Consider the following 57,671-nt stretch of genomic DNA (forward strand, 5'->3'; position numbering starts at 1 on the left):
GGGAAAAGGGCCTTTTAGGGGGAAATACCGATTGATGAAGACATTTCTGACCTCTTTTACCGTTTGCTCTCGTGGACTTCACGGATAGGGCCTTGCCAATACGCAATACAGCAGACCCCTTTTCTTTATTCTTACCAAACCGTCTATTTTATTGTCTTATCACCTTGATTAAAGACACCGCTTTCTCGTCAGGGGATCTCGCTTTCCTGTGCTCTCTTCACTTTATTCATCTGATCAATTTTATTTAATGCCGATTAACGAAGACGTTTCTGACCTATTTTGTCCGTTTATGCTCGAGATCACCTGCCGAATTCACCGATAGGGTCTTGAAAAATACGCTATGTAACAGGCTGGTTGCCCTATTTTTACCTGAACCTGTTAGTCTGGTACCAATGAGGAGCGAATTTGAAGGTTATTATTAGCACGGTGAATACTTGGAAGGAGTACAAAATAATGAATAATAGCCCACTCACTTGCTTGATGAGGTATAAATTTTAGTCGAGCTTAAAAGCCAAGTTAAAACAAACTCTTGCTAGCAAAGTTGAAATATTTTGATTTATGTGTGTATTATTGAAACAATATTTATAAATGACTTTCTGGAGAATATATTGCTAACTGTCTGGGGCCGTAAAACTTCATCCAATGTGCAAGCTCTGATGTGGTGTATTGGTGAATTAGAATTACCTTATAAAAGATATGATATTGGGCATCAGTACGGTGGTACGAACACTGACGAGTTTTATAAATTAAACCCAAATCGTACTGTTCCTGTTTTACAGGATGGTTGTAATCCCCCACTATGGGAAACTGGAGCTATACTTCGATATCTTGCTAACCAATATGCGAAAGGGTATTTTTGGCCTGATGATTTATTAGCAAGAACAGAAGTTGATCGTTGGATGGAGTGGTCAAAATTAAATATTGCACTAACATTTACGGCTCCAATCTTTTGGCGAGTCGCACGTACACCGGAAGAATTACATGATGTTGAAGGAATTAAACTGGCTATTGAACAGTTTGAAAATAATTTAATGATTGCCGAAAAAGTATTGGCATCTAGGGAATATTTGGCAAGTGAACATTTTTCATTAGCCGATATTCAATTTGGACATGTTTTGTATCGCTATTATGATATTGATATCAAAAGAAGGCAATTACCATATATTGAAGCTTACTATATTCGGCTCCTTAATAGACCTGCATATTGCAAACATGTTGTTATTTCATATGAAGAGCTCCAGCCAAAGAAACTGATATAGACGGAATCTTGATGTTGTACAATACATTGATATTGAAGCATTTAATGTAATGCAGTGAATGAAAATAATGACGTTTACTTAATGATTTAATTTATTTTCGGGATATCGCATACTGAGCAGTTAGTTATTTTGTCAGATAACGAAAAATATTTCATGGTATTTATCTTAGGTCGCATTGGCTTAATTAGCTCAGTTGTTTATAAAGATAAAGACATATTTAAAGTAAGTTTATTTGAAAAATAATAGTAATGCTAAATCTACATTATGATTGCTTATTCTACGTATTGTTTGATCTGTTTTTTTGTTTTTAGTAAATATTTATTTTATTATGTGGAAAATAACGATTGAATCCCTATTCAATATTTATTATCAAATACAAAATGTTTAATTAAATTTTAATGACGGATATTTTTCCAATATTTTCCTTAACCAGGGGGTGAATTGGTTGCGGTTGAGCTCAATCTCATGAGTTAATTGCTCTATGCTGACCCAGCGTGTTGCTGCAACCTCGTCTAAATTCACTTTAAAATCTTGGTTGTAATATCCAACAAAAAGATGGTCATACTCATGTTCAATTAACCCGCCACTGACTTCTGCACGATAAATTAATGAACCAACATGCTCAAGGTCAGTAGTAAACCCTAGCTCTTCATTAAGTCGACGTTTTGCTGCTTCTTGTGTCTCTTCACCAGGCTTTGGGTGGCTGCAGCAAGAGTTGGCCCATTGCCCAGCTGAATGATATTTGTGAAAAGCCCGCTGCTGTATTAATAAATCACCATTAGGGTTAAAAATGAATACAGAAAAAGCACGGTGCAGATTTCCTAATTGGTGCGCAAGTAATTTAGACATGGTGCCAACGGGGATATCATTTTCATTAACAAGAATTAAATTATCTTCCATAGTAAATAACTTTTATCAGTAATTTTATATTTGTAGTCTATTATAACTAAAAAAAAGAAACTTGTAGATTAGAGCCATACGATAACTCTATTTTTCACACACAATGTATAATCCTATTTTAATTATTGGAATCATAGGGTTATATATATGATTCCTTCTGATTTTTAAGTGATTTTAAAATTACTTTTGTTGTAGTACCCACACAGCAGCTTCAACTCTTGATTTTAAATTTAATTTTTTCAGCAAATGTTTTACATGTACTTTTACAGTACTTTCTGCAATATCTAGTTTACGTGCAATCATCTTATTGGATAAACCTTGAGAGATAAGTTCGAGAATATCCGCTTCTCTAGGGGTTAAGGTTGCCGTGTTATGTTCATCTTGAGATTGGTTATCTCTTAATGACTCAGCTAATACAGATGTTAAGGTTGGGCTGACAACCATTTTTCCACTCGCGGCTTCTTTAAGTGCGACAATTAATTCTTCTGGCTCCATATCTTTCAATAAGTAACCATCTGCACCTCTTTTTAATGCGTTTACAAGGTCATCGCCATAGTTTGAAACAGTAAAAAGAATGATCCTGCCAGAAAGCTCTCTTTTACGAAGTTCGTCCAGTGTTTCAAAACCATTCATACCTGGCATGTTTAGATCAAGTAGGATTAGGTCAGGATCTTGTTCTTCTGCTATTTGAATACCTGTTTTTCCATCTCCAGCCTCCCCAATAACGAGTAATGAAGGTTCTAAGCTAATAAGTTGTTTTACACCGCTTCTTAGCATCGGATGATCATCAATAAGTAGAATAGTTGATTGTTCGCTCATTATATTTGTATTTTCCATAGATGATTTGCTCCGGTATTTTTTAAGCCTCAGATAAAGGGAAGGTTACTTTAACTTCAGTTCCCCCTTGAGATCTGGGCATAATATAACACTGACCATTTAGACTCAGTGCTCTTTCTCTCATAATGATTAACCCATAGTGGTTAAGTTTGTCGGGTCTAGTCTCAATCCCTTCGCCATTATCACTGATAGTGATGGTGACGATACCTGCATCTTGATTTAGGGAAACGGATGCCCAATTCGCATTTGCATGCTTTAATATATTGCTTAAGGCTTCTCGGATAATTTGTATTATATGTATAGATTGATGCGGTGAAATACATTTCGCCGGAATGTCGTAATCTAGTCTTATATTAAAGCCCATTCGCTCACTAAATTCGTTAATTGTGCTTTCAAGTGAAGGTAATAAGCCCGGTTCGGTCAGCTTTAACCTGAATGTGGTTAATAGTTCACGAAGTTGGCTGTACGCAGTGTTTATTTCTTGACGCATTTCGCCAAGTAATTGCTGCGGTTTTTCTGGCAAAGGTTCTGGCTGTAATTGTAGGTAGCTAACTTGCATTTTTAAACAAGATAGCGATTGTGCAATAGAATCATGAAGTTCCCTTGCGATAGCTGAACGTTCATCCATGATAAGTAGTTGCTGCTGTTGTTCTATTTGGTGTTCCATCGCTAGCATGCCAGAAATTTGCTTAACTAGCATGAGAACTAAATTATTTTGTTCGTCAGAGAGTGTTTGGTTATTTTCAATTTCACCGATAATAACACCATAACGATGTATATTATCCGAGAGATCCCATTGCAATATTTTAGGTTGAGCTGCCTTTTTAGACTTATAAGATAAATTATTTTTTGTATCTGCAAACTCAGAGAATTCATCATCTAATCCGGTTGAGGTACAGCATATTTCATGAAAATACTTTTCATTGCTATCTTCATATAGCCTTAAACTCAGGTTTTTTAATACGGTAATATTTTTCAGATCAATGAGAACTTTTTGTAGCCTTAGATAAAGGGGCTCAGAGGAGTGAAGCATTTGATTTGATTGGTATAAATAAGATAACACCCGATTTTTTGTGACTAAATCAGCTGTTTTTTCCGCAACTCGTGCTTCTAATTGATGATAGCTTTGAGCTAATTCATCAGACATTTGGTTGAGTGTTTCACCTAATGCATTTAGCTCATCTTGCCGGTTGTTTTTAGGGTAACGCTGGCTGAAATCTTTTCGTCCAATAGCATTTACCATTGATAACAGCTTCATCCAAGGATAATAAATTTTACGTCTTAAGTGCCATATTGTTCCCATCAAGAGTAGGAACACGAGGCTGATGAAGACCATTTGTGTCATCGCCACATAGGCTATTTTTCGCTCTGTTTTTTCATCAATATTATGGACTAACTCATCAAGCTGATTGACGAAAGAAATAACCTCATACCTCGCATCGTTTGGCTTTGATGCCTGCATTAATGCGGGACGTAATGTTTTTAGCCAAAAAGTATGTAGCTCATCAAATTGTGGTGTTAAATTTTCAATTTTTACCACTTGTGTGAGCTCTGGACTGAGTAAATCTTTCTCTAATGTATCTAAGTACTTTTGGTTATGGTCATTAAGCGGAACCAAAGAGAGTAATCGATAGCTCTGCATACGTAAGGAGCCAGATTTATTTATCGCATGAGCATTGCCTTGTACACTGATTATCATACGATTTGAAATTGTCATACCTATGATGCCGAGGATGGCAATAAGTAGCATCAACCCAATGACTTGGTTGATAATTGAAAATCGTCGATACAGTGCTGGCATTACCTCTCCTTTGAAAATAAATTATGCAGTTAATCTTATTTGCTATATTGCCTCTATTTTTAATAAAGTACGATTAATTAAATATACTACTTTGGGAGTATATTTAATTAGTGGAGTCTTATTATGGCGCTTATCTTTTAGTATGAAAGAGTGTGCTTGAAATTGCTATACATTGATAAATATATAATTATTCTTAGTTGTAAATTATACCAAATTTGAAAAAGATACGTATTTTAGCGTATGGTCAACGTGAGCATCTCTTGATTTAGATCAGTTTGGAGGGAATAAAAGTTTATCGGTGACATTTGATATCTAAAATCGCTATGTATTAATTTAATAACGAATTAATTGTTTATTTTATTTAATATATAAATCGAAATCTAATAGGGTAAAAGTTATGAAAAAATCATCATGTAAAATAATTAAAGTTTGACCTCATTAGCCTAATTAAAAGCGATTCGTTAAATTTGATTAGATTAAAGAATCTCTCACCTTGTCTGCTGTTACGTTAAAGAAAGGTCTTTAATTCGAATGAAAATTGGCCTTTAAAGGCCAATGGCTCCTAAAAGCGTTTTCATTTTTTCAATTTATTTATGAGTGTTATTAGTACAACAATGAGCATACCTACAACTAATCCAAAAAGTAAATTTAGCACAGTAGGTAAGATAAATTGCATAGTACTGCCAATAACAGGGGTGAAGGCTGCCGTGAGCGCTAACTCTTCAATCCATTCATAAATATAAGTAATCCCATGAGTAAGAATGCCGCCTCCAACCATAAACATTGCAGCTGTACCCACGACAGAGAGCGTTTTCATTAGGTAAGGGGTTGTGTAAATTAGCCCATTACCTAGTTTGGTTAATAAGGTTGATGTTTTTTTCTGTAAATAAAACCCTAAATCATCAAGTTTGACAATCCCAGCGACTAGACCATAAACACCGATTGTCATCACGATTGCAATAATCGATAAAACAGCAACCTGATTAATAAATGTTGTTGAAGAAACAATCCCCAATGTAATTGCGATGATTTCTGCTGATAAGATAAAATCAGTGCGGACGGCACCTTTAATTTTTCGATTCTCAAATTCAGTCAGTTTTTCCGGCGATAAGGTATCCCCTTGCATTATTTCAGCATGACTTTTTTCATGAGGAAAAAAATATTTATGCGCTAGCTTTTCTGCTCCTTCAAAACAGAGATACGCGCCACCCAACATGAGTAATGGCGTTACTGCCCATGGAATAAATGCACTAATTAATAATGCCAGAGGAACTAAAATAAGTTTGTTAATAAAAGAGCCTTTTGCAACTGCCCATACGACAGGAATTTCTCTATCAGCACGTACACCTGTGACTTGCTGGGCATTAAGGGCTAAATCATCACCAAGTACACCAGAAGTTTTTTTGGCTGCCATTTTGGTCATAACAGAAACGTCATCTAATACTGCTGCAATATCATCGAGTAGGGCAAGTAAGCTACTTCCAGCCACAGGTGTGTCCTCTATTGTTTTTACTCGTCATACTTCAAGCCACAGCGTTGTTGACTAGATTCATTTGTATTGGTCACTACGCCTAGCGGTATCTTGAATTATTTAGAGTGTGTTTTAAGGTGTATTTAATGTTTATTAGGTAAAATTAATGATAATTAGTTCACTACAATGTAAATAAGTTATGCAATGAATGTCGTAGATAGCATTTACTGTTTATCATAGCGGCATTTATTGGAATATGAATTTTTTATGACAACGGAACCAATGTAATTTTAAATTCTCTAACTAAATAATTTCAATCGTTTACACGAACCCGCAGGTAAGTTTTCCATAGTATTTGATACCAGCGAATATCGTATTTTAGTCACTACCGTCATTTGATGGGTTTATAGGGTTAATAAATGTCTTCTCAGCCAGTTTTGAGTATCGTTGTTGCAGTTTACAATGGTGAAAAGTTTCTCTCTCATTTTTTCGATAGCTTAATTGCTCAAAATTTAGAAAATTGGGAACTCATTGTTGTTAATGATGGTTCTAAAGATAACAGTGAAGATGTCATACGGCAGTATGAAAGTAAATTTGAAAATATAAAGGTATTATTTCAGGAAAATCAGGGCGTCTCAGTTGCCCGTAATACTGGAATGGTTGAAGCTACTGGCAAATATATTACGTTCCCTGATATTGATGATGAAATCAATCCTAAGATGTATGGTCGCCTTTTGGAAATTGCCCTTGCTGGCGATTTGGATATTGCCACCTGTAATGGAACTTATATTTATACGAATGGGGATGCGCCAAAGGCGATTTTCCCTCCAAATAAAGTGCCATCAACAGGTGTTATTAGCGGACCTGAATGGCTGGAAATTGGGTTAAGTTCCCGTAAATTTTTGCATGTTACTTGGTTAAATATTTATCGCCTTGATTTACTTAGAGAACATAAATTTTTCTTTGAACCTAAGTTGCATCATCAAGATATTCCGTGGACAACAGAATTGTTGTTAGTATCGAAACGCGTCCAATTTATTAATGAGCAATACTATCGCTATTTGATTCATAATCAGTCTGTTTCTCATTCTTTAAGTGGTGACGAAAGATCCGTTCGTAAAATAAATACCTACCTGAAAATTATCGATATGTTGATGGCAATTTATCAACGTTATCCTGAGCAAGTTAAGCAAGCGCCAGCTTGTTTATGGCAAGTGGGTAAAGAGGGTTTAGGGATCACTCAAGCTTTATTAGCCATAAAATCACCACAAACACAAAAAGAGATGGTGCAGCTTTTCTTTGATAATGGTTATTGGGATATTGTATGGAATCATGCAACGACCATTAAATTAAAATGGCGTTTAATCAGGCGTTACAGTAAGTTAAAAGCGATTCTTAAAGACTAATTTATGCTGTTTGCCCGATTTATTGAGGATCGGGCAATAAAGTATTATTTTGAAGTTTTTTCGGTATCTATTTAGCTAATTGTTTCAACGCATCAATGAACATCGTCCAAAGTTTTTCGTTATCAAGCTTTGTCGCGACTTGTGTATGGCAATCAGCCGGTGCGGTTGCACGAAAATCTGTTACTGTCATCCCAGTGGTAAGTGCACCTTGTAACTCAATATTAATTGGGGCTTTAAGTGTTTCCATTATCGACGGATCAATCACGTAAGCAACTGCGCATAGGTCATGGACAGGGGCATGGTCACTGTACCCATTGCGTCGACGGTAGCCTTCAGTATAGAAATTTAATGATTCAACGACAAATTGGCTAAGTGGCGTATTTAAAGATGCAATCTCCTCCATGATCCTGTCATTTGGCCTAGCTTGATGCGTTAGGTCCACCCCAATCATGGTAATAGGCCATACTTCATTAAAGACAATATGTGCGGCTTCAGGGTCAATGAGAATATTAAATTCAGCGACAGCAGTGCGATTACCCGTATGGTAGCCACCCCCCATCAGAGCGACATCTTTAACTAATTCAACAATTTCTGGTGCTTTTCTAACTGCTAACGCAATATTTGTCAGTCCGCCGATAGGGACGAGTGTAATGGTTTTAGGGGGATGAGATTTTAACGTATCAATAATTAAGTCTACAGCATGACGTTTATCAATAGGTTGTGTAGGCTTTGCAAGATGAGTTCCATCAAGGCCGGTAACGCCATGAACTTCTGGTGCAGTATATATTTGTCGCACTAAAGGACGATCGCAACCCGCAGCAATCGGGATGTTTTTTGCACCAACGAATTCCATAATTGCGCGTGCATTGTGAGTCACTTTGTCTAGCGTTTGATTTCCCACTACAGTGGTTACAGCAAGTAAATCGATATTGGGATTACCTAACGCTAAGAAAATAGCCATGGCATCATCATGGCCAGGATCACAATCTAGAATAATTTTATATTTAGACATTTTCTCTCCATTTATTATGTTATTTACTTTTAATTAACATAATAAATGGATTTGTTTATTTTTTATGTGACATATATTCTATTTTTATGAATGTTAATGTAACGTTACTATTTATTAGAGTTACTAATAGCGTAGTGATGTAATTAACATATTAATAACAATCATATTGAGTTTATAGAGATAATGTGCTTTTTATATTCTTTTAGTTAAAGTGATTAATAAACGGGGGCAGAATGAAAAATTATCTGGATAAACTACCTGATGTGATTGATTCTGTTGCTACTAATCAATTTTATCCTAATTTATTAGGATGGTTATCTTCTTTTATTGCATTCGATAACGCCATTGTGTACGCCTTTGAAAAAGGGACTCCGCCCCGTTTTCTGTCAAAAGTAGAAAAAAATAATAGTGATAGTGTTAATCGCCTTTATCAGCGAGGTGCTTATCTTATGGATCCCTTTTATCAAGAAATTCAAAAGGGAGGCAGCTCAAAAGTATTAACGCTCAGAGAGCTTGCGCCAAAAGGTTTTTACCATACGGATTACTATTTGAATTTTTATCGAAAAACCGGTTGGTGTGACGAGGCAGGTTTATTACTTGAAATTTCATCCGGCAAGCAGTTAGGTATTTTTTTCGGTAATGAAGATCAGCCTTTTTTATCAGATAATAGCGCTCAAGCCCCACTAAAAGAGGCATTCGATATTATTCGTAGTATGGCTAAGTTGCATAAAGAAGTTTCACCAAATTCAGTTTCAAACCATTACTTGAAAGCCGACATGCAGACTCGATTTGGCCTGACACCACGAGAATGTGAAGTTGTTGAATTAATTTTAGAAGGTAAAGGCTCGCCACAAATTGCAGAGTCACTGTTTATTAGCTTAGGGACAGTGAAAAACCATCGTAAAAATATCTATCAGAAATTGGGTATTAATTCACAAGCAGAATTATTTAATTTACTGATGAACCGAATTAGACAATAGCTAAAATACTTCCACTGTTATCGGGCTACCCTTCCTGTTCTCTCGCCTTATTTCCTTATTCATTAATATATTAATTTTCTTTAATGCATTGATTTAAATTAGATAAATAAAAAATAATTATATTTTATTTATAATGAAATACCGTGCCTGCATCACAAATGTTAACTTTATGTTTCGAATGTCCCTAAAGGGCTATGTAATTGTTAATGTAAGGTTAAGATAATCGAGGCTAAGGCAAGATATTAAATAGGCTATCCATTATGAATAACCAAGTAGAATCATTAACTTATTACGCAGCCACTAAAAAATATGATCTACGATTTCCTACGTTAAAAGATGATCTTGATGTCGATGTTGTGATCATCGGTGGGGGATTTTCAGGGATCAATACGGCGCTTGAATTATGTGAGAAAGGCATAACCAATATCGCCATTCTAGAGGGGCGTCACCTTGGTTATGGCGGTACGGGACGTAATGGTGGACAAGTGATGGCAGGGATTGGTCATGACTTGGATGCGATAAAGAAACATGTTGGCGCAGAAGGTTTAGAAACGATTTTTAAACTCAGCAATATGGGGGCAGGGATCATGCGTGAACGTATTGCAAAGTACAACATTGATGCAGACTTTTGTCACGGCTATGCCTATTTAGGCAGTAATAAGCGCCAAGAAAAAACATTGCGTAGCTGGCTTACTGATTTTAAATCCGTCGCTCCTGAAGAAGAAATTGAATTTTATACGGGGTCTGATCTCAAGCAAATTATTGGATCCGATGCTTATACCTGCGGGATCAAGCATATGGGCGGTGGGCATGTTCACTCCTTAAACCTTTTATTAGGTGAAGCGAAGGCTGTTAGTGAGTACGGTGCGAAGATTTTTGAGAACAGCCAAGTGCTTAATGTGGAGTACGGCGATAGGGTGACGGTACGCACTGCGATGGGATCTGTTCGTGCCAAAAAAATGCTTTGGGCATGCGATTCTTTTCTTAATGGTCTTGAGCCAACTTTGTACCCAAAAACAATTAACACCTATGCTTATCAGTTGATGACGGAAGAGTTGTCCGACGAATTGATTGAGCGTATTAGTCCCATTCGTGGCGCATACAGTGATATTCGTCCGGTAATTGATTATTACCGTGTGACCAAAGAAAATCGGTTGCTATTCGGTAGTTCGACCCATTTTCTTGAGTACATTCCATCCGATCTTAAAGCATGGAATCGTCATTTGATGCTGAAAATTTTTCCATACTTAAAAGAGGTGAAAATTGAGCTCGCTTGGGGAGGACCGATGGCCTGTAGTGCGAATTTATTCCCTCAAATTGGTTCGTTACCGGGGCATAAAAATGTTTTCTATGTACAAGGCTATTCAGGATTCGGTGTGACACCAAGCCAGATTGTTTGCAAGGTGCTGGCAGAAGGTATGGTGGAAGGTTCACACCGTTATGACTTAATGAGCGCTATCCCTCATGCCAACATTATGGGCAAAGACAGCTTGCGTAATGTGATTGTCTCAATGGCCAAAATAATGCATCAAACATCAGGTTACTGGCAAGGTCGCCGCTAAGTTAACACTATTTTAAGTCCGTTTTTTAATCGATTAAAAGGTAAAAATCATGATCAATCCATTATTGTTAAATAAACCACTTCCAGAATTATTGAATATTGGCAGCGTGACAAATTTAGGTTCTGTTGTTGTTGAAGGGGATCCGCAAGCCAGTGTTGCGATGATCCATGGTGAGCCAACAGATAATCTGACTTGTGGTATTTTTGCCTGTACTAAAGGTAAATTTAAAATGGTTTATCCGTTTGACGAAATGTCGACGGTCCATGAAGGGTCAGTGAAATTAACAGATGTTAAAACGGGCATCACTGTTGAGTACCATAAAGGTGATTCATGGTTTGCGGCTAAAGGCACCGAAGTATTATGGGAAATTAGTGTAGAACGTTTTGTTAAGCACTATCTAGCCTGTGTAAATGCCTAATTAATCCCTATTAAGTGGAGTGAAAACGATGAGTGAGTTAACCCTATTGCCCGAAGTCAGCGAATTTTTAAAGCGCCAACATGGACATTTTATCGACGGTTTGCCTATCTCTGGCAAGGGAGAGACTTTTTTTAACGTCGTTAATCCAGCCACTGAACAGGTTATAGCGAAAGTCAAAGAAGGCACATTCGATGAGGTTGATGCAGCAATGCAAGCTGCACACACCGCATTTAAAGGCGTTTGGGCAAATACCACACCGATGGAAAGAGGTAATTGCTTAAATCGCCTTGCCGATTTATTGGAAAAAAATTTAGAAGAGCTGGCTCAACTGGAAAGCTTATGTTCAGGGAAAACCATCCAGCTTTCTCGTTTCTTAGAGGTTGGATCGGCGGCTCAATTTTTACGTTATTTTGCCGGTTGGTCGACCAAAATTAGCGGTGAAACGCTTAATGTTTCATTGCCATCGTTCAATGGTGAAAAATATTCAGCATTTACACAGCGAGAGCCTGTCGGTGTTGTTACCGGGATCATCCCTTGGAATTTTTCCATTATGATCTCTATTTGGAAGTTGGCAGCTGCTTTAACTTGCGGTTGTACTATTGTTCTCAAACCGAGTGAGTTCACGCCACTGACGATGCTGCGAGTGGTTGAATTGGCTAAAGAAGCTGGCATTCCTGATGGTGTGATTAATATCATCAATGGGGGTGGACGTGAAGTAGGACCAGCGCTGATCCACCATCCGCTATGTTCTAAAGTGACATTTACAGGTTCGGTACCAACAGGGCTGGCAGTCGGGCGCTCGGCAATGGAAGGTAAGTTAACCCGTGTAACCTTAGAATTAGGTGGGAAAAATGGTGCGGCATTCTTAGCGGATCTTCCGGTTGAAAAAATTGTGAATGGCATTATTGAAGCGGGATATTTGAACCAAGGGCAAATTTGTGCCGCCGCTGAGCGTTTTTACATTCCATCGAAATTAATGGATGAGGTACTAGAGCAATTAAAAGCTCGTTTATCCGCTATCAAAATTGGCTCTCCCCTTGATGAAACAACGGAGATGGGGCCGTTAGCAAATAAAGCGCACTATGAGAAAATTTTGGCTCTATTTGATAAAGCACGCGAAGATGGAAGCGAAATTATTTATGGTGGCACACCGATTGCAGGTGCGGGCTATTTTGTTCCACCGACTATCATTCGTGCCAATAGTCCCGACGATATATTGATGAAAGAAGAGACCTTTGGTCCTGTAGGCACCTTCTTAGGTTACGATGACGAAGAAGAGTTGATTGCGCTAATGAATAGTACACCATTTGGTTTAGCGGCAAGTGTTTGGACCAATGATTTAAGTAAAGCCATGCGGATGATTTCGCGTATTGAAGCGGGAACCGTCTGGGTGAATATGCACACATTCCTCGACCCAGCAGTGCCATTTGGTGGTACTAAATCTTCAGGAATTGGGCGTGAATTTGGTAGTGCTTTTATCGAGTATTACACCGAACTAAAATCTGTCATGGTGCGTTATTAGTGGTTTAATTTCACTCTGTTCAATAATTATTTTCCCGGCCATCGAGCCGGTTTTTTTTATATTTTTTTTGAGGATAGGTGTTTGAATATCAATATACTGCTGTTGCTTATCAGCTTATCAAAACTCAAGCTATACAATGTTCAAATCACTCAACTTGATACAGTTTCAAAAATTACAGGTATAATCTCACAAATTATTCAACTGGCTGAGAAACAACGATGACAAAACTCACCTTACAAGAACAGATGCTAAAAGCAGGGCTTGTGACCAGCAAAAAAATGGCTAAAGTCCAAAGAACAACTAAAAAATCCCGCGTTCAAGCTCGTGAGGCAAGAGAGGCGGTGGAAGAAAATAAAAAAACACAGCTTGAACGTGATAAACAGTTAAATGAACAGCAAAAACAAACGGCCTTAACTAAAGAGCACAAAGCTCAAGTAAAGCAGCTGATTGAAATGAATAGGATTGACCCTTCAAAAGGGGATATTGGTTTTAATTTCACAGATAATAATTTAATTAAAAAAGTTATTGTGGATAAGGTAACCCAAGCTCAGCTGATTAGTGGCCGCTTAGCCATCGCTCGTTTGGTTATTGATAACAGTGATATGAGTGAATATGCGATTATTCCTTCAAGTGTCGCAGATAAAATTATGCAGCGGGATGCAAGCAGCATTGTATTAAATAATGCACTTAGTCAGGAAGAGCAAGACGAAGAAGATCCGTACGCTGACTTTAAAGTTCCTGATGATTTGATGTGGTAATTCATTAGTATGTGACTCGAGTAGCGAAGTGCTAGCCAACAATCCTGCGACTTGAAGTATGACAGTTATTATATATACCCAAAATAATACATGATGCAGGTAGGCGGCAAGGGACGATAGCTCGAGGAGCATACATTAGTATGTGACTCGAATAGCGAAGTGCTAGCCAACAACCCTGCAACTTGAAGTATGAAGGGTATACTCAGAATGGGCTGGCATTAAGGATACCCATTTCCTCCCCGCTAATAGGGTGGACAAAACGCAATTCACTGGCGTGTAGCATCAGCCGTGGCGTTTGTTCAGTACCTTGTTGCTGGCGGCCACCATATAGGTCACAGCCTAAAATAGGATGGCCTAATTGCTGACAGTGTATGCGAAGTTGATGAGTACGCCCAGTTTCTGGCGTTAGCTGTACCCGCGTCAATGGCAGCAATACCCCATCTTCCAATGTACGATAAAAGCGTTCTACGACTTGATAGCGGGATCGAGCCGGTTTACCGTGGATTGCACAAATCGACATCAGTGGGAATAATGCAGGGTCTTTGGCAATAGCGGCATCAATCACACCTTCATTTTCGTCTAGATGCCCACACAGCAGTGCACTGTATACTTTAGTGACGGTACGTTGGCTGAACTGTTGGCAGAGCGCAGCATTTATTGCCTTATTACGCGCAATGACCATTAACCCTGAAGTCCCGAAATCTAAGCGGTGGACGAGAGTACATCCGGGAAATACTTGTACTAGCCGGTGATGTACTGAATCCAGATTTTGCGGGTTTTTTCCTGATAGACTGAGTAGCCCTGAGGGTTTATTGATAAGGACCAAATGATTGTCTTGATAGAGGATCTCTATTTTGTCATGACAGGGTGGGGCGATAAAATTATCAATAATCTGCGACATCAGGCTATCCGGGTGAAAAGTGGCAGTGAATGATAACGAATTTTAAGTTGCCTGGCGAGTTAGGCTACCCGAATTGAACATCTGAGCTTAAACTAAAGACATAGTCTATGCAGGCATTGTGCTTTATACTGCGCGCTGCGAAAATACAGTAGATAAATAATTAAGTAGGCGATAATGGCGATGAATGGAACGATCACAACATGGTTTGACGATAAAGGTTTTGGATTTATCAAAGATGAAAACGGTGATAACCGTTATTTTCATGTGATTAAGGTTGCCAACCCTGAGCTGATTAAAAAAGATGCGACAGTGACTTTCGAACCCACGACAAATAACAAAGGGTTGTCAGCATTTGCGGTAAAAGTGGTGCCAGAAAGTAAATATATCTATATTGCAGGCGAACGCCTTAAACTTACATCGATCAAGTCTTATCTGGTTTATAGTGAAGAAGTCCCTGCGGATACCCGTATTGATAAAGAAAATACGATACTCTCTGTGGGGACATTGATGAGCAGCATTAGGCCGAAATCAGCCACAGAACTGGGTGAAATGCGCTCGCTAAAAAAGCTGGCGGTGAATACGCTTCATGGAACAACATTAACCTTCACGGAAGATGAAATAGACATAGAAGCCGCAGTGAAACAGCTCAAAGGATTGAAATAATTCAGGCTTACTTTACTTTGAGCATAAGCAGCTACAATAAATTATCTTGATGAATAATAAAGCCCGATGAAACCAGCTCTGTGCGATTAGCGACATTCGCCTTAGTGAAGATATTCCGTAGGTGCGTTTTCACCGTAGAAAGCGATACGCCGAGTAATAGCGCAATTCTTTTATTACTCGCCCCTTCCCGAACCAAATGAATGATTTGTTGTTCTTTTGGCGTATAAGAAACTAATGAATCCGGTAGCACATCAAAGGTCATAAGCTCTGCGACGGGAAGAATTGCGTTTAAGCGCATGACTTCCTGTTGTGTGAAAGGGCTATCCCGTAAAACCGAAATCCCTGCAATAATCTTATTCTTTCGACGAATAAAAATTTCTGCCATATCCGTCATATTATTTGGCTGCATAAAATCATAAAAAAATGCCTGATTATGCTGCTTCATTTCTGTTGCCATTCTCACTAACCGTAAATCCTCCCCTCGAAAATTATCAGGATGTAGGGGATCGAGCTGATAAAAGTACTTCATATAGTCTTGATGCATTCGAGAAGGTACGCCATAAAGGACATGGTTATCCGGCTGCCAATGATCATTAACAAGATAATAAACTGAAGCCGAAATAGGAATAATGTGAGAGATAGTTTTCAGACAACAGTCAATCAGCGTTTTTTGATGATGGTTAAATGGAGGAGTATTCATCATGTTACCTTTGTTGTCAGTTATATGATTATCATCCTACTTATTCATCGCAACATAAAATAAACATATTGATAACGTGAGCTCGATAACAGTATTTGAAACTCATAATTTTAACGCTGGGATGGTTTATTTAGCTTTGGGTATATTTTGCTGTTTAATTATTAATATATTAATAAAGTATTTTTTTGTTATTTGTTGATATTTAATCAGTTATTTTTATTTTCATCTGTTGGATGAGTACTTTTAGCTTTTATTTCGTCACTCTCCCCTCTCTCTGGGTATCGTCCTTTAGAACGATAGCGACATGTTTATGCTTATTTCTATAGTGAGAAAACAGCTTCTGTATTTTTACAAAAAATTCACAATCAAGGCTGTGCTCTGAGAATATAGAGGGAAGCAAAATGAACATGTCATCCAGATTATCGTCACATATTGAACAAGGTAAGGTTGGCTTTCCAACCACATTGGCAAGTTCTGTCGGTGTGATTATGGCGAGCCCAGTTATTTTAACGGTTACTAGCGGTTTTGGTATTGGCGGTGACACTTTTGCTTTGGCCGTGTTACTGAGTTTTATCATGATGCAGGCTCAGCTAACGACATTCTCAGAGGCTGCGGCAATATTGCCAACATCAGGCTCTGTATATGATTATATTTCCTGTGGAATGGGGCGATTCTGGGCGATCACCGGCGCTCTTTCTGCTTATCTTATTGTGCATGTTTTTGCCGGAACGGCAGAAACAATTTTATCGGGCATTATGGCATTAGTGAATTTTGAAAGCCTGAACACAGTACTGGAAACCAATAATTCCTCTTGGATGGTCGGTGTTGGGTTGGTTATTGCATTTGGTTTACTGAATGCTTTTGGTATTGAAGCTTTCGGTAAAGTTGAAGTTGTGTTGACCTTCGCAATGTGGAGCACTTTGGTGATTTTTAGCTTATGCGGACTATTAATGCCATTCCATGTTTCTGTTGATGGCTGGTTTGGTGAAGCATTGAATCTTTCAGACCCCACGCTTGTACTCAGTTTTATTGGTATGGCGATGTTTATGTTTGTGGGCTGTGAATTAGTTACACCAATGGCGCCTGAAATTAAAAATTCAGCCAAGGTGATCCCTCGAGCGATGATGGTAGGGTTATTTGGTGTGGCAACCTGTATGTTTTTATTTGGCGCGGCACTTACCAACCAAGTCGAAAATGTCATTGTGGATCCACAGAGCCAAACCAGCTTACTTGAAACACCAATGGCAATACCTGCCTTTGCTGGGCAAGTTATGGGCGATTTTGGTAAATATTGGATTGGTGTTGCATTGTTATTAGCGGGAGGCGCGACAATTAATACTTTGATGGCGGCAGTTCCGCGTATTTTATACGGTATGGCACTTGATGGAGCATTACCGCGTGTATTTGCTTACCTACACCCCCGTTTTAAAACACCTGTATTTGGTATTTTAGTGGCCGTGATGATCCCTTGTTTACATGCATTTGCTATCCAAGGTGACCTTGAACGTATCATCCCATTAGTATTAGCTGCAGTTTGTTCATGGGGAACCGCATATCTTTTAGTCACCATTTCAGTGGTTTTATTGCGCATTCGTCGCCCTGATTTACATCGCGCATACCGCTCTCCTTTCTTCCCTATACCGCAAATTATTTCGAGTGTTGGTATTATTGTCGCCATTGTTTATATCACGCCGCCGGGGATGGATAAGTCCGAGGTTTATGTGCCTTTCGCCATTATGTTAGGTTTGACGGCGAGCTATGCGCTCGTGTGGACGGTGTTTGTACAGAAAGTAAATCCATTTAAACCTGTTGATGTTGAACTAGTTTTATCTAATACCTTTTCGAAAGAAGCGTTAGAGGAGGTACAACTTGAACCATTACGCAACCTCGCCTAAATGGGCATTTTGGAAAAAATTAGCCCAAAAGCGTATGCCAATCGGATATCAAGCGGGCTTAACTTTAAATAAAATAGAACGAGATATGGTTCCCTATCAATGTGATTGGAGTACGGCAGGCGTACTCCATATTAAGCCTAAAGAGGGATTTACCATTGAGGTAACTGAACGTGTTAAAACGCTGTTTATGGCCTTTATTGTCTATAGTCGTTTTGCGGTATCAGGACACTGTGATAATAGTTTAGACTTGCATATTGAGGTTAAAACTACGGGTAGTTTGCGTAAGAAGTCGGTATGTTTTATTTCTAAACAGCCTGAAGGTCAGCTATTTATTGATTTAATCAATCAATATCCCGTTATTCGCCAGACGCTTGAAGAGCTTGATTTTAACCGTTGTACTATCTCGATTAAAAACGGTATTTGGCAATGTGAGATAGAGCCTTTCACGGCTTCTGAGATGATAAGCCGAATTCCAGCGACTCGCCGATATTTACGATTAACTCAGCAGCAGCGCCATCGTTTATTGAGCGCACTAAAGTTGGTCAATCAATTGATGGAAATACATTTTGCCACTGATTAAATTAACTTATTTTGCTAATGGTAATCACTTTATTTTAAAGTAGTTTACCTCATCACCGCTTTTTTCATTTTTATGACAACCATCTTTAATTCGACATAAAAGCGTCATTCAACTGTCATGTGGCTCAACTAACATGCCTGTCATTATTTGAAGTAAAACTTATTTATTTTCTTTTATTGGCAAGGAAACAGTTATGACAGGTAATTTCATCAAATCTATTTTGGCCGTTACGGTAAGTACGTTGATTTTAGGTAGTGCGATTCCTGCATTCGCAGCTGAAAAAAATGATGCCGTTTCTGAAAATCGTGCAGCTCAAGGTGATATCACTAAGTTTGGTGGGGCTCGTCGTTTAGCAACTGAGCAAACCGAGATTATGAAAGCGGCGCTTCACAACGGTCAGGCCAAGAATGTTATTTTGTTTATTGGTGATGGTATGGGTGATTCAGAAATCACCGTTGCGCGTAATTACGCAGAAGGTGCATCTGGCTTCTTTAAAGGTATTGATGCGCTACCTATCACCGGCCAATATACCCATTATGCATTAGACAAAAAGACACAAAAACCTGATTACGTCACAGATTCTGCCGCATCAGCCACATCATGGTCTTCGGGTGTGAAAACCTATAATGGTGCGTTAGGAATCGATGTATTCGGTAATGATCATGAAACGTTAATCGAAATCGCAAAGCGCAGTGGCAAAGCAACGGGTAACGTCACAACCTCTGAAATTCAAGATGCGACACCAGCAGCGCAGTTCGCGCATGTCTCGGCACGTAAGTGTTACGGCCCTGAAGAAACCACTGAAAAATGTGCAACGAATGCATTAGAAAATGGCGGTCGTGGGTCTATCTCTGAACAGCTTTTGGTGACTCGTGCTGATGTTACCCTTGGTGGTGGCGCGAAGAGCTTCCAACAAGAAGCTAAAGCGGGTGATTACAAAGGTAAAACCTTAGAACAGCAAGCGATTGACCGTGGCTATATGATCGTTCGTGACGCAAAATCATTAGATGCAATCAAAGAAGCGAACCAAAACAAACCGGTGTTAGGTTTATTCCACGATGGCAATATGACGGTGGCTTGGGAAGGGCCGAAAGCGACTTATCAGGGTAATTTAAAGAATGAGCCCCTTGAATGTAAGCCGAATCCAAAATTAAGTCCAGATGCCCCAACGTTGGCTCAAATGACACAAAAAGCCATCGATTTATTGGAAGTAAATCCAAATGGTTTCTTCCTACAAGTTGAAAGTGCATCTATCGATAAACAAGATCATAAAGCAAATCCATGTGGCCAAATTGGTGAAACAGTTGCATTGGATCAAGCGGTACAAGTTGGCTTAGATTTCGCTAAAAAGCATGGTGATACGCTAGTTATCGTCACGGCAGACCATTCACATTCAAGCCAAATCATCCCTGAAGGGACTAAATCAACAGGTCTAACTCAAGCGTTGATCACCAAAGATGGCTCGGTGATGGTTGTGAATTACGGTAACTCGGAAGAAGAAGATTCACAGGAGCATACGGGGGCTCAGTTACGTGTGGCTGCATACGGTCCTCATGCTGCGAACGTGATGGGGCTAACCGACCAAACAGATTTGTTCTTTACCATGCGCGATGCAATGGGACTGAAGCAATAAACCAACCCTGTAGTACAAATTCTCTGTGACAGGATGTCGCGGAGAATTTTTTATCTCACAGAAACTAATTTAGTCAATCAAGTGTATTAACCTCTCCCTAGTTATTATTCACATCATCCTACCTATGGCTGCTAATAATATTGGAACTTACCTATTTGAGACAAAATGCGATAGCATTAACCCAAGGTGGATTTCGTATAAAATAAGATTGAAATTCATCAAAAACAAGATATGATTGATAATCATTATCATTTAATCTTGCTGAGGTGGTTATGCCAATTAGCGTATCAAAAGCAGCCGGTTTACGGCGTATAGGCGCCGGGTTGTGGGGCGTTTTTGCAGTGATATTGCTGAGCATTACTTATTTACTCAACAATATGGGCTTAGATAATCTCAGAATCACGATGATAATTTTGATGATAGCGACCGCTGGAATGCTATTTAATCGGGGTTCTCGACGCTTGCTAATTATTCCTGCTGGCCTGTCACTATTGTGCTTTTTAATTGCATTTTTTTTACAGCATTCTGCAGCTTAATTTATTGCGTTAAAAAAAGGCGAGTGATATCACACTGGCCTTTTTTACGCTTAAATTAATGGCGAAATTAGCGTTTGGTTGCTTGGTAAACTTTAAATTTACCTGTTTTAGCCAGCAGTTCATGGCCACCGAAAGCTTTGTCTAGCATATCAGGGTAAGGTAAGAAAGCATTTGCGACGATACGGATAGACCCGCCTTTCTTTAAGTGTTTAGGCGCTTGGAGGATCATGTTTTCCACTGCACTATAACTGGTATTTAACCCATCATGGAACGGTGGGTTAGACACAATCCAGTCAAACTTCTCATCAATATCGGAATAAACATCGCTAGCAATCACTTTGCCTGTGAGTTTATTCGCTGCCAAAGTAGCAATGGATGAATCAATCGCTGAAGCGCTAACATCACTTAATGTTAGGGTTATCTCTGGGTTTTGTGTCCCAATAACGGCCGCTAGTACCCCATTGCCGCAAGCGAGATCAAGAAGATCGCCGCTCATTGGTTTTGTGAGGGTTGAGAGCAGTAAATCACTTCCGATATCCAGTTCAGTATGGCTAAATACACCCGGTAATGCGTGAACCTTAACATTATCAACCTGATATCCACGCCACCAACGATTAATATCGAAAGAGGTTGGGTTTTCTAATTCACCATGGTACAAGCCACAACGACGTGCCGAGTCAATTTTTTGCAGTGTCGCGATACCTTCCATGATTGATTCTGCACTTTTTACGCCGCTACGGTTTTCACCGACGACGAAAATTTGGCTGCCTGCCGTCAGGTGCGTACAAAGATCATCTAACTGAAAGCAGGCTTCTTGTTTATTTTTCGGCCAAAAATAGATTAAAGTGTCACAGGGTTTGATAAATTCTGCCGGTGTTGTTGTGGCAAACAAGGCGTTATCACCCATTAAAGGCTGTAAGCTTTTCCAGCGATGGTACTGATTAGTCAGAACACGAACACTTGCCGCTTCTAGCGTCGCCGCAAGTTCATCCTGAATGTCACCAGCAAAAATGACATGACGGTCGGTAAAATATTCGAGATGGCGTTGGATAACTTCGCTGGCGGGTGTCAGTAATGACATATTTTGTCTATCTCCTAAAATGAACCATCATACCCGTTATGCTTCAAGTTGCAGTGTTGTTGACTACACTCAGCTACCCGACTATTTGTCGCTTAGCTGTACCTCGAATTATTTTGGGTATATACAGAATAACTTGCGCTACTTTACCAGAAAATGGAGAAATAGCATTGCTCTGTTGGCGCGATTAATCCCCTTTGATAAGATGTGGTTGTAAAATGGCGATGGGAAAAACAAATGACACGACGTGACAGGCTTTTAGAACAAATGGGGATCACTCAATGGACGGTGAGAAATCCTACTGTGTTGCGTGGTGAACGAGGCGTCAGGATCCCTGAGTCAACTAAACTTATTATAATTACGGATGAGAACCTTGATTTAAACAGCCGCTTACTGAGCGATATTTTTCTTACAATGAAAGTGTATCAAACCGATGTGGTTTGTATTAACTCAGAGCAGTTAAATTTAATCCCAACACCAATAACAATACCTTGTTGGGTATTAGGTGGCGAAGTTCGCCCCGAAGGTTCAAAAATGACTTTTATTTCACCTGTTTTGTCTGAGCTGATGGCAAGTAATGGCGCTAAACAGGCACTATGGAAACAAATTTATCAATATGATGAAAATTTCAACACTAAAGCAATCTGATCTCGCTACTGCCTTCTTAATAGAGAAGCTAAGCCATGATTTTCCATGGACTGAGCGTGTTTTTTATGGAAATCAAGGGGAAAAGTATCACAATCTAAAAATTTCCTTTAATAATCAAATTGTTGGTTATGCTATAACTCAGTATGTTCTTGATGAGGCAACGTTATTTAATATTGCGATTCACCCTGACTTTCAAGGTAGAGGGTATGGTCGTATGCTATTAGAACAACTTATTGATGATCTGATTAAAAAAGGCATTCTCACATTGTGGTTGGAAGTCCGAGAGTCTAATGCTTCTGCCTTACATCTATATGATAAGCTAGGTTTTCATCAAGCCACAGTACGTAAAGATTACTATCCAGCTAAGAAAGGGCGTGAAGATGCGCTGGTTTTAGCATTAACACTTTTTAGTGATGAATAGCCAATAAAGAGTGTGAGTTTGTTCCGTTTTAAGACAAAAAACCACGATATATGTAAGCAGTGTACTGGGTAAAAATATCGCTGCGTATTGACATAGTCTCGTGGTTTTTATCGATGATTCCGTTTTATTATGGCTTCTCTATTTCTGGAATAATTGATTTATTCACTAATCCTACGTTTTCACTTTGTTTTTTCACTGCTGCCTGTGCATTGATTTCGTCATTGAGCCCTTTATATGTGGAGTAGCACATTATTAACATCATCATGGATAATGGAACAGCCATCGCAACAAGTGCCGACTGTAAACCAGATAACCCACCGGTCATGATAAGTACAATAGCGATCGCAGCAATAATGACACCCCAGATCGTTTTGGTTACGTGAGAGGGATTCGGATTACCATTTTCACTGACCATGCCTAATACGAAAACTGCTGAGTTAGCGGATGTGATAAAGAAAATCAAAACTAACACGATAGCTAACACACTAATAAAAGTGGATGCAGGGAAATAGTCTAAAAACTTAAACAGTGCGGAAGTGACATCTGTTTTTACTGCATCGGCAAGTGCTGTTTGGCCTAAATTTTGAATCAAGTGAATGGCAGAGCCTCCCATGACGGCAAACCAAGCAAATGCACTTAATACAGGGATAAATATTGCACCAATCATAAACTCTTTAATCGTTCTTCCTTTAGAGATCCTCGCGACAAAGCTTCCCACTAATGGTGCCCAAGCAATCCACCAGCCAAAATAAAATAGTGTCCAATTTGCAATCCAAGTACCGTCGTTATAAGGCTCGGTACGAAATGACATACTGACGAAATTTTGCACATAATCGCCAACGCCTTGAAACAATACTTTCAGAATGGTTTGTGTTGGACCCGATATAAAGATAAATGCCATCAATGCTAGCGCGAGAATGATATTTAAATTTGATAAGTGCTTAATAGCACCTTGCAAGCCTGAAATCGTAGACATGATATACACAACTGTAACTATGGCGATGATCCCTATTTGCACATAGATGCTAATGGGTAATCCCCACAGATAATTCATCCCACTGTTAACTTGTAGTGTTCCAAACCCGAGAGAGGTAGCGATCCCGATCACCACGGATAAGATCACTAATACATTGATCCATTTGCCAATTGGCCCATAGATGCGATCGCCAATTAGGGGATAAAAAACTGAGCTGAGTGAGGATGGTAATTTCTTTCTAAATTGAAAATAACCAAGAGAGACTCCTACTAAGGCGTAACATGCCCAAGCGGATACACCCCAGTGCAGATAAACATATTGCATTGCGGTTTTAGCCGATTGTTCGGTTAAACCTGTACCTACGGGTGGGCTAATATAGTAAGAAACCGGTTCAGCGACACCCCAAAACATCAAACTTATGCCTATTGATGCGCTAAACAACATACCGACCCAAGTGACAGTGCTGTACTCCGGCTTATCGTCATCATCACCAAGGCGAATATGCCCAAATTTTGAAAAGCCAAGATACATGCAAAAGCTAAAGAAAATAAAAACGGCACCAAGTATAAACCAGCCTAAGTTGTTATAGATAAAACTGAGGGATGAGTGGGAAAAAGCCTCAAGTTTGTCTGGTATAAATGCACCAACACTGATTAGCGCTAAGCTAAAGGCTAGCGACACGTAAAAAACAAATTTTTTATTATTCATCATACCTCTTCTCCAGTTGCTCACTTATTTATTATGTCTTTTGATGAGAGTTGGCTTGCAGGGAATGCTACTTTCAGTTTACAAAGAATAGCCATGCAAAGATTAGGTGGTCAACAAATAATTAACCATTAATTAACAGTATCCTTTTTGTTTTTCATATTATCATATTGATTTTTTTGATTAATTTAATTAAGTGAAAATAATTTTTCATATTTAGTTTGATCATTAATGCGATCTCCGTTAACATTCGAATAAATCATGTTAACTATAAGTTTACAAAAAGAGAGGGCAATTATGAGCAATGCAGCTAAAGTCATTTCGATTAATGATCACCTTGATATTGATAATGCCTGGACAATCCCTGCACGTTATTACACTTCCGATGATGTTTTCGAATTTGAAAAAGAAAATATATTTGCTAATTCATGGGTATGTGTTGCGCATATCAGTGAAGTTAAAGAAAAAAATGCGTATATCACTCGTGAATTGATTGGTGAAAGCCTAGTTATTGTTAGGGGGCGTGATGATGTACTGCGTGGTTTTTATAACGTTTGTCCTCATCGAGGTCATCAACTGATTAGTGGTGATAGCGGGAAAGTGAAAAATGTGATCACTTGCCCTTATCACGCTTGGGCTTTCAAGTTAGATGGTCAGTTGGCTCATGCAACTAACTGTGAAAATGTTGATAATTTTGAATCTGATGCGATGTCATTGAGTCAATTTCATGTCATTGAACATGCGGGTTTTATTTATGTAAACATGACTGTGGGTGAACCTAAACCGATAGAAGAGCAACTGCCTGGATTAGCGCAAAAAATGGAAGAGGCTTGTGCTGTTATCAGTGATTTAAAGCTTGCTGCGCGTTTTGTAAGCCACACTCCAGCAAATTGGAAAACTATCGTTGATAACTATATCGAATGTTATCACTGTCCAACTAACCACGTTAGTTTCGCAAGCTCTGTTGATGTGAATGTTTATGAACATCAACTGCGAGATAATTGGACGGTTCAAATAGGGAAAGCTAAGCCTTCTGAGTCATCTTATCAATTTGATGAGTCTGTTCTCGACCCGCGATTTTTTGGATTTTGGATTTGGCCAAGCACCATGTTTAACATGCCGCCAGGGGGGGACTTTATGACGGTTATTTATGAGTTCCCAGTCAATGCAGGGGAGACTTTGCAGCATTACGACATCTATTTTTTAAACGAAGAGTTGACGGAATATCAAAAGGAGCTTGTTGAATGGTATCGAACCGTCTTCCGCCCAGAGGATTTACGCTTAGTTGAAAGCGTACAAAAAGGGTTGAAGTCCCGTGGCTACCGTGGACAAGGGCGGATTATGGCAGATAGACAACGAAGTGGGATCAGTGAACATGGGGTTGCACATTTTCATCAATTATTGGCAGGAGCACACACGAAATAGTGGTGCTAATGAACAGTAGGAGGCATCACCCAATGAAATTGCTAACAAATTCCGCATTATTTCGTCAGTCATGTTATATCAATGGGTTATGGGTTGATTCAGCTAAAAAAATAGCAGTGACCAACCCTGTGGATCAAACTGTGCTGGGTAATATTCCCAGCCTGAATATCACCCAAGTGGATGAAGCGATTGAACAAGCGCACCTCGCAATGGCGGGTTGGCAGCAACAGACAGCTAAATCTCGCGCAATTATTTTACGCCGCTGGTTTGAATTGATTGAAGCTAATGTGGATGATTTAGGTCGCTTGATGACCCTTGAACAGGGCAAACCATTACATGAAGCCAAAGGTGAAATTCGCTATGCAGCTTCCTTTATTGAATGGTTTGCAGAAGAAGGTAAGCGGGTATATGGCGAAACGATCCCACAAACAGTGGGGAGTAATCGGCTTTCAACAATCAAACAGCCGATCGGGGTATGTAGCGCGATTACCCCTTGGAATTTTCCGGCAGCGATGATCACTCGCAAAGCGGCTCCTGCGCTGGCTGCAGGTTGTAGCATTATCATAAAGCCTGCAACGGAAACACCTTTTACTGCACTTGCTTTGGCGCAGTTAGCAGATGAAGCCGGTATTCCAGCCGGTATATTTAACGTCATCACCGGGGATTCAACGCTATTAGGGGAAAGGCTGACAAAACATGCGCTGATCAGTAAGTTTTCATTTACAGGGTCAACGCAAGTCGGGCGAATACTTTCTGAGCAATGCGCATCGACAATCAAGAAAACATCCTTAGAGCTTGGCGGTAATGCGCCTTTTATTGTATTTGCTGATGCGGATATGGATAAAGCGGTCAACAGTGCGGTACAAGCCAAGTTTCGCAATGGTGGGCAAACCTGTGTATGCGTGAATCGCTTCTATATACATGATGCTATTTTTGATGAATTTCAGACTAAGTTCACTGCGGAAGTCGCAAAGCTCAAAGTCGGTAATGGCCTCGATGTTGAAACGGATATTGGCCCAATGATTACTTCAAAAGCAATTGATTCTATGAACAAATTGCTGGTGGATGCATTAAGCAAAGGCGCAAGAAGGATCATGCTTGGTAATGAAATCGAAGAGCACGATCACTTTATCAACCCCAAAGTTTTGGTCGATGTTGATGATTCGATGGATATTGTTCATGAAGAGATTTTTGGCCCAATTGCTACGCTGATCCGTTTTAAAGATGAGAACGAGGTTATTCAACGTGCAAATAATACTATTTATGGCCTAGCGGCTTACTTTTTCACTCAAGATGTTAACCGTGTTTATCGGGTAGCGGAAAAATTACAAAGCGGTATGGTCGGCATCAATACCGGAATGATCTCAAATGAAGTTGCCCCATTTGGTGGTGTAAAGCAGTCGGGTTTAGGGAAAGAAGGGTCGCATTATGGAATTGATGATTATTTGAGTGTTAAGTATCTGTGCCTTGACCTTGGATAAAATGAGGAGCCGCGATGAGCCAAGCAAAAATTGCAGTAAGTGTTAGCCGAATCGAACAAGTTAGCCCAACAGTTAAGATGTTTGAATTTGTGGCACAAGATGGCACTTTTACGCCTTTTAGTGCTGGAAGTCATGTTACGGTTCATATGGATGGGCTGCAACGTGCTTATTCATTGATGAGCGATCCGCAGCAATGTGGTAGTTATTGTATCTCTGTTTTGCATGATGAAAATTCGAAAGGTGGATCTTCTTTTATGCATCAACAGATTGCGCAGGGGGATCGCCTTTATTTATCACCGGCCCAAAACTTTTTTTCATTAGAAAAAGAGACTCAGGGTAGGCAGATTTTGATTGCAGGAGGGATAGGGATCACTCCATTCTTGTCTTATCTCTACGAATTAGAAAATGCTGAAATGGATTTTGAATTGCATTATTGTTTTCGCGACCAAGCAACGGCGGCATTTGTGGAGCAATTACAAGCGCGAGTTGGCTCACGTTTACATTTATATGATAGAGCCAAAGGCCAACGAATGGCGGTTGAGCAACTGATTAAATCGCAGCCTACTGATAGCCATGTGTATGTTTGTGGTCCGCAAAGCTTAATCAATGATGTGATAGAACATGGAAGCCAACACCTTGGTGAGTTACACGTTCATTTTGAAAACTTTGGGGAAATTGCCAGTGAAGGTGATTCATTTGAAGTTTATTTTCAACGTTCAGGGTTTAGTTTGGAAGTCGGTGAAGATATCTCTATTTTGCAGGCAATCGAAGCAGATAAGCGGATAAATGTTGAATGTTTATGCCGTAATGGTGTTTGCGGAACCTGTGAAACTGCGATATTGGAAGGGGAAGCAGAGCATCGGGATCATTACCTTGATGACGATGAAAAAGCACAGCAAAAAACCATGATGCTGTGTGTTTCTCGGGCGAAAAGTAAGCGTTTAGTTTTGGATCTCTAATTCGTTTCCCCATCAAGAGCCATGATGGGGGAATAGGTTAATTTTTGAGCTCAAACATTAAGAATGGCTGCTTTTCATCATTGAAATAATGATAAGCAGTAATTTGTCTTCCTTGGAACAAAATTTGTCCTCGTCCTGTTTGCGCCACTTCTTCCAGCCAAGGTTTGTGGTTAATGGCAAGCTGGTAAAGGAGGCGTTGTAATTCAAGGTAGTCAATGTCAGATGATTGATTTTTTAAGTTACTCGCTAGAATTTCACCGGCTTTATCGGTAAAAGCGACCAGATGGTTAAAATGGGCAAGCAGTACATCAAAATAACATTTTATCTTGCGTAAATTAAGCTCGTTATTTTTACGCTCGGTATTATCTAAGCTGATCCCAACCAGTTTTGTTACCTTACCATTAGGGCCTTTTACTCCCGTCGCTCTTGAGGTTATCCAGCGGTATTCACCTTCCCAGTTAATCTTAAAATCCATTTCATGGGCACCACCTTCACGAATGATCTTAGAGTAACCATTAACTAATTTTTCTTTTGATTCTTGGTTCATTAACGCCCAAAAATCTTCGTTAGTGGTGATTTTAATACCATAAACAGCTTCAACGTTATCGGAATAATTTAGAGAGCCGGTGAGTAAATCCCACTCCCAAGTGACAATTTCAGCGGATTCTTGCAGGTGAACTTCATTAATATTGCGCATGATGCCTGAATGAGAAACAGTGACTTGGTTATTGGTGTATTCGCCATATTTTAACCAAATTTTGTCAACATCCAACAAGGTGGCTAGCTTGTCGAGATTATCTTCATCAATCATACCGCCCTTGGTCCATTTGTTGACCGCCGTTCGCGATACACCAAGGATTTCGGCGGCTTTTAATTGACTCAATTTTTTCTGCTTTAATAGCTTAAGCAAGCGTTCTTTGAAGGTTTCAGCTTCTGTTTCCGTCATCAATGCATATCCACCTTTTACTTATTGACCCAAAGATTTATCCAAAAAATCATGCTGTAAATGTTTCGCGAGGTATTTCTCAAGGTTTTCAATGAAAACTCTAAGATTAGCACGACTTCGGATACTTCTCGAATAAACTGCATACACATCAGCAGCCTGCTGCCATTGGGGTAAAACACGAACGAGTTGACCGGATTTTAGTTCTGGCAGTACGCTCCACACTGAGCGCAATAAAATACCTTCCCCACTGACACACCATTGCTTTGCCACTTCACCGTTATTCACCATTAATTTGCTGTTTGGCGAAACACTTATGGATTCTTGCTGATGCTGAAGTTTCCAAATTGCGGGGGCTTGGTTGCGCTCTTTGATGGCAATGCAGAAATGTTTATTTTCAAGTTCGAGTGGGTGTTTTGGGTAACCCTGTTGTGCTAAATAAGCCGGTGATGCACAAAGGATTCGAATATTTTGACCAATTCGCCTTGCAATAAATTGGTCTGAAATAGTCCCGCCAATACAAATATCGACATCAATATCTTCATTAATGATATCGACAGATTTGTCTGTTAGCGTTAGGTCGATGCCAAGTAATGGGTAATCGCTGTGTAAAGCGAGAATAAAAGGGTTGATATAAGCGCTACCAAATCCTGTACTACAGCTAATTCTTAGGTCACCACGGATCTCTTCTCGGCAGGCTTTGAGTTCCCCCTGCATGTGTTCAATTTCACCCAATAACACTTCGCTACTGCGTAGGACAATTTGCCCTTCATGGGTAAGTTTAATTGACCTTGCGGTACGAAAAAAAAGGGGTTGTCCTAAGTTTTCTTCAAGTAATTTAATCCGTTTGGATACATAAGCAGGCGAGACCCGTAATTGCTCAGCCGCCTGCGAAAAACTCATCAGGCGGGCAACGGTGACGAATACACGGATATCCTCTAGGGCGGGTAGCTTGTTCATAGTTTGTAAACCTAAGGATTACAGTTCATGCCTATACTTTATCACAGCAAGCCATAAACTGGAGAACATACATGATTAATTTATCCCACTGTTGTAAGAGGCTTTTATTATGTCACAGTTCAATATAGCGGTTATTCCTGGCGATGGTATTGGTACAGAAGTTATTCCTGAAGGGCTCAAAGTTTTAGAGGCCGCAGCGAGCAAACATAATGTAAAGCTTAACTTTACGCATTTTGATTGGTCTTGTGAGACTTATCATCGTACTGGGCGAATGATGCCTGAAGATGGTTTAGAACAACTCAAAAAATTTGATGCCATTTTTCTTGGTGCTGTAGGCTTTCCGGGGGTACCTGACCACATTTCATTATGGGGACTCTTACTGCCAATTCGCCGTGCATTTAACCAATATGTGAATCTACGTCCTGTACGCTTATTTGACGGAATCAAATCCCCACTTGCGGATAAAAAACCGGGCGATATCGATTTTTACGTGGTACGTGAAAACGTGGAAGGGGAATATTCCGCTATTGGTGGCATTCAGTATGAAGGCACTGAAGATGAAATGGTTTGCCAGCAAAGTATTTTTACCCGTAAAGGAACTGACCGTATTTTAAAATATGCCTTTGAACTCGCGCAAACGAGAGAGAAAAAACACCTTAGCTCTGCAACAAAATCAAATGGCTTATTTCATTCGATGCCTTATTGGGATAGTCGTGTGGCTGAAATGGCCAAGCAATATCCTGAGATTAAAGTTGATCAATTCCATATTGATATCTTTGCGGCAAACTTGGTCAGAATGCCAGAATTTTATGATGTGATTGTCGGTTCTAATTTATTTGGTGATATTTTGTCTGATTTAGGTCCTGCTTGTACGGGGACTATCGCCATTGCGCCATCAGCAAATATCAATCCCGAAAAACAATTTCCATCGATGTTTGAACCTGTTCATGGTTCAGCACCTGATATTGCAGGACAGAATATTGCCAACCCAATCGGAACAATATGGGCAGCCGCAATGATGATGCAGCACTTAGGCTGCCAACAAATACACGACACCATTATGGTTGCGGTTGAAACGGCGATTAAACAGCGCCGTCATTTAACCCGTGATATGGGGGGGAATGCAAGTACTCAAGCACTTGGTGAAGAGATTTGCCAATTGATTTTATCTTAAGTATTAGCGTCATGAATTAAAAACCAAACTAACTTGAAGTAAAGGGAGTATGTGGCTGTTTTTCGCCGCACTCTCTATGCTTTGATTGTGTATAACCCCAAGATCTGCGAAAATATCCGCCAATTACGATTAACAAGACGGATTTGCTGAGCTAAGAGCCAAGTTGTATCTCTCCCAATGCATGTACAAATCTGTATGACGAAAAGAAAAGTTAAATGACAGATCAGAATTTTCTACATGAAGTTAGCACGCGTAGAACGTTTGCTATCATATCTCACCCCGATGCCGGTAAAACAACTATCACTGAAAAAGTGTTACTGTTCGGGCATGCGATTCAACGCGCGGGAACAGTAAAAGGGCGTGGTTCTAATCAGCATGCTAAATCCGACTGGATGGAAATGGAAAAGCAACGTGGTATCTCAATTACCACATCCGTGATGCAGTTTCCTTATAATGAGTGTCTGATTAACTTACTTGATACCCCCGGACATGAAGACTTCTCCGAGGATACCTACCGTACATTAACGGCGGTTGACTGTTGCTTGATGGTGATTGACTCCGGTAAAGGGGTCGAGGATCGGACTCGCAAATTAATGGAAGTTACCCGTTTACGTGATACACCGATTCTAACTTTCATGAACAAATTGGACCGAGATATTCGTGATCCAATGGAACTGTTAGATGAAGTGGAGAATGAGCTAAAAATTGCGTGTTGCCCAATTACTTGGCCTATCGGTTGCGGTAAGTTATTCAAAGGTGTTTATCATCTTTTACGTGATGAAACCATTTTATACCAAACAGGTCAGGGCCATACTATTCAAGAAGTTCGCATCATTAAAGGGCTGAATAATCCAGATCTTGATGTTGCTATCGGCGATGAGCTCGCAAAACAGCTTCGTGATGAACTAGAACTGGTTCAAGGGGCTTCCCATGAATTCGACCATGAAGCTTTCTTAGAAGGTGAATTGACTCCGGTATTCTTTGGTACGGCATTAGGTAACTTCGGTGTTGACCATATGCTTGATGGCTTAGTCGAATGGGCGCCTGCACCACAGACACGTAAAACAGATGTGCGAGAAGTTAGCGCAACAGAAGAAAAATTTACAGGTTTTGTATTCAAAATTCAGGCGAATATGGATCCTAAACACCGTGACCGCGTGGCTTTTATGCGTATCGTGTCAGGCACCTTTGAAAAAGGGATGAAACTACGTCAAGTCCGCATCAAAAAAGATGTAGTGATTTCAGATGCTTTGACCTTTATGGCGGGTGACCGTTCTCATGTAGAACATGCTTATGCTGGTGATATTATTGGTTTACATAACCACGGTACCATTCAAATAGGTGACACCTTTACCCAAGGTGAAGATCTTAAGTTTACCGGTATCCCTAACTTTGCCCCTGAATTGTTCCGCCGCATTCGCTTGCGTGACCCGCTGAAACAGAAGCAGCTGCTTAAAGGTTTGGTACAATTATCGGAAGAAGGCGCGGTACAAGTTTTCCGCCCTCTCACCAATAATGACTTGATCGTCGGTGCGGTAGGGGTACTTCAGTTCGACGTGGTGGTTGCTCGGTTGAAGAGTGAATATAACGTTGAAGCAATTTATGAAACAGTAAACGTATCAACCGCACGTTGGGTTGAGTGTGATGACGTGAAAAAATTCGAAGAATTTAAGCGAAAAAATGAGCAAAACCTCGCTTTAGATGGTGGCGATAACCTCTCTTATATCGCACCTACCATGGTTAACCTTAATTTGACTAGCGAACGTTATCCTGACGTTAGATTCCGTAAAACCCGCGAACACTAATTGTTCCTTGCCTCAACTTACCCACGACAAAACCTTTGTTTTATCGTGGGTAATCCCATCTTAATCGTCATTATAAGAGCTTATTCCTACTAATAATCGAAATTTATAGGGAATATTCTGGCTTTCATGTTGTTTGTCTTTATTTTTCACGCTTTTTTACTTAGGCTATATTATTGGTTAATTAATAACAGCGAAAGGAAGGTTCCTATGAAAAAAACAACACTATTACGTTCAATCGGAGTAATTGGGTTGAGCTGGGCATTATTCGCTTGTAACTCACCGTCAGATAAAGCGTTAAAAACCCAAGCTTCAGAAACATGGGATAGCGCTTCGAAAACCGTCAGTATTGCAGGTGAAAATACGGGTGATGCTATCTCTAGTGGCGCAAAAAGTACGGACAGATATATCGATGATTCAGCCATTACTGCGGATGTTAAAAGCAAACTGTTATCTACCAGTGGCGTTCCGAGCAACAGTATCTCAGTGAAAACCGTCGATGGTGTTGTATATCTTTCTGGCTTTGTTAAATCGCAAGAGCAAATTAATAAAGCGGTACAAGCAGTCTCTACCATTGAAGGTGTGAAAACAGTTCAAAATGGATTAGGTGTTGCCAATTAACCGCGTATTGCAAATTAATCGCTAAATCATGCCATAATGACTCAAATTGTTGCGTATTTATTGTGCGGTTTCGTTAAAATGGGCTTTCAGTGAAAGCTCATTTTTTATATGGGTTTTAGCTTTCACCGTCAATTTCATTATCATCAGAAAATTAAAGAACCTATTACCAAAGGGTATATATGGGAAAGCACGTATCAGTGACACTGGGCACTATTGAGCCCCTCGCTTTTTTTGATAAAATCAATCCAGGAAAAACAGCGCTTATCTGTGAAGGTGGTGGTCAGCGCGGTATTTTTACAGCGGGTGTGCTGGACGAGTTTCTTATTGCCGGTTTTAATCCTTTTGATTTAATGATTGGCACGTCAGCAGGGGCGCAAAATCTTTCTGCTTATGTCTGTGGCCAAGTGGGCTATGCGCGTCGGGTGATCACGCGTTATACAACTAACCCTTTGTTTTTTAATCCACTGAGATTTATTCGCGGCGGTCATCTTATTGACCTTGATTGGCTCGTCGATTCGATAGCAACAGAATTCCCATTACAAATGGATGTCGGGCTTGAATTGCTCAAATCAGGGCGTGAATTTTATATGGGAGCGAGCCGTAGCGACGATTTTTCTGCTGAATTTTTACAACCCACTGCAGACTCTTGGCTTGATATTATTCGTGCATCCAGTGCGATACCGGGTTTCTACCGTACCGGTGTCGAATTTGAAGGGACCTTGTATCACGATGGTGGCATCAGTGCGGCTATCCCTGTGGAAGAAGCTTATCGTCGTGGGGCTGATACGATTGTGGTTGTCCGTACCGTTCCTTCGCAAATGTATTTTACGCCTGAGTGGGTAAAACGAATGACGCGCTGGTTGGAAGGGGATAATAGTAACTTGCAGCGCATGGCCGCAATGTTAAAAGTTCATCTGAAAAGCTATCGTAAAACACAAGAATTTATTGAAAACCCACCGAAAAACGTGCAGGTATTTGAAATTTACCCGCCGACACCGCTAAGAAGTAGCGCATTGGGAAGCCGTGTATCTTCATTGAATCAGGATTACCATACTGGAAGACGTTGTGGTCGCTACTTTATTGCTGCACTTGGCCACAGCTTTACTCATGATGAAAGCTTCAGTCGTATCATCCAAAAAAATATTGAATTTAATCCGATCGATACGCAAGAGGATATACCGCAACAGGGGGATTTAATTCCTGCCTTGGTGAGAAATACAGTCGACTCAATTGAATCACAAGTAATGCAAGCCAGTGAGCATCATGATGGCTAAGCACTTGTTTATCGATACCCATTGTCACTTTGATTTTCCACCGTTCAGTGACACACTCGATAATAGCTTATATTTAGCCAAGCAAGCTGGCGTGAGGGATATCATCATTCCGGCAGTTAGCGTCGATAATTTTGAACGTATTTGGCAGCTAGCGCATCAAGTTCCGCAATTGTACGCCGCGCTCGGTTTTCACCCATTATATTTGCATGCTTTTGAATATCCACATATTGAAATATTGATAGATTACCTCAAGAAAAAAAGTCATAAATGTGTTGCGATAGGTGAGATTGGCCTTGATCTTTATATGCAAGATCCGCTATTTGAAAGGCAACAAATGGTACTGTCGACACAATTAAAGCTCGCTAAACAATTTGATTTACCGGTGATCTTACATTCACGTAAAAGTCATGATCAACTCGCCGCTATGCTTCGACGTTTTGATGTACCAGCACGAGGTGTTGTTCATGGATTTGCGGGAAGCCTTTCCCAAGCACAGGCATTTATTAAGCTAGGATATTATATTGGCGTAGGAGGTACGATTACGTATGAGCGCGCCAATAAGACGCGTCAAGTCATGGCTGAATTACCCTTAAGCACGCTTTTATTTGAAACAGATGCCCCTGATATGCCGGTATCTGGTTTCCAAGGAGAAGCCAATCGCCCTGAGCGCATCGTATCTATTTTTCGTACATTATGTGAACTACGCCACGAATCACCTGATGAAATAGCCCAGCAGCTTTACAATAATAGCTTGGCGTTATTTAATCTTACCCAGCCAAAAACAATTAATATATAAATAAAATTTATATAACTTCATTTTTTTTTCCAATTTAACCCTTCCTGCTTTTATTGCTTATTTTTATTACTTTAATCGCTTTCCAGATTAAACCGAATGATTATTGTGATATCGATCACAAGGTTTGAATTTTTGTTGTCGATTGCACTTTGTATTTGTGATGAACATTACGAGTTATTGGCAGTGACTAGGTATAATCATCGACCTAAGCGTCAAGGAAACAGATCAGTTTCCTTATACATCAATCTAGAATTAAGTGAACAGGGATACTTCCATGCAACTCATTATGAGTATTGTTGGGATGGCGGTGCTTATTGCAATAGCCGTTTTATTTTCCAGCAATCGTCGAGCAATTAGGCTTCGTACCGTCGGCGGTGCTTTTCTAATACAGCTAATTATTGGCGCATTTGTTCTTTATGTACCTGCTGGGCGCAGCGTGCTGGAAGGGATGTCAAATGGCGTTTCTAAAGTCATTGGCTATGGCCAAGACGGAATGAGTTTCATCTTCGGTGGGCTAGTTTCCGATAAAATGTTCGAACTCTTTGGCAGTGGTGGCTTTGTTTTCGCCCTGCGTGTTTTGCCTATTATCGTCTTTTTCTCTTCATTGATCGCGGTACTTTACTATTTAGGCGTTATGCAATTAGTCATCAAAGTACTTGGTGGCGGTTTGCAAAAATTACTCGGTACATCAAGAACAGAATCCCTGTCAGCGACCGCGAATATTTTCGTTGGACAAACTGAGGCGCCACTTGTTGTACGTCCATACATTGCCACAATGACAACCTCTGAGCTATTTGCCATTATGTGTGGTGGCTTGGCATCGGTTGCTGGCTCTGTATTGGCGGGTTATGCGCAAATGGGTGTGCCAATGGAATACCTTATTGCGGCATCCTTTATGGCAGCACCGGGTGGTCTTCTATTTGCTAAGCTGATGGTTCCAGAAACTGAAGATGCGCAAGATAGAGTCAATGCGATGGATTTAGTGGCTGAAGATGAACGCCCTGCCAATATTATTGATGCTGCGGCATCCGGTGCGGCATCAGGCATGCAACTTGCTTTGAATGTGGGGGCAATGCTATTAGCCTTTATCGCATTGATTGCGTTGGTCAACGGTATTTTAGGGGGGATTGGCGGCTGGTTTGATTATCCGCAACTGTCTCTTGAATTAATCCTCGGGTGGGTATTTGCACCCATTGCTTATTTAATTGGTGTGCCATGGAGCGAAGCGACAATCGCAGGCTCATTTATTGGCCAAAAAGTGGTTGTGAATGAATTCGTTGCTTTCATGAACTTCGGTGAATACATGAAAGCAGATGCAGAAGTCTTGGCTGCGGGTAAACAAGTGTTATCGGATCATACTAAAGCGATTATTTCATTTGCGTTGTGTGGTTTTGCCAACTTATCCTCTGTGGCTATTTTACTTGGTGGTTTAGGCGGAATGGCACCTAATCGCCGTGGTGATGTTGCTCGCCTCGGTATGAAAGCGGTTATGGCAGGCACTCTCTCTAACTTAATGAGTGCAACAATTGCAGGTTTCTTCTTAACGCTCACCGCCATGGCAGTATTTTAATTTTCTATTTTTGCGAAAGGCGGATTGCGCCTTTCGCTTTCATATTTTTAGTAATACCTGTCATACTTCAAGGCGCCTGATTACTGAGTCATATCAATAATCAGGCACCTCAATTTATTTAGGATAAATATTCTTTTTTCTCTCTTATAGGCAATTTCAATTTTTCGACTACGCTTAACGTAGTCAATTAATGATGACGCAGGTAATTAAAAAGCCATTTGAGCGAATAAAACTGAAGATAGATCGGGTATAATTGATAGTTGAATCACACTTTTGATTTTAATAATGTAACGTTCAGTCGATTAATGTGATTTGTAGCACATAAAAAAGCCCTATTCCATGGTCAAATGGATACAAGTAAGTTGCCATGGAACTGCTAGTTCTCAGAGTATCGTACTCTAGGGCATCGTGCGGTGAGAAGGATCTCAGCTGCTGAGTTCGGAATGCGTCCGACAGGCATCTTTAAGGAACAAGCCCGCTCGCCAACAAAGAACATGTCGTTCTGAAAGAATTAACAACGTTGGAGAGTTATATGACTGATTTAAAAGCAGCTGCGCAACGCGCACTGAACTTGATGGATTTAACCACATTAAATGATGATGATACTGATGAAAAAGTTATCGCATTATGCCATCAAGCGAAAAGCCCAGCAGGTAACACTGCGGCTATCTGTATTTACCCTCGTTTTATTCCTATTGCGCGCAAAACTTTGCGTGAACAAGGCACCCCTGACATTCGCATCGCAACAGTGACAAACTTCCCGCACGGAAATGATGATATTGAAATTGCATTAGCGGAAACTAAAGCGGCGATTGCTTATGGTGCGGATGATGTTGACGTCGTATTCCCATACCGAGCACTCATCGCAGGTAATGAAAAAATCGGCTTTGATTTAGTGAAAGCCTGTAAAGAAGCTTGCGCGGCTGAAAATGTATTATTAAAAGTTATTATCGAAACAGGTGAACTAAAAGACCCTGAATTGATCCGCAAAGCGTCAGAAATTTCAATTAAAGCGGGCGCAGATTTTATTAAAACGTCTACAGGTAAAGTGCCTGTAAACGCAACGCTCGAAAGCGCAGAAATCATGATGCAGGTTATTCATGATATGGGCGTAGCGAAAAGTGTTGGTTTCAAACCCGCTGGTGGTGTTCGCACGGCGGAAGAAGCTGCGGAATACTTAGCATTAGCAGGTAGAATTTTAGGTGATAACTGGGCAGATTCTCGCCATTTCCGTTTTGGCGCATCAAGTTTATTAGCGAGCTTATTAAATACGCTCGGCTTTGATGTTAAAAAATCAAGTAGCAGTTATTAGTTAGAACCGTTAATTATAATGGCTAATTACCACAATCGTTGATCGCGAGTTAGCGTCTATACCCAAAATAATTCGAGTTGTAGGTAAGCAATAACCCTGCAACTTGGAATATAACGGGTAGATCCTTTTATTTAGGCTTTGCCTATCTATGATGATGGCCGCGGTATTATTAGCCAATAAATTCTATCTGAATTAAGGAGTATACCGTGTTTTTGGCACAAGAAATTATCCGTAAAAAGCGTGATGGTAAACCGTTAAGTGAAGAAGAAATTCGCTTCTTTATTAATGGCGTGCGTGACAATTCGGTTTCTGAAGGTCAAATCGCTGCATTGGCGATGACTATTTACTTTAATGATATGACAATGCCTGAACGTGTGGCGCTAACACTGGCGATGCGTGATTCTGGAACGGTTCTGAACTGGAAATCATTAAACCTCAATGGCCCGCTAGTTGATAAACACTCAACAGGGGGGGTCGGTGATGTTACCTCATTAATGTTAGGCCCAATGGTGGCGGCATGTGGTGGTTATGTTCCGATGATTTCGGGGCGTGGGCTGGGTCATACTGGCGGTACCTTAGATAAACTCGAAGCGATCCCGGGTTTTGATATTTTCCCTGATGATACCCGTTTTCGCGATATTATCAGCACTGTCGGTGTTGCCATTATTGGTCAGACAAATTCATTAGCACCTGCTGACAAACGTTTTTATGCAACACGCGATATTACAGCAACGGTTGATTCTATCCCTCTTATTACCGCATCAATCTTAGGTAAAAAACTTGCCGAAGGTCTGGATGCATTAGTGATGGACGTAAAAGTGGGTTCCGGTGCATTTATGCCAACCTATGAAAAATCAGAGCAACTTGCAGAGTCTATCGTCCAAGTCGCCAATGGCGCAGGTTGCAAAACCACCGCATTGCTCACTGATATGAATGAAGTCCTTGCATCAAGCGCAGGTAATGCGGTTGAAGTGCGTGAAGCCGTACAATTCCTAACCGGTGAATACCGTAATCCACGTTTGTACGAAGTCACGATGGCGCTGTGCGTTGAGATGTTAGTTTCAGGCACGCTGGCAACTGACAGAGCAGATGCGCGTAAAAAATTACAAGCGGTATTGGATAACGGTAAAGCTGCGGAAGTCTTTGGTCGTATGGTTGCGGCACAAAAAGGTCCAGCAGACTTCGTTGAAAATTATGATAAGTACCTGCCAACAGCAGTATTAAGTAAAGCAGTTTACGCACCGAAAGACGGTATTATTACGCAAATGGATACTCGCGCACTGGGTATGTCCGTAGTGACATTAGGTGGCGGTCGTCGTAAAGCCACTGATCCTATCGATTATAGCGTTGGTTTGAGTGACATTGCGGCATTAGGCAGCAAAGTTGATACTAAAACCCCATTGGCGATGATCCATGCAAATAGTGAAAAAGCCTGGGAAGAAGCGGCGAAAGAAGTTCGCGATGCTATGATTATTGGTGATAAGGCTGTTGAGAGTACACCGATGGTGTATCGTCAAATTAGTGAATAAATAAGATAGATTTTAGCCGTGTGTTAATTTAAACATACCGCAGGAGAATAAATATGAAACGCACATTTATTATGGTTTTAGATTCCTTTGGGATCGGTGCTGCACATGATGCACACAAATTCGGCGATGAAGGTTCAAATACACTCGGTCACATTGCCGATGCATGTGCTCGCGGTGAAGCCGATATTGGTCGTAAAGGTCCACTGAATCTGCCGAATCTAACAAAATTAGGTTTAGGTAAAGCAGGGGAAGAATCAAGCGGTTCATTCCCTGCGGGTCTTGATCCAAATGCAGAAATTATTGGCGCGTACGGTTATGCGAGTGAAATTTCTTCGGGTAAAGATACGCCATCAGGTCACTGGGAAATCGCAGGTGTTCCGGTGCTTTTTGATTGGGGTTATTTTTCTGATGAGGAAAATAGTTTCCCACAAGCATTACTCGATACACTCGTAGAGAAAGCTAATTTGCCTGGTTATCTGGGGAACTGCCACTCATCGGGTACGGTGATCTTGGATCAATTGGGTGAAGAGCACATGAAAACGGGCAAACCGATTTTCTATACTTCTGCTGACTCCGTATTCCAGATTGCGTGTCATGAAGAGACTTATGGCTTAGATAAACTGTATGAGCTGTGTGAAATTGCTCGTGAAGAATTAACCAAAGGTGGCTATAACATTGGTCGTGTTATTGCACGTCCATTTGTGGGTGACAAAGCGGGTAATTTTGAGCGTACGGGTAACCGCCATGACTTAGCGGTTGAGCCACCAGCACCAACAGTATTAAAAAAATTAGTGGAAGAAAAACAAGGTGAGGTTGTTTCTATCGGTAAAATTGCTGATATTTATGCCCACGTTGGTATCACTAAAAAAATCAAAGCAACCGGTATTGATGCACTGTTCGATGCAACCGTTGAAGAAATGAAACTGGCGGGTGATAACACTATTGTGTTCACCAACTTTGTTGATTTCGATTCATCTTACGGCCACCGTCGTGATGTTGCAGGTTATGCTGCCGCATTAGAACTATTTGACCGTCGCTTACCTGAACTGATGAAACTGGTAAAAGAAGACGATATCTTAATTCTGACCGCCGACCACGGTTGTGACCCAACTTGGCCGGGTACAGACCATACTCGTGAGCATATCCCTGTTCTGGTTTATGGACCAAAAGTTAAACCGGGTTCTTTAGGACATCGTGAAACATTTGCGGATATCGGCCAGACAGTCGCGAAATACTTTGATTTGTCGCCAATGGATTACGGTAAGCCGATGCTCTAAGCGGTACCGCGTTAATTATTTAAAATAAGGTGGAGATCCCACCTTATTTATTTTCATTAATTTTATTATTTGAAGGGAATAACAATGGCAACTCCACATATTAATGCAGAAATGGGTGATTTCGCGGATGTCGTCTTGATGCCAGGTGACCCACTGCGTGCTAAATACATCGCAGAAACTTTCCTGCAAGATGTTCGTCAAGTGAATAACGTTCGTGGCATGCTAGGTTTTACCGGAACTTATAAAGGCCGTAAGATCTCAGTGATGGGTCACGGTATGGGTATTCCTTCTTGCTCTATCTATGCCAAAGAACTGATCACTGATTTCGGTGTAAAAGTGATTATCCGTGTAGGTTCATGCGGCGCAGTGATGGATGATGTTAAACTGCGTGATGTTGTTATTGGTATGGGTGCATGTACTGATTCCCGTGTTAACCGCCAACGTTTTAAAGAAAATGATTTCGCTGCAATTGCCGATTATGAGTTAGTGCATAATGCCGTTGAAGCTGCAAAAGCAAAAAATGTAAATGTTCGTGTGGGTAACCTATTCTCAGCAGACCTATTCTATTCGCCAGATCCAGACATGTTCAAAGTGATGGAGAAATACGGCATTCTTGGTGTTGAAATGGAAGCCGCAGGTATCTATGGTGTTGCCGCAGAGTTTGGTGCACGTGCACTGACCATCTGTACTGTTTCTGATCATATCAAAACAGGCGAGCAAACTACCGCAGATGAGCGCCAAACGACCTTTAACGAAATGATTGAAATCGCACTGGATTCTGTTCTGTTAGGCGATAAATAATCTTTTTGCTATATACCAAAATAATTTGAGTTGTAGGTCATCAGTAACACAGCAATTTAAAGTATTACCGGTATAGTGATTTATTGATGCCACGTCGATGATGTGGCATTTTTTATGGTTAAAAAATGTTGATTGTACTAAGTCCCAAAATGGGATCGATTTCTTGACGCAGTCCCAAAGTGGGACTATTCTGTCCAAATGAAAATTATATCCATAAAGACGCTGAAAGATTTTTGGGGACGATACCCAGAGTCAGAACAACCGTTGAAGGCTTGGTTAGATGAAACCATTAAGGCAACATGGAAAACACCTTCAGAGATAAAAGGAATGTACCGAAGCACGAGCATATTGAAAAATAAGCGCGTGGTATTCAATATAAAAGGAAATAATTACCGGTTAATTGTCGCTATTGCATATCAGCGTGGATGGATATTTGTTAAGTTCATTGGTACTCATGAACAATATGATAAAATTGACGCAGAAACGGTGGAGTTAGAGTCATGATTATGAAAATTAAACCCATCAGAACAGAGCAAGACTATAAAGCTGCCTTACGAGCAGTTTCTCCAATGTTTGATAATGAGCCCGCGATGAATAGCCCTGAAGGGGACTACTTTGAAGTCATGTGTTTATTAATAGAAGAATATGAGAAAAGGCACTACCCTATCGAAGCACCTGATCCAATTGAAGCGATTAAATTTCGCATGGAACAACAAGGCTTAACCGTCAAGGACCTAGAGAGTGCAATTGGTAAAGCTAATCGAGTATATGAAGTATTGAATGGAAAGCGTAATTTAACACTGCCTATGATCCGTCGTTTACATGGGCAATTTGGCATTCCATTACGTAGTTTAGTGGGTGTCTCGCGTTAATAAATAATAAAAGTGGATCAAGTACCACATAATGAATGTGGTACTGCTATTCATTTTTTATTAATTCGGCTCATCATAACGGCATCAACATATTTCCCGTCACGAAAAGCGTAATCACGCATTCTTCCTTCAAGTTCAAAGCCAAACTTTTCATATAGTCCAACACCACTGCCATTATCGGCAAAAACTTCCAATTCAATACGATGGATATTGAGCCAATTATCGCAATAATCCACCATTACTTGCATTAGCTTCGTGCCAATTCCTTTACCTTGATGAGATTCGCTTACGGTGATACCAAACGTCGCGACATGTTTGCGCCTCACTTGCTCTGCTTGGCTAATCACTAAAAGCCCAACCACGACATTATCAATAGTCGCAACAAATTGGGTGACGAGTGGATTGTCTGTGCTGAGCCTTGCTTCCCATGTTTTTGTGGTTGGGTAGGGCAGTTGGAGTGTATTCGCATAGGTTGAATAATCTGCATGCATCTTAGTGATAGTGGGGATATCTTCTATTGTTGCTCTACGTATCGTCAGGTTACTCATAATATATATCTTCATGATTAGATTAAAAATATATTGTTCACATTAAATTCACTCTGTGTCAATGAAATCAATTAACTCATTATGTGGTTAAATGTGAGTGTGATGTTGATTTAGATAAGCAAGCCAGTATCGATATATAATATCGATACTGGCTTTTCCGATATATTATCCTAAGGTGTTTTTTATTTTAAATAAAGGAAGTATATTATGCCTAGTTCAATTAGTTATAAAGTCTATACAGATATTCCTAGTACGATTAAAAATAAGAGTAAAGTTTTTTTTAATAAATCTGCTAATAAATTTAGGAAAGGAATAACAAAAATAAAGCAATTTGATGCGCTAAAAAAATCTGAGCTTTCTAACATTAGTGGGAGTAAGCCGAAAATAAAGGGAGATACCCTCGCTGCCAGTGAAAAGTTAAGTTCTAGTTTGTCTGATTCCATTACAAAAGTAAATGTAGAAAATATAATATCAAATAAGATAGCTGATGTGAAATTATCAACCTTCAATAAGATAAGCTCTGAACATACAATAAGAGATATTATTGAATTAAAAAAAGGAAATTTTGATGTTTCGGTAAAAACATTAAATAAAATCAGTGATAAACTACAAGGTATGAAACAACACCTTTCTTTAGATGATTTTGAATTGGAATTAAAATCTTTAATAGAAATTTTAGCAAAGCGTAAGTTAGCGGATAAAGTTCATCAAAAAATAGAGGCGGTTTGTTCTCAGTATTTAACGAAATTAGACAAACCAATAGAAAATAAAGTAAAAGAAGAAAAATCAGAGGGTATTTCAAAAGAATTGAGTTTACTTGTTAAAATAGCGGTCAAGCCGAATCCACAAACGATCCCTTCAATGATGGAGAGTATCAATTTCCCGGAACGTGTGGAAAGCTATTTTTATAATATATTGAAAATTAATCATATTAAAAAAGAATCGTTGAATAGCCTTTCAAAAGAGATTGATAATATTAAAAATGAGCTTACATCGGATGATTTTGGTCTAAAGCTTTATGATTTATGCCATGTTATTTCTGATCTTAAATATAAATCAGTGACGAATGAATTTATTGTTAACTATTTGAATGGAATGGGTGATTCACAACAATTGAATCAAAATGACATGATTGATGTTATTGAAAATAATTTATCTGCGATTAAGCAGCCTCCCGTTAAGCTGATGGGAAATGTTAATATATTTGAAGATGTCAATGAGTTAATAAATGAAATTAATAATAAAAAGGAGATGTCAGATACTCAGTTATATCAACTTGATGCAAAAATTAATACGTTGAAAGAGAAGGAAATAGCTGAAAGTTTCATCCTTAAGATGCAAGCATTATGGGGAAGGATAGTAGACACTGCACCCAATGATATAATTGAAAAGATGAGCCTTATATTCGCTAAATATATAAATGTAAATGTAAAAGTAGAAGATTTTTCTAATATTGAATATAAAAATAAAAAACCAGAAAAGCTAAGTAAGCGTATATTGAAAGGAATCGAGTGGGCAGTATTTGTTTTAGCGAAAAAGGTGAAAAATATGCGTTCTAATATTTCTCACTTTTTTCAGCGCTAAAGTATGAGGTTTATTAAATAAGTCATAAGCCAACAGACTGAAAAATATCAGTCTATTGGCTGTTTAACTTAATGTTTCTAGCACTATGGCGTCATCATAAACACTTTTGAATTTTGCCCTAAATATTGAAGGGCCAGACGGTTTACATCATTAACTGTGAGCTGGCGAATAATGCCTTGTTCTTGGTTTAAACGCTGATATTGGCCATCATCCGCCGCAATTTGAGCCAGCGCTTCAGTCCAATAACCTGAACTATCCGTGACTTGCGAATTCTCGGTTAGCCAAATATTTTTCGCCTCATTGAGCTCTTTTTCATTGATACCGGATTGGCGAATTTTCTCAATCGTGGCTTGTGCAATTTTGATCATCTCTTCAGCACGCTCTGGTGAGGTGGTGAAATTAAGACGAGCAAAATAGTAAGGTTGTGGCTTTTTCGCTAACATTTGTGAAAAACCGAGTGCATAAATACCACTGGCTTTTTCACGTAGTTCACTTCGCAAGCGTTGACTGACAATGGTATCGATAAGCTGCATAGTGAGCTGATCTTGCTGAGACCATTGTGCTGGCGTGGCAAATTGCATGCTTACCATACTTTTATCACTGCTACTGATCGGGTAGCGTTTATTGAAGCTTGCCATTTTTGGCATGATCCCTTGGTCGCGCCAAGTGAGTTTTTGGTTACTTGCTGGAATGGATGCAACCCACTGCTCTAATAAGGGTTTCAATTCACGGCTATTCATTGCACCACTAATCACCAGCGTCATATCAGCGGTAGAGCTTAACAATTGGCGATTAGCTTGCTGTAATTGCTGGGCAGTAAATTGGTTCCAACCCCCTTGCGGGTTAATAACCAGCATTTCACCGTGGGTGTAACTTTCCTGATTAATATTATCAAGAAAGGTACGCTCAACGGGTACTTTGGCTAAATTCAGCGCAAAAGATTGTTTTTGTTGCTCAAGTTTTTCACCGCTAAATTGTGGTGCTGTTAGTTTTAAGTTCAGCAGTTGCAATGCGGTTTCTAGGTTATCAATCGGTGTTTTTCCGCGATAACCATGGGTCAGCAGCTCGCTATAAGGACGCAGTGAGATTTGATTTTGTTTAGCGAGCAACGCTAAATCCCGTGCACTGTATTGCCCGTAACCACTACTTTCAGGCAGCTTTAGCGCCCAATCCGTCAGCCCGGAAGTTTGCGCAGTTTCTAAAGAGCGCCCACCCGGTAGTTGTAAGTTAAATTGGATATCTTCTTTTAGGTTTTTATCCGCTTTAACAATCACTTGAATGCCATTACTTAATGTCCAGCGTTCAGTTTTTTCAACGGGCAGTGCTGCTTGATCGGTAATCGACCCTTTTGCTGTTTGCGGTAATTGCAATTGGATAGCTTGAGAACGCAGGGTAAAAGATCCTGGTGAACTTTGGCGAATACGTTGCCATTGCGCATTGAATGTTTTGCTGTCTATTGCCGCTGCATCAGTATCGGGACCGATTAATGCCAAACGAGGTGATGCAGTTTGTAGGAAAGCCGCCACATGCTGTTGTAAATTCTGTGGTTTTACATCTTTAATCAACTGATAGCTATTATCAAGCTGTTGGCGTTTATTCCACATTGGCATCTCATATTCCAATGCCGTGGTGAGTTGCCCCGCAAGGTATTCATTACTATAGCGTTGTTCTGATGCCGCTTGTTGGCTGAGTTTTTTCAGCATGGCCTGTTTGGCGCTATCGAGTTCTTCTTGCGTCACAGGCTCGGTGGCAAGTCTTTGTAATTCGGTAAACAGGATCTGAGTTGCCCCAGCATAATCATTCCCTTTAGGGTGAATTATCATCAACTGCTGCAAGCGTTGGTTATCTAACATCGCTCCTTGTTCGTTGATACTGATTGATGGGATCAAACCATTATCAACCATCACAGAAAAACGCTGATTTAAAATGGCTAACCACAGACTATCCATCAAGTCATCTGATTGGCCAAGGCGAGTATTCAGTGGAGCACGCACGTCTTTTTGCAGTGAAAATTGCACGTAGCGAGCCCCTTGCTCTTTATCAAACACGGGTTGAACTAACATATTGGTCGAACCCGCAAAGGATTTCCATTGTGGGTCGTCTTGGGCCATTTTTTCAGGTTTCGGTAAGGCAAATAAGGTATCCACCTGATTGCGTACTGATGAAGTATTAAAATCACCAATAATAATCAGGCTCATACGTTGGGGTTGATACCAAGTTTGATAATAATCTTTGGCTTGTTCGATAGGAGCTTGACGCACAATATCGAGTGAACCAATCGGGTTGCGATTAACGTAGCGGCTGCCGTGGTAACGTAATTTTTCTAGACTATCATTGATGCGATAACCCATCCCTTGGCGTAAGCGCCACTCTTCAACAATCACTGGGCGCTCTTTTTCAAAAGCATCTTGGTCGAAAGTCATGTTTGATGCCCAATCTGCCATCACTTGTAGGCTCGTGGTGACTTGTGCGGTGGTTGCATCGGGTAATGAAAGCTTATACAGAGTGGAGTTTAAACTGGTGATCGCATTAACGTGGCTACCCAGTTTCAACCCTTGCTGTTCTAATTGTTTAAAGCCAGTGGTTCCCGGAAAATGTTTAGTTCCTTTAAACGCCATGTGCTCAGTAAAATGGGCTAAACCCAGTTGCTGCTCATTTTCTTGTAGCGAACCGCTGTTGACCAGTAAACGCAGTTCAACGCCGGGTTGATTGCGTTGCAGCAAGTAAACCTGTAATCCATTATCTAACTGATAATGTTGGATATCACTACGAACAGGTAATAGTGCCGGTGTATTGTTATTCTGAGAGACACTACCTGCACAGCCGACTAGCAGCAAACCAATAAAGGTTGCTAACGTGATTTTACGATGCATATTCAGGAGTTCCTGTTGGTAAATGGGCATCATCTTGTGACGCAGATAAAGATGATTCAGATAAATGAATGTTTTGTTCCGCCAATGAGGCAATAAAGCGTTGATGGCTCACTAATACAATGGCGCTGTCGTGAAGTTCCGCTTTCAGTAGCGCCAGTAATTCTAAGGCGCTATTTTCATCAAGGGCGGAGGTGGTTTCATCCAATAGCAATAACTTAGGGCGATTAAGTAACAGGCGTGCAAACATAATGCGCTGCTGTTCTCCGCCAGATAAGCGGTTGTTCCAATCGGTTTCTAATGCTAATTGATGATGGAGTTTTTTTAATCCCACTAAAGTTAATGCATATTGGAAATCCGCTTGGCTAAACCGTGATGCGTTTTGGGGGTAAGCGAGTAAACTGTCTAAGCGACTCATTGGTAGATATAAGCGTTGAGGGATCCACATCAGATTACGGGTGCGGGAAATATTCCCTGAAAAGAAAGGCCAATGCCCACTTAATGCACGTAGTAAGGTGGATTTACCAATTCCCGAACGACCTGAAATTAAGATTAATTCCCCTTGTTGGGCGACTAAATTAACGGTTTTGATCAGCTGGCGGTTATCGGCAGTTGAAACCGTTAAATTTGCCACAAGAGGTGTTTTGCTTTCTTCGACAGTGACGTCTGCGGCTTTATCCTTTTCCAGTAAAATCACAAAATTATACAGACGAGAAACCGTGGCTTGCCACGCCGCTATCTCTTTATAGGCAAAAATAAACCAGCCTAATGAGGTGGCAACACTGCTAAAGGCTTGGCGTAATTGCATTAATCCGCCTAGCATTATTTCGCCTGCAAGAAATTTTGGGAGCGCGAGTAAGACGGGAGCAAGGGCGGTGACTTGTTGATAACCAACGGTATAAAAAGCTAAGTTCCGTTCACAACGGATCAAGCGATTCCAGTTGCTAATGATTTCACTAAAGCGCCCCATTAATTCCGTTCTATCTTGCTGTTCACCCCGTTGACCGGCGATGGCATCCCCATGCTGGCGGCAGTTAATTAATGTGCTACGATAATCGGCTTCACGACGCTGTTTATCCATATGCAAACGACGTAACGGAAAACCAATCCATTGCGTTAGGGCAATACCGATGAGGGTATAGATAATACAAGCCCAAAACATGTAACCCGGGATCGTCCAATCACTGCCTGAAAAATTAAATGTCAGGCTACCGGATAACGTCCAAAGAATGGCGGCAAAAGAGACCAGCGTTAGCATTGAATGCAAAAAGGTCACGAGCAGGTTTAAGGTTGATTCCACTAACAGACGGATATCTTCAGCAATACGTTGGTCTGGGTTATCGGGTTCTTGCGAAGTCAGCCTCAGCATGTAGTGTTTGCTGTTGGGTGATAACCAACGACCGAGGATCAATTCGGTCATCCCTTTACGCCAACGAATAATTAGCATTTGCTTCAGGTAGTTACCCATCACCACAACAAATATTAGTCCGCTGACTAATATAACAAAGTACTGTAATAACCCATATAAAGCCTGTCCATCCAGCTTTTGCAGTGAGTTATAAAAATCCCCATTCCATGCATTCATTTTGACGTTGAACCAAACTGATGTCAGCGTCAGTCCTAATGAAGAAAATAGCAGTATCCAGCACAGCAGGGCAGCACGCTGCCCCCAAAAAGGTTTAACTAAATAGAAAAATTGTTTGAGTGTCTTCATGACGTTATTTCTTTTTTATCGTGGCTCACATTGCAAATTTGCACTGAATTAAAGATCGTAATTAACCTGTAACCAGAACTGACGACCCGGATCGTAAGATTTTAAAACGCGATCATCGAACATAAATCGGTCAGCAATATTTTTATTATTCAACACATTATTCACTTCAACGGAGAAGCCGAAGCCATAGGTGAAATCAGGTTTCCAGCCGAGGCGAGTGTCCCATGTATATTTGCTAGCAAACTTCTGTTTGGTGTATTTACGCAGTTGCCCAACTTCAGGATCCGAGTAATAAGAATTGTCATAACGAACCGCTTGGTTACGAGAACCCCACCATTGCAGGCGGTTATACAAAGTTAGGTCATATTCATCCCACACACTGGTTAGCTCGAGGTTAAGCTTGATAGGTGAGTTAAAACTGGTTGAGGGTAATTTTGATGCGTCGATGACTTTGCCGTCATACCACACTTTATTGAGGTTCACTTTATTGGCCGGGTCGAAAGAGTTGTAGCCCGCATCTTTTGGTGTATTACTTTCGCTTTGCTGCCAGGTAAATGAGGCATTCATAACGTGGGATGCATCCGCCCATTCCCAAGGTTGGCTGTTATTAACGGATAAGGTCACTGTATCGTGAGAACTTCGCCCACCGTTATCAAAGCTACGGATACTCCGTGTATTTGGGTCTCGTGGGTTATCGTATTTAGTACGGGTTCTAACTTCGTCATAACCTTCGCGATGCACATATTGTAGGCGCCATGTGGTGGACATAATTTCTTGTTGCAGCGCAAGGGTGAGCTCATCGTTATAAGGGGTTTTGAGTGAATCAATGCCCTCATAATCTTTTTGGTTATCCCAGTTATTATTGTCTGGGATCAGGGAGCAAGGTTCTTTAGGGTCATAACCAAGACAATTTTGCATACCATCATTTTGTGCGCCATACAGCGCATAGGTGAGCATTGAACGGCCGTAGTAACGGTTAGCACCGGCAATGATTTGTGTTTTGCTATCACCAAAGACATCGTAAGTTCCACTTAAACGTGGCGCGATATTGGTTCGATTAACAAAGTCATCACGGTCTAAGCGAACCCCAGGGCGTAGGATCAATTTGCCATATTGAATACTGTCATCAAGGAATAACGCGTAGTTGGTGTAATCGGCGGAATAAGACCCTTTTTGGAAGCGGGTAATATTACTCAGATGGCCGGTATAGATCTCATTTTCATCAATGTCGCCACTGTAGGTATAACGGAAATAATCGTTGTCTCGAACGTAAGTGCCTTTGGTGTAGTTAACTTCAGCTCCCATAGTTGGTGTATGTGTTAAACCAAGGCCATCTTCTTGTGCGTTAAAACGCATCACTGTTTTAAGTCCGTGGTTTTTTTGTTTTGATTCTAAATCACCAAGACCGCCACTATTTCGTTCTGTTGTTTGCCAGTTTTCATCCGTAGCCCGAACGGTCAATGAATATTTTTGGTCATTTTGACGGTCATCTTTCAAATCTTGCGTATTCGCCGTCACTTCTAATTGACCCAGCTCTAATTGGTGCTTGAAAACAGCGGTAAAACCTAAGCCATCATGAGTTGAGTCATAGCCTGAATTACTGACTGAAGAAGAAAACAGTCGGCTATCATAAGAGGCATAGTTGGCAGATAAATCGAGTGAGCTCTTCTCAGATAAATCGACAGAATATTTTAAGAAATAGTTATCTGAAGTACGGCGTTGATTTTTCTTTCCGGAATCGGAGAAAATTGGCTCAATCGTATTATTTTCAAGTACAAAAGCTTCCCCTCCCGTTACCGTCATTGGAATAGTCGAACTACGACGGGAGGCCGAAAACACGATCCCTGAGTTTTCACTGACACCTAATTCAAACCATCCACCGAAATCATCTTTATCATAACGGTTCTGGAAACGAGCAGGGTTTGCGGTATCGTTTTTGGTTGTATCAATACCTTGTGTTGAGTCATGGTATAGGTGGTTCCAGCTAGAACGGGTTAGACGATAATAAGCATGAGCACTATTTTCGCCTTGCCAGCGGCGACTGTTCACTTCAACCGTACCGCCGGTAAATCCACCAAATTCAACCGGAATATTATTGTCATATACCGCCATACTATCGATAAGGCGGCTATCGATATAAATTCCCTGATCGCCACTGCTTAAGCGGGTCGACGTTTCACCTAAGCCGCTATCGGCAGGGTCAAAGTCATTATTAAAGCTGACACCATCAAGACGATAGGCATTTTGATAGCTGCTTGAACCGTGAATAGAGATACGGGAAGGTTTGATTTCCCCTTGGTTCATCGAGTTGCTGTCGTTATTGGCAAACTGTACCGCAGGGTTGGTTTTCATCAAATCGGTGATATTACCGTCACCGGTATTCTTTTGGCTGATTTCTTCGGAGGTGACATATTGCGGCGCTGACATCACATCAGTGGAAGGGTGATTCTGAACCACACCAGAGACTTGAGTTTCTGGCAGTACCAATGTGCCTTGGTTTAAATTTTGCGTACGAATAACCAATACGCCATTTTCATTGATCAGTTCTAATCCGCTACCGATGAGTATTTTTTGTAATGCGGTTTGCGCGGTAAAATTTCCTGACAATGCGGGGGCACGTAATCCGTTGAGCTGCCCTTTATCATAGAGCAACTGAATTTGTCCCTGAGTACTGATTTGTGCAACAGAGGTTGCGAGGGGCTGCTCAGGAAGTGAAAAAGATTGCTCTTGCGCAACCGCCGATTGACAAATTATTGCGCTACTAACAGCCACCGACAGCGCGAGCGGTTTTAACCGACCGAGCGTAAACTGAATAGACATGGATATCCCTTATTCTTAAGCTGCACAAAAACGTGCTGAAAAATGACCAATAAAATGACTTCTGCTTAAGAAGAGGGTGAAATGAGAATTATCCTCACCTGCAAATGAAAATATTTTTCATTTATTTTTTTTGTTCTGAATAATCAATATATTATTGTTATCTCGATAAACGACTTGGACAGGTAAGAGGGAGGGAAGGGCTTGAAAAAACTTTTCTGACTGACGTAAATTGATACGACCTGAAATTTTGCTGGTCGCTAGCGTACTCGGAGATAATTCAATATTTATCGATGAATAAGCTTTAAGTTCAGCCAGTACATCTGCGAGGGGTTTATCAACAAAAATCAGTTCGCCAAAACGCCATCTTGCCACATTTAATGGGTCGATTTTACTGCGTGCAATCGTACTGTTAATGCCCGCACTCGTTGCGCTATCGCCGGCTAATAACAAAACCGCTTTTTTGTCAGGCGCGCTTTGAAAACTGACAATGCCTTGGCTGACATTCACCAAAACTTGTTGTGCCTTCTTACTGACCTCAAACTCCGTTCCAATCACTTGAATTCGCCTTTCATCGGCGAGAATAACAAAGGGGCGATAAGGGTTAGATTTTACTTTAAAGTAAGCACTGCCTTGATCCAAATAGAGATGACGTATTTGTGTTTCATAGGCCACACGAATGCGGGTATGTTGATTAAGATAAAGTTGTGAGCCATCGGGCAGAGTAACTTCTTTTGGGCTATCGGTCGCCGCAAGGGTCATATTGTTAAGCAGCATGGATGGCAAATGGCTATAGGGTAGAAATAGAATTGCAGCGATAAAAAAGGCGGCGAGGGTATTGCCAAGAGGACGCCATAGGCGAAAAAAATACTGTTTTTTCGGCGTTAATGCCACAGAGGCCGGACGAGGCATAGCATCAAAATCACGCCAAATACCTGCGATTTCATCGTAGGCTTTGGCATGTTTCGGTGACGCTTGTTGCCATTGTTTGAACTGTTCTGATTCTAAGGCAGTGATACGCTGGCTGTGCATACGCGTAAACCAGCGTGCAGCCTCTTCATCAATACGTTCTACGTCATCTGGCTTCTGCGAAGGTGTCATTAACTATTATCGCCCTGATTATCAAGGTGTTTTTTACAATGTACTAATGCTGCTGCAATATGTTTCTCAACCATACTGATCGAAATTTCCATGCGTTCAGCAATTTCACTTTGGGATAATCCATCAAAACGATACAGTAAAAATGCTTCTCGGCGGCGAGGGGGTAATAAATCAATTGCGTCGCTAAGTCGTTGTATACGCTGTTGATGCTCCAGTATTTCACTCGGATCTTCGTTAGTTTGCTCAAAGTTAAGCTCATGGGTGACTTCATCAAGTGAAGTCTCTGATTTAGCTTGGCGTTGATTACGTCGCCAATGATCAATCAGTACATGGTTAGCAATTTTAAACAAATAGGCACGACTCTCTTTGACTGGAGACTGTTCTTTGCGATTAAGCCATAGTGTAAACACATCCTGCGATAAATCATCTGCATCATTACTGTTATCGAGCCGACTGCGGAAAAAGCGGACAAGTTGGCCATATGTTGACTGATATGCACCGCTAATTTTACGTGCAAGGGATTTATCCATAGTCATTTTACTGGTGTCAAAAAAAAGGTAACAAGCATAAAGGTATGCTCAAAATGGATCGCTCACTTAATTTCAATGTATACCCGTCATACTTCAAGTTGCAGGATTGTTGGCTGCACTCAGCTACTCAGGCCACATACTTGAGTATGCTCCCTGCGCTATCTTTGTTTACCGCCTACATGCACCTTGAATTATTTTGGGTATATACCTTATAAATAATAGGTGTTTTAGTTTTATATCTAATTGATATAATTTAATTTTATCTTCTTTAGATTTAATTTATGTTGAGTAATATATTCTTGTAATTATCGATATACTAATAATAATGAATATCATTTTTGTTTGTATTATGCCTATAATCTACAAAAAATAAAGTCGTGAGGCAAAAATATGAGCAGTATAGCGGGCAAGCTAGAGCGCCCGGTTTTCCGCCCTCTAGGCGGTTTGTTTTTAAGCATTCTTTTTCACGGAACACTGGCGGTGATTTTCATTGGATGGTTCACGTCGACAATACCCAAAACTGGGGTATTGCCACCCGCTATTTCGTTGCAATTAGGCGTTTATCAACTGGAGCAGCATGCTGAGCCTGAGGTAAATCATGCCCCTAAGCAACAAAGAGTGACACGGGAAGAGTCATTGCCTGAAGTTGTTGAAAAGATAGATAAATTGCCACAAACTGCGATTGTGGATAATGGAACGCTGACTAAGGTTAGTGAGAAAAAACAGCCACTGAAAAAGAAACTTCCACAAGAAAAAAAGATCATTGAAGATGCGGTTGTTGCAACGCAAGAATCGGCTGTCACATCGGTTCCTGCTTCAGGTAGCGCATCCAATAATAGTGCCAATTTTTCGAGTAATGCTTCGGCGGCAGTAAGTGGTCAACAAGGTTGGCACAGCGAAGTTCATCAGCGATTATCTAAAGCGAAACGCTATCCAAGAGCGGCTTTGCGTTTTCGGTCTACTGGGGTTTCGCAAGTTAAAGTGGTTGTCGATAACAAAGGCGTTGTCGTTAATGCCAGTTTAGTTACCTCATCAGGTACTAAAATTTTGGATAAAGAAGCACTGGCGACGATTGCACGAGCAGCCCCATTCCCTGTTCCACCAGAAACACTACTGATTGACGGAAAAGTGGAATTTGTTGCCCCTATTACTTTTGATACCACGGCAATTTAATTAACAACTAGCTCTAATTAATCATCACGTGAAGGTGGCTTAGTCGGTTTAGGTTTCTGACTTGGCCTCTTCGGCCGATAAGGTTTTGGATCCTTCTTACGTCGTAAATGTGGCGTTCTTTTTGGTGCCTCTTTTTTATCGCCAGTCTTGAGTGTTTCAGTCTCTTCTACTTCCTCTTCGTTATCGTCATTATTGACAACTAAAGGTAATGGAATATTTTTGCCTTTCTTTTTCTTTAGGCGGAACAAGGTATTGGCTAAGACAAACCCGATACATAAAGCCAATAAAATAAAAATACGTAATACGTTAGTATTATTATCTGCTTGCTGAATTTCGCTTGTCAGTAATTCAGTGTCGATGGTTAGGCGTAAGTAGCCTTTTGGCTCTTTATCCCCTTGAATCGGCACAACAAGCTGATATTGGAAGTTTTGTAGGGCGGAATCCCCTTCAATGGCTAACCTTTCTTTGACGGATGTTGGTTCGCCAACTTGAGAAATAAGTGTGCCGCTCGCAGTGTAAATGCTGGCATCAAGAATATATTTATCTTTCGCCACGTTATTTAAATTGGCATTAATTCGCTCTAAATTAAAATCTTTGCTGCCGGGAACAATATAATCGGATAAGCTGAAAGCAACCTGCTCAGCTAAAACATGGGTTAATTGTTTGAATTGATCGACTCGGCTTTGGTTTTGGCTGTAACCCAAGTATGAAACACCATGCATAAGTAAGGTTACCAATGCAACGCAGATAACAATAATGACTGTTTTGTGTAGCTTGAATGTGTGTTTCATTGGGTTTTCGAGCTCTTAATATGTTTATGGCGTTATGCGGGCGGTTCATTGTAAGTGTAGTAGGCTTATTCAGCTACTCACAACTCGAATTATTTAATGTAAAGATTATAAGAAAAATTTGTCGATTACAGGAGCTAATTTTCATGTCAACGAGTTTGACCTATTGTTATTTACCCGATGAAATTCAGAAATGGCCGGGTTTGCCGTTATCACTGAGTGGGGAAGAAGTGATGCCTTTGGATTATCGTGCAGGTGACAGTGGATGGTTACTGTATGGTCGCGGTTTAGATAAGGCACGTATCAGTGATTTTCAGCAGCGACTAGGAATTGCCATTGTTATTGTCTCTTCTTGGCGCATAGATGATTACCAAGTTGTGAGAATTGCGGGCAGCATTACGCCAAGAATTAAAAAACTCGCCGATGAATGCCTATTGGACGTGGTGCCGTTAGGTAAAATACCTCGTTTACGTTCTCCCGGTATTTTACTGATGGATATGGACTCCACTGCGATTCAAATTGAGTGTATTGATGAAATTGCTCGTCTTGCTGGTGTCGGCGAACAAGTGGCTGAAGTCACCGAGCGTGCGATGCTCGGTGAGCTTGATTTTGCTGAAAGCTTAAAAGCGCGCGTGGGTTTATTACAAGGCGCTGATGCGTCAATTCTCGACCAAGTGATGGAAACATTGCCGCTTATGCCGGGGCTCACCAGCCTAGTCCGTAAATTACAGGCGATGGATTGGCATATCGCTATCGCATCGGGTGGCTTTACCTTTTTTGCTGATAATCTGCGTCAACGACTTAAACTGGTTGATGCCGTTGCTAACCAACTCGAAATTAAAAATGGCAAGCTGACAGGCAAGGTAAAAGGCCCTATCGTTGATGCAAAATATAAAGCCCAAGTATTAGTTAAATTAGCCGAACGTTTGGAAATTCCGATGGAGCAAACAGTCGCGATTGGCGATGGTGCTAATGACCTGAAAATGCTACGTAAGGCAGGGCTCGGGATTGCCTATCATGCGAAGCCGAAGGTGTATGCAAGGGCGAAGGTGGCAATCCGGCATGCAGACCTTATGGGGGTGTTGTGT

General features: G+C 40.6%; 50 protein-coding genes (1 of these 50 running past the window's edge). 32 read left to right on the top strand and 18 right to left on the bottom strand.

Features of this window, described 5'->3' with window-relative positions; all coding sequences use genetic code 11:
* Window positions 1-608: 608 nt before the first annotated feature.
* A complete protein-coding gene (locus M998_RS13415) occupies window positions 609-1,259 on the top strand; it encodes a glutathione S-transferase family protein (RefSeq protein ID WP_068439053.1) in 651 nt (216 codons plus the stop codon).
* Window positions 1,260-1,643: 384 nt separating this feature from the next.
* Here the strand turns inward: M998_RS13415 and idi are convergent, their stop codons facing one another.
* The 4 genes from idi to M998_RS13435 form a co-directional block, all read right to left on the bottom strand.
* Window positions 1,644-2,159 (bottom strand): isopentenyl-diphosphate Delta-isomerase, encoded by a 516-nt coding sequence (idi, locus tag M998_RS13420; protein WP_068909319.1) that lies wholly within the window; start codon window positions 2,157-2,159, stop codon window positions 1,644-1,646.
* Between the two features lie 180 nt (window positions 2,160-2,339).
* Complete coding sequence (narL, locus tag M998_RS13425) at window positions 2,340-2,978, bottom strand: two-component system response regulator NarL (RefSeq protein WP_068439646.1); 639 nt, start codon at window positions 2,976-2,978, stop codon at window positions 2,340-2,342.
* A gap of 40 nt (window positions 2,979-3,018) precedes the next feature.
* The gene (gene narX / locus M998_RS13430) at window positions 3,019-4,797 is read right to left on the bottom strand and encodes a nitrate/nitrite two-component system sensor histidine kinase NarX (protein WP_068439058.1); all 1,779 of its coding nucleotides are present in this window, start codon (window positions 4,795-4,797) and stop codon (window positions 3,019-3,021) included.
* Between the two features lie 574 nt (window positions 4,798-5,371).
* A complete protein-coding gene (locus M998_RS13435; RefSeq protein ID WP_068909322.1) occupies window positions 5,372-6,286 on the bottom strand; it encodes a DUF808 domain-containing protein in 915 nt (304 codons plus the stop codon).
* 401 nt (window positions 6,287-6,687) lie between these two features.
* Here M998_RS13435 and M998_RS13440 point away from each other — a divergent pair, with 401 nt between their 5' ends.
* Window positions 6,688-7,674 (top strand): glycosyltransferase, encoded by a 987-nt coding sequence (locus tag M998_RS13440; RefSeq protein ID WP_068439061.1) that lies wholly within the window; start codon window positions 6,688-6,690, stop codon window positions 7,672-7,674.
* A gap of 67 nt (window positions 7,675-7,741) precedes the next feature.
* Here M998_RS13440 and uriH read toward each other — a convergent pair whose 3' ends face one another.
* Window positions 7,742-8,686 carry a uridine-preferring nucleoside hydrolase UriH gene (gene uriH / locus M998_RS13445; protein ID WP_068909324.1) on the bottom strand — a complete coding sequence of 315 codons (945 nt, stop codon included), beginning with the start codon at window positions 8,684-8,686 and terminating at the stop codon, window positions 7,742-7,744.
* Between the two features lie 233 nt (window positions 8,687-8,919).
* On the opposite strand from uriH, the gene M998_RS13450 reads away from it, so the two are divergent.
* The 5 genes from M998_RS13450 (at window position 8,920) to M998_RS13470 (ending at window position 13,926) form a co-directional block, all read left to right on the top strand.
* Window positions 8,920-9,666 carry a helix-turn-helix transcriptional regulator gene (locus tag M998_RS13450; protein ID WP_068909326.1) on the top strand — a complete coding sequence of 249 codons (747 nt, stop codon included), beginning with the start codon at window positions 8,920-8,922 and terminating at the stop codon, window positions 9,664-9,666.
* A gap of 260 nt (window positions 9,667-9,926) precedes the next feature.
* Window positions 9,927-11,228, top strand: a complete 1,302-nt coding sequence (locus M998_RS13455; protein ID WP_068909328.1) for an NAD(P)/FAD-dependent oxidoreductase — start codon at window positions 9,927-9,929, stop codon at window positions 11,226-11,228.
* Window positions 11,229-11,277: 49 nt separating this feature from the next.
* Entirely contained in the window at window positions 11,278-11,646 is a 369-nt protein-coding gene (locus tag M998_RS13460; RefSeq protein WP_068439069.1) for a cupin domain-containing protein, read from the top strand.
* 28 nt (window positions 11,647-11,674) lie between these two features.
* Window positions 11,675-13,168, top strand: coding sequence for an aldehyde dehydrogenase family protein (locus M998_RS13465; protein ID WP_068909330.1), 1,494 nt, complete (start codon window positions 11,675-11,677; stop codon window positions 13,166-13,168).
* A 218-nt stretch (window positions 13,169-13,386) separates the two neighbouring features.
* Window positions 13,387-13,926, top strand: a complete 540-nt coding sequence (locus tag M998_RS13470) for a DUF2058 domain-containing protein (protein ID WP_068909331.1) — start codon at window positions 13,387-13,389, stop codon at window positions 13,924-13,926.
* Window positions 13,927-14,128: 202 nt separating this feature from the next.
* Here M998_RS13470 and M998_RS13475 read toward each other — a convergent pair whose 3' ends face one another.
* A complete protein-coding gene (locus M998_RS13475; RefSeq protein WP_068909333.1) occupies window positions 14,129-14,827 on the bottom strand; it encodes an RluA family pseudouridine synthase in 699 nt (232 codons plus the stop codon).
* A 174-nt stretch (window positions 14,828-15,001) separates the two neighbouring features.
* Between M998_RS13475 and M998_RS13480 the strand changes: the two genes are divergently transcribed.
* Window positions 15,002-15,490: a cold-shock protein gene (locus M998_RS13480; RefSeq protein WP_068439077.1), complete on the top strand. Its 489-nt coding sequence runs from the start codon at window positions 15,002-15,004 to the stop codon at window positions 15,488-15,490.
* 31 nt (window positions 15,491-15,521) lie between these two features.
* On the opposite strand, the gene M998_RS13485 is transcribed toward M998_RS13480, so the two are convergent.
* A complete protein-coding gene (locus tag M998_RS13485) occupies window positions 15,522-16,193 on the bottom strand; it encodes a LuxR family transcriptional regulator (protein WP_068909334.1) in 672 nt (223 codons plus the stop codon).
* Between the two features lie 398 nt (window positions 16,194-16,591).
* On the opposite strand from M998_RS13485, the gene M998_RS13490 reads away from it, so the two are divergent.
* From M998_RS13490 to M998_RS13505, 4 genes are all read left to right on the top strand, one after another.
* Complete coding sequence (locus tag M998_RS13490; RefSeq protein WP_068909336.1) at window positions 16,592-18,085, top strand: APC family permease; 1,494 nt, start codon at window positions 16,592-16,594, stop codon at window positions 18,083-18,085.
* Window positions 18,060-18,665, top strand: coding sequence for a DUF3156 family protein (locus M998_RS13495; protein WP_232007536.1), 606 nt, complete (start codon window positions 18,060-18,062; stop codon window positions 18,663-18,665). The genes M998_RS13490 and M998_RS13495 overlap by 26 nt, the downstream gene beginning before the upstream one ends.
* 193 nt (window positions 18,666-18,858) lie before the next feature.
* Window positions 18,859-20,298 (top strand): alkaline phosphatase, encoded by a 1,440-nt coding sequence (gene phoA / locus M998_RS13500; protein ID WP_068439082.1) that lies wholly within the window; start codon window positions 18,859-18,861, stop codon window positions 20,296-20,298.
* 272 nt (window positions 20,299-20,570) lie between these two features.
* Window positions 20,571-20,834, top strand: a complete 264-nt coding sequence (locus M998_RS13505; RefSeq protein ID WP_068439084.1) for a DUF1435 family protein — start codon at window positions 20,571-20,573, stop codon at window positions 20,832-20,834.
* A 67-nt stretch (window positions 20,835-20,901) separates the two neighbouring features.
* On the opposite strand, the gene rsmC is transcribed toward M998_RS13505, so the two are convergent.
* On the bottom strand, window positions 20,902-21,915 hold the full coding sequence (gene rsmC, locus M998_RS13510; protein WP_068439086.1) for a 16S rRNA (guanine(1207)-N(2))-methyltransferase RsmC: 1,014 nt from the start codon (window positions 21,913-21,915) through the stop codon (window positions 20,902-20,904).
* A 234-nt stretch (window positions 21,916-22,149) separates the two neighbouring features.
* Here rsmC and M998_RS13515 point away from each other — a divergent pair, with 234 nt between their 5' ends.
* Both M998_RS13515 and rimI read left to right on the top strand, forming a co-directional pair.
* Window positions 22,150-22,560, top strand: coding sequence for a DNA polymerase III subunit psi (locus tag M998_RS13515; RefSeq protein ID WP_068439088.1), 411 nt, complete (start codon window positions 22,150-22,152; stop codon window positions 22,558-22,560).
* On the top strand, window positions 22,529-22,981 hold the full coding sequence (gene rimI / locus M998_RS13520; RefSeq protein ID WP_068439090.1) for a ribosomal protein S18-alanine N-acetyltransferase: 453 nt from the start codon (window positions 22,529-22,531) through the stop codon (window positions 22,979-22,981). Before M998_RS13515 ends, rimI begins: the two co-directional genes overlap by 32 nt.
* A 127-nt stretch (window positions 22,982-23,108) precedes the next feature.
* Here the strand turns inward: rimI and M998_RS13525 are convergent, their stop codons facing one another.
* Window positions 23,109-24,668, bottom strand: coding sequence for a BCCT family transporter (locus tag M998_RS13525; protein WP_197467539.1), 1,560 nt, complete (start codon window positions 24,666-24,668; stop codon window positions 23,109-23,111).
* Window positions 24,669-24,959: 291 nt separating this feature from the next.
* Here M998_RS13525 and M998_RS13530 point away from each other — a divergent pair, with 291 nt between their 5' ends.
* The 3 genes from M998_RS13530 to M998_RS13540 are packed head-to-tail and all read left to right on the top strand — an operon-like array spanning window position 24,960 to window position 28,527.
* A complete protein-coding gene (locus M998_RS13530; protein WP_068439093.1) occupies window positions 24,960-26,087 on the top strand; it encodes an aromatic ring-hydroxylating oxygenase subunit alpha in 1,128 nt (375 codons plus the stop codon).
* A gap of 32 nt (window positions 26,088-26,119) precedes the next feature.
* Window positions 26,120-27,568 (top strand): NAD-dependent succinate-semialdehyde dehydrogenase, encoded by a 1,449-nt coding sequence (locus M998_RS13535; protein WP_068909338.1) that lies wholly within the window; start codon window positions 26,120-26,122, stop codon window positions 27,566-27,568.
* A 14-nt stretch (window positions 27,569-27,582) separates the two neighbouring features.
* A complete protein-coding gene (locus M998_RS13540; protein WP_068909340.1) occupies window positions 27,583-28,527 on the top strand; it encodes a PDR/VanB family oxidoreductase in 945 nt (314 codons plus the stop codon).
* A gap of 37 nt (window positions 28,528-28,564) precedes the next feature.
* On the opposite strand, the gene M998_RS13545 is transcribed toward M998_RS13540, so the two are convergent.
* Both M998_RS13545 and M998_RS13550 read right to left on the bottom strand, forming a co-directional pair.
* A complete protein-coding gene (locus M998_RS13545) occupies window positions 28,565-29,473 on the bottom strand; it encodes a helix-turn-helix domain-containing protein (protein WP_068909342.1) in 909 nt (302 codons plus the stop codon).
* 21 nt (window positions 29,474-29,494) lie between these two features.
* Window positions 29,495-30,430, bottom strand: coding sequence for a LysR substrate-binding domain-containing protein (locus M998_RS13550; RefSeq protein WP_068909344.1), 936 nt, complete (start codon window positions 30,428-30,430; stop codon window positions 29,495-29,497).
* A 109-nt stretch (window positions 30,431-30,539) separates the two neighbouring features.
* Between M998_RS13550 and M998_RS13555 the strand changes: the two genes are divergently transcribed.
* From M998_RS13555 to M998_RS13610, 12 genes are all read left to right on the top strand, one after another.
* A complete protein-coding gene (locus tag M998_RS13555) occupies window positions 30,540-31,604 on the top strand; it encodes a tartrate dehydrogenase (RefSeq protein ID WP_068909346.1) in 1,065 nt (354 codons plus the stop codon).
* Between the two features lie 215 nt (window positions 31,605-31,819).
* Window positions 31,820-33,409, top strand: coding sequence for a peptide chain release factor 3 (prfC, locus tag M998_RS13560; protein WP_068439103.1), 1,590 nt, complete (start codon window positions 31,820-31,822; stop codon window positions 33,407-33,409).
* Window positions 33,410-33,616: 207 nt separating this feature from the next.
* Window positions 33,617-34,027, top strand: a complete 411-nt coding sequence (locus M998_RS13565) for a BON domain-containing protein (RefSeq protein ID WP_068439106.1) — start codon at window positions 33,617-33,619, stop codon at window positions 34,025-34,027.
* Window positions 34,028-34,206: 179 nt separating this feature from the next.
* Window positions 34,207-35,301 carry a patatin-like phospholipase family protein gene (locus tag M998_RS13570; protein ID WP_068439108.1) on the top strand — a complete coding sequence of 365 codons (1,095 nt, stop codon included), beginning with the start codon at window positions 34,207-34,209 and terminating at the stop codon, window positions 35,299-35,301.
* On the top strand, window positions 35,291-36,097 hold the full coding sequence (locus tag M998_RS13575; RefSeq protein WP_068909348.1) for a TatD family hydrolase: 807 nt from the start codon (window positions 35,291-35,293) through the stop codon (window positions 36,095-36,097). The genes M998_RS13570 and M998_RS13575 overlap by 11 nt, the downstream gene beginning before the upstream one ends.
* A 286-nt stretch (window positions 36,098-36,383) precedes the next feature.
* Entirely contained in the window at window positions 36,384-37,667 is a 1,284-nt protein-coding gene (locus tag M998_RS13580) for a NupC/NupG family nucleoside CNT transporter (protein WP_175403169.1), read from the top strand.
* Window positions 37,668-38,199: 532 nt separating this feature from the next.
* Entirely contained in the window at window positions 38,200-38,979 is a 780-nt protein-coding gene (gene deoC / locus M998_RS13585) for a deoxyribose-phosphate aldolase (protein ID WP_068439113.1), read from the top strand.
* 206 nt (window positions 38,980-39,185) lie between these two features.
* Window positions 39,186-40,508, top strand: a complete 1,323-nt coding sequence (gene deoA, locus M998_RS13590) for a thymidine phosphorylase (RefSeq protein WP_068909349.1) — start codon at window positions 39,186-39,188, stop codon at window positions 40,506-40,508.
* Window positions 40,509-40,561: 53 nt separating this feature from the next.
* Window positions 40,562-41,785 (top strand): phosphopentomutase, encoded by a 1,224-nt coding sequence (deoB, locus tag M998_RS13595; RefSeq protein WP_068439117.1) that lies wholly within the window; start codon window positions 40,562-40,564, stop codon window positions 41,783-41,785.
* Window positions 41,786-41,869: 84 nt separating this feature from the next.
* Window positions 41,870-42,586: a purine-nucleoside phosphorylase gene (deoD, locus tag M998_RS13600; protein WP_068439119.1), complete on the top strand. Its 717-nt coding sequence runs from the start codon at window positions 41,870-41,872 to the stop codon at window positions 42,584-42,586.
* Between the two features lie 198 nt (window positions 42,587-42,784).
* Window positions 42,785-43,090, top strand: coding sequence for a type II toxin-antitoxin system HigB family toxin (locus M998_RS13605; protein ID WP_068909352.1), 306 nt, complete (start codon window positions 42,785-42,787; stop codon window positions 43,088-43,090).
* A gap of 2 nt (window positions 43,091-43,092) precedes the next feature.
* Window positions 43,093-43,458: a helix-turn-helix domain-containing protein gene (locus M998_RS13610; protein ID WP_068439656.1), complete on the top strand. Its 366-nt coding sequence runs from the start codon at window positions 43,093-43,095 to the stop codon at window positions 43,456-43,458.
* 50 nt (window positions 43,459-43,508) lie between these two features.
* Here the strand turns inward: M998_RS13610 and M998_RS13615 are convergent, their stop codons facing one another.
* Window positions 43,509-44,006: a GNAT family N-acetyltransferase gene (locus M998_RS13615; RefSeq protein WP_068909354.1), complete on the bottom strand. Its 498-nt coding sequence runs from the start codon at window positions 44,004-44,006 to the stop codon at window positions 43,509-43,511.
* Window positions 44,007-44,213: 207 nt separating this feature from the next.
* On the opposite strand from M998_RS13615, the gene M998_RS13620 reads away from it, so the two are divergent.
* On the top strand, window positions 44,214-45,590 hold the full coding sequence (locus tag M998_RS13620) for a hypothetical protein (RefSeq protein WP_068909355.1): 1,377 nt from the start codon (window positions 44,214-44,216) through the stop codon (window positions 45,588-45,590).
* A gap of 83 nt (window positions 45,591-45,673) precedes the next feature.
* Here M998_RS13620 and M998_RS13625 read toward each other — a convergent pair whose 3' ends face one another.
* From M998_RS13625 to M998_RS13645, 5 genes are all read right to left on the bottom strand, one after another.
* On the bottom strand, window positions 45,674-48,463 hold the full coding sequence (locus M998_RS13625) for a M16 family metallopeptidase (protein ID WP_068909357.1): 2,790 nt from the start codon (window positions 48,461-48,463) through the stop codon (window positions 45,674-45,676).
* On the bottom strand, window positions 48,453-50,174 hold the full coding sequence (locus M998_RS13630; protein WP_068909359.1) for an ABC transporter ATP-binding protein/permease: 1,722 nt from the start codon (window positions 50,172-50,174) through the stop codon (window positions 48,453-48,455). Before M998_RS13630 ends, M998_RS13625 begins: the two co-directional genes overlap by 11 nt.
* A gap of 48 nt (window positions 50,175-50,222) precedes the next feature.
* Window positions 50,223-52,994 carry a secretin and TonB N-terminal domain-containing protein gene (locus M998_RS13635; RefSeq protein WP_068909361.1) on the bottom strand — a complete coding sequence of 924 codons (2,772 nt, stop codon included), beginning with the start codon at window positions 52,992-52,994 and terminating at the stop codon, window positions 50,223-50,225.
* 117 nt (window positions 52,995-53,111) lie between these two features.
* On the bottom strand, window positions 53,112-54,092 hold the full coding sequence (locus M998_RS13640; RefSeq protein WP_068909362.1) for a FecR family protein: 981 nt from the start codon (window positions 54,090-54,092) through the stop codon (window positions 53,112-53,114).
* Window positions 54,092-54,628 (bottom strand): RNA polymerase sigma factor, encoded by a 537-nt coding sequence (locus M998_RS13645; protein WP_068909364.1) that lies wholly within the window; start codon window positions 54,626-54,628, stop codon window positions 54,092-54,094. The genes M998_RS13640 and M998_RS13645 overlap by 1 nt, the downstream gene beginning before the upstream one ends.
* A 384-nt stretch (window positions 54,629-55,012) precedes the next feature.
* Here M998_RS13645 and M998_RS13650 point away from each other — a divergent pair, with 384 nt between their 5' ends.
* The gene (locus M998_RS13650) at window positions 55,013-55,795 is read left to right on the top strand and encodes an energy transducer TonB family protein (RefSeq protein ID WP_068439135.1); all 783 of its coding nucleotides are present in this window, start codon (window positions 55,013-55,015) and stop codon (window positions 55,793-55,795) included.
* A 17-nt stretch (window positions 55,796-55,812) separates the two neighbouring features.
* On the opposite strand, the gene M998_RS13655 is transcribed toward M998_RS13650, so the two are convergent.
* Window positions 55,813-56,586 carry an AhpA/YtjB family protein gene (locus tag M998_RS13655; RefSeq protein ID WP_068439137.1) on the bottom strand — a complete coding sequence of 258 codons (774 nt, stop codon included), beginning with the start codon at window positions 56,584-56,586 and terminating at the stop codon, window positions 55,813-55,815.
* Window positions 56,587-56,729: 143 nt separating this feature from the next.
* On the opposite strand from M998_RS13655, the gene serB reads away from it, so the two are divergent.
* Window positions 56,730-57,671, top strand: partial view of a phosphoserine phosphatase gene (gene serB / locus M998_RS13660; protein ID WP_068439140.1) — the 5' portion only. Its footprint extends 36 nt past the window's final position; 942 of the gene's 978 nt are visible here — the first part of the coding sequence; its start codon is at window positions 56,730-56,732; its stop codon lies beyond the right edge, outside the window.

Origin of the sequence: Providencia heimbachae ATCC 35613 (assembly GCF_001655055.1) — a bacterium.
Taxonomy (GTDB): domain Bacteria; phylum Pseudomonadota; class Gammaproteobacteria; order Enterobacterales; family Enterobacteriaceae; genus Providencia; species Providencia heimbachae.

Coding starts and splice junctions, on each gene's coding strand:
- uriH (WP_068909324.1), bottom strand. CDS start 8,686: ATGTCTAAATATAAAATTATTCTAGATTGTGATCCTGGCCATGATGAT.
- M998_RS13440 (WP_068439061.1), top strand. CDS start 6,688: ATGTCTTCTCAGCCAGTTTTGAGTATCGTTGTTGCAGTTTACAATGGT.
- M998_RS13645 (WP_068909364.1), bottom strand. CDS start 54,628: ATGACTATGGATAAATCCCTTGCACGTAAAATTAGCGGTGCATATCAG.
- M998_RS13505 (WP_068439084.1), top strand. CDS start 20,571: ATGCCAATTAGCGTATCAAAAGCAGCCGGTTTACGGCGTATAGGCGCC.
- M998_RS13465 (WP_068909330.1), top strand. CDS start 11,675: ATGAGTGAGTTAACCCTATTGCCCGAAGTCAGCGAATTTTTAAAGCGC.
- M998_RS13620 (WP_068909355.1), top strand. CDS start 44,214: ATGCCTAGTTCAATTAGTTATAAAGTCTATACAGATATTCCTAGTACG.
- deoC (WP_068439113.1), top strand. CDS start 38,200: ATGACTGATTTAAAAGCAGCTGCGCAACGCGCACTGAACTTGATGGAT.
- rimI (WP_068439090.1), top strand. CDS start 22,529: ATGATGAAAATTTCAACACTAAAGCAATCTGATCTCGCTACTGCCTTC.
- M998_RS13480 (WP_068439077.1), top strand. CDS start 15,002: ATGGCGATGAATGGAACGATCACAACATGGTTTGACGATAAAGGTTTT.
- M998_RS13460 (WP_068439069.1), top strand. CDS start 11,278: ATGATCAATCCATTATTGTTAAATAAACCACTTCCAGAATTATTGAAT.
- M998_RS13545 (WP_068909342.1), bottom strand. CDS start 29,473: ATGACGGAAACAGAAGCTGAAACCTTCAAAGAACGCTTGCTTAAGCTA.
- M998_RS13605 (WP_068909352.1), top strand. CDS start 42,785: ATGAAAATTATATCCATAAAGACGCTGAAAGATTTTTGGGGACGATAC.
- deoB (WP_068439117.1), top strand. CDS start 40,562: ATGAAACGCACATTTATTATGGTTTTAGATTCCTTTGGGATCGGTGCT.
- M998_RS13630 (WP_068909359.1), bottom strand. CDS start 50,174: ATGAAGACACTCAAACAATTTTTCTATTTAGTTAAACCTTTTTGGGGG.
- M998_RS13615 (WP_068909354.1), bottom strand. CDS start 44,006: ATGAGTAACCTGACGATACGTAGAGCAACAATAGAAGATATCCCCACT.
- M998_RS13530 (WP_068439093.1), top strand. CDS start 24,960: ATGAGCAATGCAGCTAAAGTCATTTCGATTAATGATCACCTTGATATT.
- M998_RS13535 (WP_068909338.1), top strand. CDS start 26,120: ATGAAATTGCTAACAAATTCCGCATTATTTCGTCAGTCATGTTATATC.
- M998_RS13635 (WP_068909361.1), bottom strand. CDS start 52,994: ATGTCTATTCAGTTTACGCTCGGTCGGTTAAAACCGCTCGCGCTGTCG.
- phoA (WP_068439082.1), top strand. CDS start 18,859: ATGACAGGTAATTTCATCAAATCTATTTTGGCCGTTACGGTAAGTACG.
- M998_RS13650 (WP_068439135.1), top strand. CDS start 55,013: ATGAGCAGTATAGCGGGCAAGCTAGAGCGCCCGGTTTTCCGCCCTCTA.
- rsmC (WP_068439086.1), bottom strand. CDS start 21,915: ATGTCATTACTGACACCCGCCAGCGAAGTTATCCAACGCCATCTCGAA.
- M998_RS13625 (WP_068909357.1), bottom strand. CDS start 48,463: ATGCATCGTAAAATCACGTTAGCAACCTTTATTGGTTTGCTGCTAGTC.
- idi (WP_068909319.1), bottom strand. CDS start 2,159: ATGGAAGATAATTTAATTCTTGTTAATGAAAATGATATCCCCGTTGGC.
- M998_RS13575 (WP_068909348.1), top strand. CDS start 35,291: ATGATGGCTAAGCACTTGTTTATCGATACCCATTGTCACTTTGATTTT.
- M998_RS13640 (WP_068909362.1), bottom strand. CDS start 54,092: ATGACACCTTCGCAGAAGCCAGATGACGTAGAACGTATTGATGAAGAG.
- M998_RS13490 (WP_068909336.1), top strand. CDS start 16,592: ATGAACATGTCATCCAGATTATCGTCACATATTGAACAAGGTAAGGTT.
- M998_RS13550 (WP_068909344.1), bottom strand. CDS start 30,430: ATGAACAAGCTACCCGCCCTAGAGGATATCCGTGTATTCGTCACCGTT.
- prfC (WP_068439103.1), top strand. CDS start 31,820: ATGACAGATCAGAATTTTCTACATGAAGTTAGCACGCGTAGAACGTTT.
- deoD (WP_068439119.1), top strand. CDS start 41,870: ATGGCAACTCCACATATTAATGCAGAAATGGGTGATTTCGCGGATGTC.
- M998_RS13485 (WP_068909334.1), bottom strand. CDS start 16,193: ATGATGAATACTCCTCCATTTAACCATCATCAAAAAACGCTGATTGAC.
- M998_RS13610 (WP_068439656.1), top strand. CDS start 43,093: ATGAAAATTAAACCCATCAGAACAGAGCAAGACTATAAAGCTGCCTTA.
- M998_RS13450 (WP_068909326.1), top strand. CDS start 8,920: ATGAAAAATTATCTGGATAAACTACCTGATGTGATTGATTCTGTTGCT.
- M998_RS13475 (WP_068909333.1), bottom strand. CDS start 14,827: ATGTCGCAGATTATTGATAATTTTATCGCCCCACCCTGTCATGACAAA.
- M998_RS13525 (WP_197467539.1), bottom strand. CDS start 24,668: ATGATGAATAATAAAAAATTTGTTTTTTACGTGTCGCTAGCCTTTAGC.
- M998_RS13540 (WP_068909340.1), top strand. CDS start 27,583: ATGAGCCAAGCAAAAATTGCAGTAAGTGTTAGCCGAATCGAACAAGTT.
- narL (WP_068439646.1), bottom strand. CDS start 2,978: ATGAGCGAACAATCAACTATTCTACTTATTGATGATCATCCGATGCTA.
- M998_RS13565 (WP_068439106.1), top strand. CDS start 33,617: ATGAAAAAAACAACACTATTACGTTCAATCGGAGTAATTGGGTTGAGC.
- M998_RS13470 (WP_068909331.1), top strand. CDS start 13,387: ATGACAAAACTCACCTTACAAGAACAGATGCTAAAAGCAGGGCTTGTG.
- M998_RS13455 (WP_068909328.1), top strand. CDS start 9,927: ATGAATAACCAAGTAGAATCATTAACTTATTACGCAGCCACTAAAAAA.
- M998_RS13580 (WP_175403169.1), top strand. CDS start 36,384: ATGAGTATTGTTGGGATGGCGGTGCTTATTGCAATAGCCGTTTTATTT.
- M998_RS13515 (WP_068439088.1), top strand. CDS start 22,150: ATGACACGACGTGACAGGCTTTTAGAACAAATGGGGATCACTCAATGG.
- narX (WP_068439058.1), bottom strand. CDS start 4,797: ATGCCAGCACTGTATCGACGATTTTCAATTATCAACCAAGTCATTGGG.
- M998_RS13570 (WP_068439108.1), top strand. CDS start 34,207: ATGGGAAAGCACGTATCAGTGACACTGGGCACTATTGAGCCCCTCGCT.
- M998_RS13655 (WP_068439137.1), bottom strand. CDS start 56,586: ATGAAACACACATTCAAGCTACACAAAACAGTCATTATTGTTATCTGC.
- M998_RS13555 (WP_068909346.1), top strand. CDS start 30,540: ATGTCACAGTTCAATATAGCGGTTATTCCTGGCGATGGTATTGGTACA.